Genomic DNA, 57671 nt, shown 5'->3' with positions numbered 1-57671 from the left:
CAACATTGAACCTAAACTTTTGAAATATACCATCGTAAACACCTATCCACATGATTTGAAAGCGTATACGCAGGGATTGGAGTTCAATAACGATGTTTTGATTGAAAGTACCGGAAACGGTGCCGGAAACGGAAGCGGCGTGCGCGGAAAATCATCTTTACGCAAAACCGACTACAAAACCGGAAAAGTAACAAAGATTGTAGAATTACCGGATACTGTTTTCGGAGAAGGCTGTACCGTTTTAAACAATAAAGTGTACCAGATCACTTGGCAAAACAACGAAGGATACGTGTACAATTTAGATACGTTTGAAAAAGAAAAAACCTTCAAATACTTCAAAAACATGGAAGGCTGGGGTTTAACTAACGACGGTAAAAACCTTTTGATGTCTGACGGTTCCGAAAAAATCTATTTTGTAAACCCTGCTGATTTCAAAGAAGTGGAATATATCAACGTTTATACAGCCGGATCCAAAATCAAGGCCGTAAACGAAATGGAATGGATTGACGGGAAAATTTATGCCAACATCTACCAAATGGATGCTATTGCGATCATCAATCCCAAAAACGGAGCTGTGGAAGCGGTTATCAATTTAACGGATTTAAAATCAAAAGTGAGCAAACATCCGGATTTAGACGTGTTAAACGGAATTGCTTACAACCCGAAAACCAAAACTATTTTCGTTACCGGTAAAAACTGGGACAAAATGTTTGAAATTAAGATTTCGGAGTAGTTATAAATTATGAGTTATAAGTTTTGAGTTATTCTTTTTGAAAAGAAGTTACAACATATCCGTTCCTGAACCTTGTCATGAAAACTGGCAAGCCATGACTCCTGTGGAAAAAGGAAGGTTTTGTACCTCTTGTCAAAAAAACGTAATCGATTTCACACTTGCTTCTGATACTGAAATCATTAAAGCATTAAAAACTGATAAACACCTTTGCGGCCGTTTTCAGAAAACACAGCTTGATCGTGATTTGTTTGAACGAAAAGAGAAAAGTTCCATCTGGATTGCAGCTTCCACAGCTGTTTTGAGTTTTTTGAGCATTGGAAATAACGTAGCTACTGCTCAGGAAAAACCGAAAACGGAACAGACTGACACTAAAGTTATTTCAAAAAAATTAGACCTTGAAAATGATAATCAGGAAAAAGAAATTTCAGGAATTATTAAAGATTCATCAGGAATTCCTTTACCCGGAATAAGTATTATTGTGAAAAATTCTTTTAAGGGAACGCAAACTGATTTTGATGGAAAATATAAAATTAATGCTAAAGAAGGAGATAATTTAGAGTTTTCGTTTATAGGGATGAAAACTCAATCCATTATAGTTGGTAAATCAAACAGCTATTGCTTAACTATGAATGAGGACGAAACTATTCATGTAACTGTTGGTATTGTTTTAACTTCATACAAGAAGCGAACCTTTTTCGGAAGAATGTTCCAAAAAATAGGAAACTGGTTCCGATAAAAAATAACGATTATGCCAATAGATTTAATTGCAAAAATTAAAACCCAACCCGAAACGATTTCGTTTGCTGAAGTAATCGAATACATTGACGCTAAATACAGTTTTACTCCCACCCGTTTCACAAACGGCAACCTGGTGAACGAAGCGAATCAGAACAACGGTTCCTGTAAAATATTTTATTTTGCAAGCACGCATTCGTTAACAATAGAGCAAACACTACAGCTATTTGGCGATTATTACAGAGTTGACGTTTTGGAAAACCCCGACGGAACCGATCATCAGAACATTCGCAACTTCATGGAATTTGGATGGCAGGGCGTGGTTTTCGATGGAAAAGCATTGCAGTAAATAAAAAATCGATCATAAAAAAACTCCTCAAAGTAATTTTTGAGGAGTTTTTTATTTTGAATATCTGAATCTTATTTCTTTTTCTTTGCACCACCTGCTGAGGCTGCAACATATTTTTTATCGGTAGCATTATAGGAATATTTCGTTTCGCTTTTTTTATCCTTTAAGATAAAGTCGCCGTTGGGTAATAAGGAAAACTCAAAGCCTTCGCGACGCATTTTTTCCTGGGTTTCAGAAGCGTTTTTTAATCGGTCCAAGAATACTTTCTCAACGATATGTGTAGTGGTTTGGGTGTTACCAATCATTTGGGTTTTGGTTGTTACATCCCATATTTCAGAAACAATTGCAGTAGCATCTTCTTTCTTTAAATCGGTTTTTACAGTCCCTTCTTCTTTCCAACTGATATAGAACAAATCCGTTCCCTGTGTTTTGAATTTAGTAACTTTAGCTTCCGAAACTTTACGCGATGCTTCGACAGGCTTTGAAAAAAGCTCTTCTTTTTTTCCTACATTGTCTACACTGGCAATCATTTTATTCCCTTTCAGTTCGACAGATACGTTTTCAGTTTTTGCGGAAGTACCGGCAACTGCTTTCCCTGTTCCTTTCTTTTTCTGACTGTATCCCGCCAACGTAATCATTGTAAGCGCAATTAATAAAATTGTTTTCTTCATAATTTTTTATAGGTTTCTTGGAATTGAAAAATACAAATAATTTTAATACTACAATCATGCCAAAATAATTTAGCAATGAATTTTCATAAAACTTAACAACTTCACACAAATTAGTATAATTAATTGCGAACCGTATTTTGTATATTTGGGAGTTAGCGTCAATTTCATCAAACAGTAAACTAAAAAACAATGGGATTTTATTGGTCAATGGGAATAAGTTTCAGCGACAAACAAATCGCTGAAAATTGCCAAGCAACTCTAAAAAAAATTAATCTATCAGATGGGAGGATTGTAAATCTCTATTCTAATATTTTATCACAAACCAACTTCGATACACAACCTGATTATGTCCTTGAAATATTTCCGGAAGAAATGGAAATCGATGGAAATAGACGAAATTTAGAATTCCCTTTTTTTGGTGAAATAAGAGACCAATTATTCCAATTTATTAAAGAACTAAAACTTGATTTTAAAATAGCTTTTTGTGAATGCGAGGGAGCGGATAGGGTAACTAATGAGAATATTATAAATTGGATAAACGAAGATGGTATTGGAGAAATTAGAAATAGAGAAGTAAATGATCTTGGTTTCGATCCAAGAAATTATATTCCAAAAAGATATTTTGACGGTTTAATTTTGTCAAATAATGAATATAAAAGATTAAAAAAACAACATATTGAATTCGAATATTTCAAAGATGGTTATGTTTGGTTGCCTATAAGAAACAGCCACTAACAGCTGTTTTATAAAATAGCTAGCGCCGGTTCATAATAGAACGAGTTGAAATCAATCAAACTTTTAGCTTTATTTGAAAAATCAGCAACAAAAATCCGCCACTTCATAAACCGACGGGACTTAAGAGTAAAAACCATTAAATCAAAACCCGCAATAAACCGAAATGACAGTGCTTTTCGAAATAGGACAAACTTTAGACAAAACCGGAAATCCATTACCGGGAACAGGTGTCACACTTGATAAAAATTCACCCACTGCAAAATTGCTGCTATCGCAACAAACTGTTATCATTTCCAACCCGATTACAAAAGAATATGGTGCGGAACTCAAAATAAAGAAGGACAACGGTGAAGTGGAAATCAAAGGGCTTGGCATCATTCCACCCGGTTGTCTCGGCCCGCCGGAACATATTCATCCGGGTTATAACGAAACTTTTACGGTTGTAGAAGGCTCGTTTGACTTTTTAATGAATAAGAAAACCATACGGGTAAGCGAAGGCGAAACTGTGATTGTTCCCAAAAGCACTTCGCACACTTTTAAACCTGCGGACAGTTCAAAAGTCTGTTCTTTTCTGGTTTCTTCCGATCCGCCGGGAAAATTGCAGGAAGTAATCCGAACCGTTTGGGCACTGGCGCACGAAGGGAAAACAGACCACAAAGGGCAACCCAATGAATTTTGGCAGGGAATCGCCATCGGTTATGAATTAAAGGACGATACTTTATTTGCATCTCCTCCTCCATTTATCCAGAAAATCATGTTCAAACTTTTTGGAAAAACCGCTCTAAAAAAAGGTTACAAGGGAATTAACGACGTTTATGTAACTGATGATTATTGGATAAAAAAAGTGAATCAGATTACAGTCAATTGATATAAAACAAAAAAACCGGGAACTTACATTCCCGGTTTTTCTTCATATAAACTCAAAAGCTTATTTCACTTCTTCGAAATCTACATCCTGAGTCTGGTCTCCGTTAGCATCATTTTGTGGTTGTGCCTCATGAGTCTGACCTTCTGCCTGAGCTTTGTATAATTCCTCAGAAGCATTTTTCCACGCTTCGTTGATTTTATCCAATGCCGGTTGAACTGTGTCTACATCTTTAGTTTCGTAGGCAGCTTTCAACTCGTCTAAAGCAGCTTGAATGTTTGATTTGTTTCCTTCTGATAATTTATCTCCGAACTCTGAAAGTTGTTTTTCCGTTTGGAAAATCATGCTGTCAGCCTCGTTTAATTTATCAACTTTCTCTTTAGCAGCTTTGTCCGCTTCAGCATTCAATTCTGCTTCTTTACGCATTCTTTCGATTTCTTCCTGAGTCAATCCTGAAGAAGCCTCGATACGGATATCGTGTGATTTACCGGTTCCTTTATCAACAGCCGTTACATGGATGATACCGTTCGCGTCGATGTCGAAAATAACTTCGATTTGAGGTACTCCTCTTGGCGCTGGCGGAATTCCGTCTAAGTGGAAACGACCGATTGTTTTGTTGTCGTTTGCCATTGGACGCTCACCTTGTAACACGTGGATTTCCACAGATGGCTGATTGTCTGCCGCTGTTGAGAATACTTGTGATTTTTTAGTTGGAATCGTTGTATTTGACTCGATTAATTTTGTCATTACGCTTCCCATAGTTTCAATACCTAAAGAAAGTGGTGTAACGTCTAATAATAATACGTCTTTTACATCTCCTGTCAAAACGCCACCTTGAATAGCAGCACCGATTGCCACAACTTCATCAGGATTTACTCCTTTTGATGGTTTTTTACCGAAGAATTTCTCTACTTGCTCCTGAATTACAGGGATACGTGTAGAACCTCCAACTAAGATAACCTCATCGATATCTGAAGTTGATAAACCTGCATCTTTCAACGCTTTAGCAACCGGATCCATAGAACGTTTTACCAAAGTGTCAGCCAATTGCTCGAATTTCGCACGAGTTAAAGTAACTACTAAGTGTTTCGGTCCTGAAGCCGTAGCGGTAACATATGGCAAGTTGATTTCTGTCTGTGCTGAAGATGACAACTCGATTTTTGCTTTTTCAGCAGCTTCTTTCAAACGTTGTAATGCCATTGGGTCTTTACGTAAATCTACACCTTCAGCAGCATTGAATTCGTTAGCCAACCAATCAATGATTACCTGGTCGAAATCGTCTCCACCTAAGTGCGTATCTCCGTTTGTTGATAATACTTCAAAAACTCCGTCTCCTAATTCTAAGATAGAGATATCGAAAGTACCACCACCTAAATCGTAAACCGCGATTTTATGATCGTGTCCTAATTTATCCAAACCGTACGCTAACGCAGCAGCAGTAGGTTCGTTGATGATTCTTCTAACTTTTAAACCTGCAATTTCACCAGCCTCTTTTGTAGCCTGACGTTGTGCATCGTTAAAATAGGCCGGAACAGTGATAACTGCTTCGGTAACTGTTGTTCCTAAATAATCTTCAGCAGTTTTCTTCATTTTCTGAAGTGTCATTGCTGATAATTCCTGCGGCGTGTAAAGTCTTCCGTCGATGTCAACACGTGGCGTGTCGTTGTCTCCTTTAACCACTTTATAAGCTACAGTTGATGCTTCTTTTGCGCTTTCGGTGTATTTGTTACCCATAAAACGTTTGATAGAAGCAATAGTCTTCGTAGGATTTGTCACCGCCTGACGTTTGGCAGGATCCCCTACTTTAATTTCTCCACCTTCCACAAATGCGATTACAGATGGTGTTGTTCTTTTTCCTTCGGCATTAGCAATTACAACCGGTTCTCCACCTTCCATTACGGATACACAAGAGTTGGTTGTTCCTAAGTCGATACCAATAATTTTACTCATAATATAAATCTCCTTTATTGTTCGTTTTGATTACTCCTCTACGAGTGAGCAGTGTTTTTGACACGCTTTCAGAAAAGACAAGTATTATGCCAAGGAGAAAAAAAATGAAAATTGTCAGATTTAATTAAAGTCACTTTTGAAAATACTGACAGGATGACATTTTTAAATTACTTTTTAATGTCATATTGGTACAAAACCGGCGCTTCAAACTTAGTACTGTCAAGCTGAAAGTTTTTATCGTAGGCCGACCAAGGTGAATTACCGAAGAAATAAAGTTTATCCTTACTAATCGTAGCCAGAGCGGGTTCGTTAAATTCCGGTCGATTATTGTCAATTACCCTAAACTCTGAAATACTATTTTGATTTCTTTTTAAATTATACTGTATGACACGCATCGGATTCACGCCGTTATGGATGGCAAAAAGTGAGTTCTCGTAAAAAACCAATCCGTCAATTCCTTTTGGTGTGGCATCGTCTGGAAAATTTAACCAATGTCTTTTTTCAGGATTTTTAACATCAATAACCAAAATTCCTTTTCGATAATCTGATATAAAAAGCTTTGAGTTGTTAAGATTTAATGTAATTCCCTGTAAATTAAAAGCTTCCTTTTTTAAATCCAACCAAACCGACATTACATCATTAGATATCCTATAAATGACCGCATCACCACTATCAGAAACATAAACATTCCCCTGATTATCTATTGTCAAATCACCAAAAATATGGTTACCTCCTATCGGAAAACGCTTCACTATTTTACGTGTTGTCAAATCAATCTTCAAAATCTCAGATTCTCCGGCCATTTCATTTGCAAAACCAATCATTTCTCTCATTGCGCCGGTAGCTATCCAAATAAAGTTTTCAGTGTTATCGATTTTCATTGCAAAAACAGAAAGATTACTATCTGTAAACCAATCCGAGCATTGCCCGGTTTTCATATCAAAAGAGACGATTTTCTTTTTTCGAATACTTGAAGCGAGCCAAACTTTTTGTTTTTCAAGATAAATAAGCCCCTCCGGATGTAAGTCCTTTTCGCTTAATGAAATAACTTTTTGAGAATTTAAAACCCTTAGGTTTAATTTATCTTTCAATTCTTCAATTTCTCGAAATTCAATGGTCTTATAAATATTCTGAAAATCCTCCTCATAAAGGATGTCTGACTTACTATCCATAAGTACAAATTTTTGCAAACAAGAAATCGCTTTTTCTTTTTCATTGTTTAGTGAATAACCGCGTACCAGATTATAAGTGAACGTTGGATGCAACGGAAAGAGACTGTCTAACTTCTGCGTAAGCTTTAAAAATTGCGGATAGTTTTTCGCTTTGTACGCTTCTGTGCTCTGATTATACAACTCGCGCTGTGATTGAGAGAAACCAACTGTTGAAAACGAAAGTACTGTCAGAACTGCTAAAAAAAGATTTTTCATGTTTTTTGATTGATATATCAAAAATACAGTTTTCAGTCAAATGAAGAAATCGCATTCTGAAAAATAAACTAAGGAATTGCAAACAAATTATTTAGTGTTGACCATTTTTTGGGTATTGGAAAAACTTTGACCTTTTAATTGCAGCAAATAAATACCTGAATTTAATTGTTCTCCGTCAAATGTGATCAAATGACTACCTGCCGCTAAGACATTTTCTGAGATATTTTTAACTACTCTTCCGTTCAAATCAAAAATCCTCAACGAAACTTTCTCAGATTCATTAAGAGTAAAAGAAACGGTGGCTGTGCCTGAAAATGGATTCGGATATACTTTTATAGTGTTGTTTACAAAACTATTTTCGTCAATACCAAGTGTTTCATCCCCATTATACCGTGCTAAAGCAAAATCAAATTCAAAGCCATTAGAACTAACTCCAGCCACTACAATTTTACCATCGTTTTGGATGGCCGCTGATTGACCGTAATCAAAAACACCTCCCATATCCGTAGTTACTTTTCCGCCGGAACCAAAGGTAGTATTCAAACTGCCATTGCTGTTGCAGCGTACTAAACCAAAATCAATGTTAGTATCAGAGCTAGAGGTGTCCCGAATTGATCCCACTGCGACAATTTTACCATTACTTTGAACGAAAACAGATTTATCAGAATAATCTGAAAACATAGGCGAATTAAAACTTATCAAACCGATATTTACTTTTCCACCAGAGCCAAAGGTCGCATCAAAACTGCCATTACTATTGTAGCGGACTAAAACAACATTTTCGGATGCATTTCCTTTCACTACAATTTTACCATCAATCTGGATAAAGACGGAATAGGCATGATCCATTTCACTTCCAAAATCCGTAACAACTTTTCCATCGGTGTCAAAAGTCGTATCCAGGCTACCATCACTATTGTAGCGTGCTAAAGCAAAATCATAGCCAAAGTTAAAGTCGGGCGCATGATAACCCGCTACTACATTTTTACCATCGCTTTGAATAGCTACTGATTCACCAGAAGTGTTAAAATAGTTGAAATTAGTAGTTACTTTTCCACCGGAGCCAAAGGTAGTATCCAAACTACCGTCGTTATTATAGCGTACTAATGCAAAATCGGTACCACTGTCACGTCTGCTATTCCCCGCGATTATAATTTTCCCATCGCTTTGAATGGCTACCGATTTACCGGCATCATCATAAATTCCAACGGATGTAGTTACTTTTCCACCGGAGCCAAAAGTAGTGTCCAAACTACCGTTGTTATTGTAGCGCCACAAAGCAAAATCACCATCGCTGTGTCCCGCCACTATAATTTTGCCATCATTTTGTATGGCCATTGATTGAGCAATATCTCTTCCACTTCCAAAACCGGTAATTACTTTTCCTCCGGAACCAAAGGTGGCATCCAGATTACCATTACTGTCGTAACGGGCTAAAACAATATCATTGTTAGATAAATTGTGATTGTCGGTAAAATCACTATATCCCGCCACTACAATTTTCCCATCGCTTTGTATGGCTATGGATTGAGCAAAATCATTAACACTTACCAGAAAAATAAAAGGGGTAATTACGATACCGTCGGTGTCGAAGGTAGTATCCAAATTGCCATTGCTATTGTAGCGCACTAATGCAAAATCAGGGCTATTATCAGTGTAGGCACTTCCCACTACGACCACTTTTCCATCATTCTGAACGACCACTGAATTACCATTACTACTAGAAGAAATTACTTTTCCATCGGAGCTAAAAGTGTTATCCAAACTTCCATTGCTATTGTAACGTGCTAAAGCAAGACCAATGCTTGTATATCCGGCTACCACTATTTTACCATCGTTTTGTAGCGCCACTGACTTACAGTCATCATCAGAATTACCAAAATCAGTGGTTACTATTCCATCGGAGGAAAAAGTAGTATCCAAACTACCATTGCTGTTATAGCGTACTAAAGCAAAATCATCGTGAGTATTATTAATAGCCGGATCATTGTCGCTCACTCCCGTTACTACAATTTTGCCATCGTTTTGAATCACTACTGAATGACCATAATCGTGATCACTTCCGATAGCCGTAATTACTTTTCCACCAGATCCAAAGCTAGCATCCAAACTGCCATCAGTGTTATAGCACACTAAAGCAAAATCATTGTTGTAGAAGCCAAATAAACCAACATATCTAGAGTATCCGGCTACTACAATTCTCCCATCATTCCGAATAGCTATGGATTGGCCAACATCATTATTATCTCCAATAGGTGTTTTTACTTTTCCGCCGGAGCCAAAGGTAGTATCTAAACTACCATTGCTGTTGTAGCGCACTAAAGCAAAATCATCATGAGTATTAGTAGTTGGGTCATCGTCGCTCACTCCCGCTACTAAAATTTTGCCATCGCTTTGAATGGCTACTGAATAACCAATATCATCACTATTTCCGAAATCTGTAGTTACTTTTCCGCCGATACCAAAGGTAGTATCCAAACTGCCATCGTTATTATAGCGCGCCATAGCAAAATCAGCATCATAAGAGCCATTGCTACTATATCCCGCCACCACAATTTTACCATCGCCTTGTATAGCTATTGATTGACCAACACTATAAGAACCAATGAAAGAAGTTGTTACTTTTCCATCAGAACCAAAGGTAGCATCCAAACTACCATTATTATTATAGCGCGCCAAAGCAAAATCATCAGTATGTAGTCTGTTTTCAGCAACTCCCACCACCACGATTTTTCCATCGCTTTGAACGGCTACTGATTGAGCAAAAGACCGAAAACGATTATAATAACTTTCAACATTCGTAATTACTTTCCCTCCGTTGCCAAAACCAATATCTAAAGAACCGGGCTGCTGCGCATCGGCAACACCGAATGAAAACAGCCCGACACCAATGGAAAGAAATCTTAGTAATTGCATTTTCATTTTTTCCAGTTCTAAAAATTTTTAACAACAGCTTCTATTATTCCGTTTTAAAGTTATTTCGCAAAAACCAATTTTTCAGTTTTGGAAAAACTTTCACCTTTTAGTTGCAGCAAATAAATACCTGAGTTTAATTGTTCTCCGTCAAATGTGAAGGAATGACTTCCTGCCGCTAAGAAATTTTCTGAGATGCTTTTAATTGATCTGCCGTTTAAATCAAAAATCTTTAGCGAAACTTTCTCAGATTCATTAAGAGAAAAAGAGACTGTGGCTGTGCCTGAAAATGGATTTGGATACACTTTTAATGTATTGTTTGCCAAAGCATTATCACCAACACCAAGCGTCACCGCATTATAGCGCGCTAGGGCAAAATCTGTAAAAGAACCGTCACTTACCAATCCTGCCACCACGACTTTACCATCGCTTTGTATAGCTACTGAATTGCCGTATTCTTCATACCCCCCGAATGATGTTGTTACTTTCCCTCCGGTACCAAAGGTAGTATCTAAACTACCGTCATTGTTGTAACAGGCAACTGCAAAATCATAGTTTAATCCGTTTCCACTTCTTCCTGCAACAATAATTCTGCCATCTTGATGGATGGCTACTGAACGGGCAACATCAGTATAAACTCCAATTTCGGTAATTACTTTTCCGTCGAAATCAAAGCTAGTATCTAAAGTACCGTCGGAGTTAAACCGTACTAAAGCAAAACCATCATTATAACCTCCCACAGACACAATTTTACCATCGTTTTGAATAGTCAATAGATTGCCTGCACCACTGTTATCAGGGCCCCCAAAGTCGCTAACAGTTGCAATGCCATCGGAGTCGAATGTAGTATCCAGGCTTCCATCACTGTTATACCGGGCTAAAGTAAAGTCTCCTCCTGAAACCAGAATTTTACCATCATTTTTTTGGATAACCATTGAGAATAAACCATATCCCGGTATATTAGTTGTTACTTCTCCATTCGATCCAAAAGTAGTATCCAAACTACCATCGCTGTTGTAACGAACTAAAGCGAAATCTATGTGAGATACATACGCACTATTTCCGGCAACCACTATTTTGCCGTCGCTTTGGATTGCCACTGAACGGCCATAGCAAGCTCCCGAACCACTAACCCTGGTTATTACTTTTCCATCGGTGCCGAAGGTACTGTCCAAACTCCCATCACTGTTGTAGCGGGACAAACCAAACTTATGCTGAACAGGAAAAGGAAATTCTGAATGTTCCACATCTCCTGCCACTACAATTTTACCATTGTTTTGAATGGCTACGGAATAGGCATAATCATTTAAACCAAAGTCTGTAGTTACTTTTCCATCATCATCAAAAGTAGTATCTAAACTTCCATCATTGTTATACCTCACTACGGCAAAATCATACATTGAGGTATTATGGGTATGTCCTGCCACCACAATTTTTCCGTCGTTTTGAATAGCTACAGACCAGGCGTGATCATTTCCAGTTCCACTTCCATTTACAATTCCAATATCAGTAATTACTTTTCCACCATTACCAAAGCTGGAATCTAAAGTGCCTGACTGTTGCGCATGTACGACTATGAATGAAAAGATTCCGATAATACAAGGGATTGTTCGTAGTAATTGTATTTTCATTTTCTTAAAGTTTTAAAATTTTTAATTACTGTTTCCATTTTCAGTTTTTAAAATTCTAGTACTTGCAAGAAAATCATCTGTAGAGGCAATGAATGCTATTCACACAAGTTCGAATTTGTTTGAAAGATCATAGTTTTTCATCTGCTGCCATATATTGTTTTGAACTTACAAAGTTAAATCTAAATATCTGATTATCAGAATTTTATTTATAATATAGCTTTTAAAAATCATTACATTAATTTAACAGGTGATTATAAGCTTGTTATAAAAAAAACAAAGGTTTATGAACTCTCAAATTATACAAGTATCTTTGTGTTAAACAAACCAAATCAAAACTTAACACTATGGAATGCATTTCCGTTTTTGATATGCTTAAAATCGGTGTCGGGCCTTCAAGTTCCCACACCCTTGGCCCATGGAGAGCAGCCGAACAGTTTCTTGCTGAAATCCGAGAGCGTAATCTTATTGACAATATCAATAGAATTAAAGTTGATCTTTACGGTTCCCTTTCACTGACAGGCCGCGGTCACGCTACAGATTTAGCGGTAATGCTGGGCTTAAGCGGTGCCGATCCCGAGTATATTCCGGTGGAAAGCATCGACGTGATCATTTCGGCTATCAACAACAAAAAGGAAATCTTCCTGGGCAATGAAATCATCATTTCTTTTAATCCGGAAACGGATATCGTTTTCAATAAAAACTTCCTTCCTTTCCATGCGAACGGATTGACGTTTACCATTTATACTGAAACTGAGGAATACAGCTCTACGTTCTACTCCATTGGCGGCGGATTCGTTGTTAAAGAAGATGCCAACCATTCCAAAGAAAACAACGAAATAAAATGCGCGTTTCCATTTCCGATAGACAAAGCCGAAGAATTGTTGGCCTTCTGTCAGAAAGAAAACAAGAAGATTTCCGAAATCGTTTACGAGAACGAAAAATCGATGCGTTCCGAAGAAGTGATCCATTCCGAATTATTACGTATTTGGGACACGATGCTGGAATGTATGTACATTGGCTGTCACACCGAAGGTACTTTACCGGGTGGTTTACACGTACGCCGTCGTGCTTATGACATGCACAAAAACCTGATTGGTGTTTTACCTTACGACAACCCACATTCCTGGTTGCAGATCATCCGTCAGACCGAAGTGAAATTCCGTCAGATTTTAAAATGGGTTAGCTGTTTCGCTTTGGCCGTTAACGAAGTAAATGCTTCTTTAGGCCGAGTGGTTACTGCTCCAACCAACGGAAGCGCCGGTGTAATCCCTGCTGTTTTAATGTACTATATGGTAATCGAAAACCACGAAGCCGATGAAAAACACATCAAACAATTTTTGATGGTGGCCGGAGAAGTTGGCAGTATTTTCAAAAAAGGAGCTACCATTTCGGCAGCTATGGGTGGATGTCAGGCCGAAATCGGAGTATCATCTGCAATGGCAGCAGCGGCATTATGTGAAGTAATGGGCGGAACTCCGGAACAGGTTTTAATGGCCGCAGAAATTGCCATGGAACACCATTTAGGATTGACTTGTGATCCGATTGGCGGATTGGTACAGATTCCATGTATCGAAAGAAATACAATGGGCGCCATCAAAGCCATCAACGCAGCGGAATTAGCATTGGAAACCGATCCTAAAAACGCAAAAGTACCTTTAGACAAAGTAGTAGACACGATGTGGCAAACTGCTAAAGACATGAACAACAAATACAAAGAAACTTCCGAAGGCGGACTGGCAATTGCCGTTAACTTAGCGGATTGTTAATTGCTTCATAAATAAAAAAAGGCTGTCGAAATCGACAGCCTTTTTTTATTTTAGAATTCAAATGATAATGAAGTGGTCACAAAGAAATTGTCTTTTGAGTAACCGGACTCCGTTTGAAAAACTTCGTCTTGGGCATGCAGCCAACGGGCTTCCGTTCTGAATTTCACTTTCGAATTCGGAACAAAATCAAGGTTTAATGAATTGCCAAGTGTTTTGAAACTTCCGTAGTCTGAAGAAATCATTACGTTTTCCTTATCCTGATAGTATTCGGCACGATATGCCAATTGCCATTTTTCAGCCAAAGAATATTGCGCTATTACAATCGGGCTGTACCAATTTGAATAATCTTCTCCGGAAATTCGTTTTTGTAAACCGTAATCGAAACCTAAAATGGTTCGCAATTTATCCGTCCACTGATAATCCCAATATAAATTACTGAAATATCGCGTTCGTAACAACTCGCCGATTGGTTCATCTCCAACAAACGTACTCCAGTTTAAAGTACTCTTTAAAGAAGATTTATACGTAATCTGTGTTCCGAACGCCGGCAAAGCTTTACGGTTTGGTTTGTTGATTCGCTGCCATCCGTTAGATAAAACCCCGGCAAAAAACCATTTTTCACTCGGTTTGTAATTCAAACGGACACCGGTTAAATAATATGGTGAGTTTTCAGCTAGAATCGAACGCGTCAAGGTAAGGTTGCTGGCAGAAGTTGCGGTTTCAAAACCAATATGTGAAGTAAAAATACCGGCATCAAGACTTAACTTCTGGCTTTTATCCAAATAAGCTCCCAAATAGGCCTCGTTAAGTAGTTTCACATCTTCATTAGTGTAATTATCCGATACATACGTTCCGGCATGCACCGCGATTTTGGCATAAAAATTCTCGTAAGAAACGGCCGCTCGCAATAAAGCCATATTTACGGCAAACTCGTTATGCCTTGAGTGATTGTAAAAAAAACTTTGTCTTGACGGGCTTTCCGGCTCATTGAAATCGTAAGTGTAGTAACTTTCTATGTAACCCGAAAAATCAATTTTAACTGTGGGTGAAACCGCTGTTGAATCAGCTGCTTTTTCCTGAGACCATGCACTGAATGATCCTAATAAAATAAGTAACGTTAATTTTTTCATGGCGCAAAACTAATTTGATTTTCGTTCTAAAGCAACATTTCCGACAGGATGATAAACCATTGGAACATTTTCAATAGCTACATCGCTCTTATCCAGACCAAAAGCTTTTTCATCGGAAATAGAAAGTCTTTTTAAGATAAAATACGATTTGAGCAGCCAATCATGTTTAATGGAAAACTCGTTTTCAACAGAAAGGAATTTCTCGATGATTACAAATTTGAAATCCGGGCTTGGATTGTATTTTGTAGACCCATCAGGACGAATATGAAGATTAAGTTCTTTTCTCTCAACCAGTTCCTGCACGATTTTCTTGAAATACAATTCCACTCTTGGCTGAATACGGAAACCGATATTAAGAATCAGCTTGATTACTTTATCATCTAAAATTTCGACTACTTCATAATTAAGCGTATAGGGTTCATTCGTTCTGTTGATGTGTAAAAACCAATACACATCAGCCCTTTTCGGTTTTTTGGCAAAAATAGATTTAATGATTTTTTCTTCTATTTCATAGGTTCTGTCTGCTTTTGACAGGTAAATCAAGTGTGTGGAATATTTCGGAATATTGTCGTCTTCGCTCAATTCATTCAGCATCGGGGTTTGCTCCACCAGATTGACAAATTTCAGGTATTTGTTGTTGAGTTTACGCGAATAATACCAAACATACATCACCATGAAAATGAACAATTCAAAAAACAGGAACATCCATCGTTCTTTGATTTTCACCACATTGGCCACAAAAAACGAAACCTCAATCACAGAGAAAACAAACAGCATCAGTGCTACCCAACCTATTTTTACTTTTCGGATGAAAATCAGATAATAAGCTAGTAAGAAGGTAGTCATCAGCATGGCAATGGTAATGGAAAAACCGTAAGCCGCTTCCATATGTGCCGAATTTTTGAAGTATAGGATCATCATGACACAACCAATCCACAATATCGTGTTGATGGACGGAATGTAAATCTGACCTTTCAGTTCTGTTGGGTTTTTCAAAGCTACTCTCGGCCAGAAATTCAATGAAATAGCCTCGTTAATTAAGGTATAAGAACCACTGATCAAAGCTTGTGATGCGATAATGGCAGCTGCCGTAGCGATGATAATCCCAAAAAGCAGAAACCATTCCGGCATGATGGCAAAAAACGGATTTCGGGTTCCCAACGATGGATTCCCCTGTGACATTAACCAAGCCGCCTGTCCTAAATAATTCACTAACAATGAGACTTTTACAAAACCCCAGGTGATGCGGATGTTTTTTCTACCACAGTGGCCTAAATCGGAGTATAACGCTTCAGCACCAGTCGTACATAAAAAGACCGCGCCCAACAACCAGAATCCATGCGGATATTCGACTAAAAGACGGTACGCATAAACCGGATTTAACGCTTTAAAAATTTCAGGATGGTGAATAATTTGTGAAACACCCAGCACGAAAAGCATGGAAAACCAGACAACCATTACTGGTCCGAACAAGCTTCCGACTTTCTGTGTTCCGAAGCGCTGAAAGAAAAACAAACCCGAAAGAATACCTATGACAATCGGAATCGTCGGAATGCCCGGAACAATCACATCCAATCCTTCCACGGCAGAGGCGACTGAAATCGGCGGAGTTATAATTCCATCCGCTAAAAGCGTTGTGGCTCCTAAAATTGTCGGTATCACCAGTTTTCCTTTACCAAATCGTTTTACTAAAGCGTAGAGTGAAAACACACCGCCTTCCCCATTGTTATCCGCAGAAAGCGTCAGGAAAATATACTTGAAAGTAGTTTGAAAAGTCAGCGTCCAGAAAACACAGGAAATTCCGCCGTAAACTAATAATTCAGATATTGGTCTGTCGCCGATTATCGACTTCATCACATATAAAGGGCTCGTCCCAATGTCACCATAAATGATACCGAGTGCGACAAGCAGTGAAGCGGCTGTAACTTTATTTACAGTTTGAGTGTTCATTTTGATTTAAATATTTGATTAGTAATTATTTATGTTGATTGTGTTCTGAAAAAACAAGGCAATAAAAAGGCTGACTATGAAGCAATTGTTCATAATCCTAAAGTGATTGATTGTAAAATTTAATTAGCTGATGTTAAAGCGATAACCGATTCCTGATTCCGTTAAAATGTGTTTCGGGCGGTTCGGATCTTTCTCAATTTTCTTTCTGAGTTGTGCAATGAAAACTCTTAAATACTGAGTTTGATCAATGTAGCTTGGCCCCCAAACCTCCTTTAAAATATGCTGATGCGTCAGTACTCTTCCTTCGTTTTTAATCAAAAGGGAAAGCAATGTATACTCCGTCGCTGTTAGTTTTAAAATTTCATCATCAACTTTCACAATTCTGGCTGCAAAATCAATTTGGATATTGTCTATGCTCACCAACGGTTCGTTTGAAGTTGCCGATAAGTTTCGTAATGCTGCCCTTATTCTTGCCAATAATTCCTGGGTTCGAAAAGGTTTGGTCAGATAATCGTTGGCTCCGTTATCCAGTGCTTTCACGATTTCCGTTTCGGCACTTTTAACCGATAAAATTATGATCGGGTTTTGAAACCATTCCCTTAGTTTAACCAATACGTTCTGCCCGTCATCATCAGGTAATCCCAAATCCAGAATCACAAGATCCGGCGGATGATTGGCCGCTAACATCAAACCTTCTTTCGCATTTGGAGCAAATACCGTTTTGTATCCGTTGGAATCAAGGGTGATTTCCAATAATTTACGGATTTGACTTTCGTCATCTATTACTAAAATGGTGGCACTATTCATGGCTGATCGAATTAGTTTGCATTACAACCGCAGGGAATGAAACGGTAAAAACAGCTCCGGTTCCTTCTTCTTTATTGGCTACGGAAACCATTCCTTTTTGAGCTTCGACAAAACCTTTTACAATCGAAAGCCCTAAACCGGTTCCTCCTGTTTTGGAATCTTTCAAACGATAGAATTTATCAAAAGCCTTATGGATTTCTTCTTCCGGAAAACCGTCCCCGTCATCGGTAATGGTAAGAACACAGGTCATTACTTTTTCATCATCGCCATCAATATTTACATCCGGATTGTACTCCACGCCTATCGTAATCAAAGCGCCTTGTGGTGTGTATTGTGAAGCATTAAATATCAGATTATAAATGATTTGCTCTGTCAGTCCATAATCCAGTTTGAACAATGGCAGATAATCCGGGGTTTGGACTTTTATTCTGTGGTGGGTTAATTCTTCTTTAAGATGATCCAGTACATTGTAAACCAACTCTTCTACATCGCACCAATCCATTTTCGGCTGGATATAGCCTGTTTCCAATCGCGACATATTAAGCAGGTTTTCCACTTGATGGTTCAATCGCAGGGAAGCTTTCTCCATCTCATTTAAAAGTTTCGCACTGTTTTCTTCAGAGATTTTCGGCTGTCCCTGAAGTGTTCCCACAGCTCCCATAATAGTTGAAATAGGCGTACGTAACTCATGTGATAATGAATCCAATAAGGTATTGTAAAGTTTCATGGTTTGCAGCTTGGCTTCTTTGGCATGGGCCAGTTGATTCGCTTTTCGGATTTTGAAGGTCAGCACCGCGTTTATTAGAGCAATGATAAAGAAAAGAAGCAGTAACAAACCGTCTTTGGCTGTTTCAACGTGTAAGGTGTAATAAGGTTTGATAAACAGAAAATCCATTATCAACGCACTTAAAACCGCTGCTAATAGTACTGCGTAGATATCCAGAAAAATAGCCAAAATTGAAACCAATACCAACAACAGATATCCAATTACAGTATAGTCCAGATACGCTCGGGTAAACAAGAATAATCCTGAAATCAGTAAAACCGAAAAAAAACTAAAAAAATACTGGTTTTTTGTCCGTGTATTTTCAATAAATGCTTTCACCTTTTCTTGAAGTTTAATTACAAGACAAAGTTAAGCCATAAGTTGTAAGTATTTTATAAGATGAAATACCGGAAGTATAAAGATTTTATAAAGATTTATTTAGCCGATTTCCTTCTGGTGTCAATCAAATGAATAATCTTCCAGACATCATTATCTTTATAAAAAGTAAAAGCATTTACACCGGAGTGGCTCAACTTCCCGTTTACATAAAACTCATAAGGCGTCCAGGCATGCGCCATTTTACCGTCGATCTGTACAGCATAACTCAGAATTTTTTCTTCGAAAGTCATATTTGCCGGAAAAGTCGCTATGGATTTATAAAATTCCGAAGCTTTTTCATCGACTAATTTGCTGCCCTTCTGTCCTTCCATAATCGATTGTAAAATCATCTTTTCATGACAAACCGATTTGATTTTCAAAGTGTCTTTAGCGTGAAATCCTTCAAAAAAAGTCTTCACCGTGTTCTCCACTTCCGCCTTTTGGGCTTGTGAACTGATTGCAAAACAAAGGGTTAAAAGTAAGATGAGCTTTTTCATAATATAGGGTTTATTCAATAAGTACTATTTATCGGAATATTGTTACGCTATTCTGGAAATTGTAGTAATTTTACGTTTTAAATAATACACATCATGTCTGTAGCTAAAAAAGATTACAAAAGAATTACCACAAGATCCTTAATTGAAATGAAAGCAAACGGAGAAAAAATCTCCATGCTGACGGCTTACGATTATACGATGGCCAAAATTGTTGACAGTGCCGGTGTGGATGTAATTCTGGTTGGTGATTCTGCCAGTAACGTAATGGCGGGACATGAAACTACTTTACCCATTACTTTAGATCAGATGATTTATCATGCTTCTTCAGTGGTTCGTGCTGCGGAAAGAGCGTTGGTTGTTGTTGATTTACCTTTTGGTTCTTATCAGTCCGATCCTCGTGAAGCCTTACGTTCTTCCATCCGAATAATGAAAGAAAGTGGCGGACATGCCGTAAAACTGGAAGGCGGTAAAGAAATTAAAGAAAGTATCAAGAAGATTTTACACGCCGGAATTCCGGTGATGGGACACTTGGGTTTAACGCCTCAGTCCATTTATAAATTCGGAACTTATACGGTTCGTGCCAAAGAAGAAGCCGAAGCTGAAAAACTGTTGGAAGACGCTAAAATGCTTGAAAAAGTTGGGTGTTTCGCTTTGGTTTTAGAAAAAATCCCTGCTTCGTTAGCGCAAAAAGTGGCGGAAAGCATTTCCATTCCGGTTATCGGGATTGGAGCCGGAAGCGGTGTTGACGGCCAGGTTCTGGTATTGCATGACATGATTGGTATGACACATGAATTCAGCCCGCGTTTCCTGCGTCGTTATATGAATCTTTACGAAGATATGTCTAAAGCCATCGGACAATATGTATCCGATGTAAAATCCGTGGATTTCCCTAATACCAATGAACAATATTAGAATCGACACTGACAGACTTTATTCAAAAGCGCTCGTACAGGATGATGCTGATTTTATATACAACCTCCTGAATACGGAAGGCTGGAAAAGATTTATTGGTGACCGGAGCATCCATTCCATTGAAGACGCTCATCTGTATATCGATAAAATTAATGCAGCCGAAAACATCGAATATTTTGTTATTGCTGAAAGCAATGCTAAAATGGGCCTTTTTACCATTATCAAACGGGATTTTTTAGATCATCCGGATATCGGTTTTGCCTTTCTCCCTGAATTTGAAGGAAAAGGTTACGCCTACGAAGCCGCAAAAGCTTTTATGGATATTTTGACTAAAAAGCATTCGAAATTATCCGCAATAACCAATTTGGACAACTACAGTTCGATTAAACTTCTTGAAAAACTTGGGTTCAAATTCAAAGAAGTAATTACCGAGAATGATGAAAATTTAAACCTTTTTGAAATTGAAATCGGAGCAAAATAAAATCGTTTCCACCAAAGATAATCTTCAGGTATTACACGAAGACAATCACATTATCATTGTCAACAAACGTGTTGGTGATATTGTGCAGGGTGATAAAACCGGTGATAAACCGCTGTCGGATGTGGTGAAAGAATACATCAAAGACAAATACAACAAACCGGGAGAAGTTTTTTTAGGCGTTGTACATCGGCTTGACCGTCCCACTACAGGAATTGTAGTATTTGCAAGAACTTCCAAAGCATTAACGCGTTTAAACGATTTGTTCAAAAACCGCGAAACCCAGAAAACCTATTGGGCTGTGGTTAAAAATCAGCCACCAAAAACGGAAGACAATCTGATTCATTTCTTAAAACGAAATCCAAAAAACAATACTTCAAAAGCTCATAATAAAGAAGTTCCGGAAAGTAAAAAAGCCAGTCTGGATTACAAAATCATCAAGAAACTGGACAATTATTATGCGCTGGAAATTCTCCTGCATACCGGAAGGCATCATCAGATCCGTTCGCAGTTATCAGCCATCGGATGTCCAATCAAAGGTGATTTGAAATATGGCTTCGACCGAAGTAATCAGGACGGAGGTATTCATCTGCACGCCAGAAAATTGGTTTTAACACATCCTGTTACCAAAGAAACCCTGGAAATTATCGCCCCGGTTCCTAACGATGTCATCTGGAAATCTGTGGATTAAACACAGACTATCTTATTTTTCATCGCATAAAGCACCAAACCGATTCTCGTTTTGATTTCAAGTTTCTGGAAAAGTGTTTCTCTGTATCCGTCGACTGTTTTAGGACTTAAACACATTTCGTCTGCGATTTCCTTATAGGTCTTTTCCGTGCAGGCCAGTTTGATGAATTCGACTTCACGTTCTTTCAGGCTTATTTTATTACTGTTGTTCTCCAGTTTATTGATTAGGCATTCGGAAACCATTTCGGTATAATAAAACCCTTTGCTGTATACCTCCAAAAGCGCTTCCCTGAAAATAGTGGGATGGGTGTCTTTCAGCAAATAGCCTTTCGCACCTTTGGTGATCATCTTCATGATCGTGTCTTCATCATCATTAACCGATAAGGCCAATACTTTCTGATTGGGATGATTTTCTTTAATCCATTTCATCGTTTCCATACCATCCATGACGGGCATGTTTACATCTAAAAGGATGATGTCCGGAAGAGTACTGATTTCCGACTGAGCACTCACGTATTCCTTACCATTAGAGAAATTCCCGACCACTTCAAATTCCTTGAAGCTTCCCAACAGATACGATAACGATTGGGAAAACAGCAAATGATCGTCTATTATGATAACTTTAATTTTTTCCATGTTTTGGTAATTAAGAGGCCGGTTTAATCGGGTAATCAATAATGAGTTTTGATCCTTTCCCTGGTTCAGATGAAATCGATAAAATTGCTCCTATTAATTCAGCTCTTTTTTTCATATTAATAATTCCGGAACCTGCCGAACAGGTAGTACAGTCGAATCCTTTACCTAAATCGATGATTTTAATCTCACAATTTGTTTGGTTAAAAAGGATTTCCATAAGTATGGACTCACTTTGCGAATGCTTCAGGATGTTCGAAATGGCTTCCTGCAAAATGCGGTAAATAATCGTTTCGTGTTCTTTGTCAATCTTTTGGACTTCTCCTTTTATATCAAGATTACAATGCATTTTTTTCAATTTTGAAATCCGGTTCAAATCTTCCGAAACCGATTCAATAAAATTGGAGCGGATGGTGATATCACCGTTGATCAGCTTGGTTAGTATCCTTATCTCGCTTAATGATTTGTTGATCAGTTCTTTAATATCTTTCAGACTTTCTTTTGAACAATCTTCCTCACTGGAAATCAAAATGTTCATTTGCATCAGGGCCACCGAAAGAATCTGTCCGATATTATCATGAAGGTCACGGCTAACATTGGTTAAGGTTTGCTCTTTAATTTCAACTTTGGATTTGGTAAGTTCCGACTGGAAGAGTAGCTCGGATTCAATTTTTTCAATCAAAAATTTAGATTTCTTTTTCTGAAAAAAAAAGAACAGGACAATAAGGGTCATCAGTAAAGTGAACAGCACTATACTTAATGATACGACTAATAATTGTATTTCCTCTCGCTCCATATAAATCCAATTACAAAACAACTATTCATCAGTAAATTTAAGAAAAATAATACAAAGTCGTAAATCGATGGGTTATAATCAATTAAAAACCAGTTTAATGATAACATAAACGGTAAAAAGGTAATGTAAAAAATAAGTATCCCGAGAACGAACCAGAAATAGAGTGTTTTATAGTAATTGAGTATTAAATCCGAACTGAAAATCTCTATCAGGTAAAAACAACTTAACAGGATAATAATGATATCACCTACAGCAAAACTGTTTGTAAAAATCTGTCCGAGTTCGTTTTGCCAGAAAATGCAGTTAAGCAGGTAAATAATAAGGAAAATGGCTAAAGAAATCATTGCGAAATTCCGATAGGATTTTTTCTTAAGCAATGCTCTCAGCAATAAGATATAAATCGGAAATATGACTAATATGTAAAAATTAAAAACATAATAATTCAATAAGCCTGTCCACTGTGTAAAATACTTCCCAACGATTTCCGTAATAACCGAAAACCAGATGGAAAACAACAATAGCTTTGCTTTGGTATCAGGCAATTTGCGCCAATAGAGTAAGCCACAAATACCTGACATCAAAGCTAAATAGACAATATAGAATCTTATGTTTTCCAACATTTCTTATCCTCCGTATTGCACTTTTGGCGGATTCCCCATTGACCCGAAATTAAGTGGTTCAATTTCTGTAATGTCACATGAACCCTCCTCCCTGTTTATCAATTGCAAATCCATCATATTAAGTTCGGCAGAAACGCCTGTCGGGGCTAAAAATATTGTAGTATGCCCAGCTTTGTTCCCTAAATCTGTTTCCGGATAAAGACCAAGATAAAAACGGATTCCGTCTACAACATATCCTTTGTTCAACCCTTCCGATTTAATATAGGCAATGTAATTTTCAAGTTCTTCCAAAGAATACCAAACAGCGTTAGCATCATCATTCCCCATAGCAGTCTTGAGCAGGCTTCCTTTTTGTACACAATAATTGCTGCTCAATTCAATCCCTCTTTCAACACTTATTAATTGTGTCGGTACAACCATTGATTTTTCTTCTGTTTTTTTCATGACTTTTTATCTAAATATTATCAACAAAGCTAAAAATTAAAAAAAATTCCTACAAGGGGAAAAACCCCCTTTTTTGTTAGTGAAAAATCCCTTTTGAAAATGCGGTAATCTCCTCTACCACAGAAATTTAAATCATATGAATTTTACATCGTTGAACTTTTATGATTTGCGCTTCAGTTTTTCATTACTTAAAAACAGCCGAAAATAGAAAGTAAAATCATACAAATAAGTAGTAACCAATAAAAAGTAAAGCTATGAACAATCGTATTTTTTTAAGAGTATTAATGGTGATCATCATGATTATCGGAGGCATCATGATTATTATCGGAAGAAAGCCTCATCCGGAACCAATCTGCATTGTTTGCGGTGATAATCTGCAAAGCATATTGGGAATTGTTGAAGTTGTATTAGGAGCAATCGCACTTAATCTTCAGAACAAACTATTCAAAGAGCAAAACATTAATCAGTAATCATTAAAAACTAAACAAAATGGCAAAAAAAGCAATTGTAGTGGGCATCAATGATTATGCTCCTATCGGACAGGGAGGCCCAGACTTAAACGGATGCATCAACGACGCACGTGATATGGCCAATACTTTGGTGTTGTGTGGTTTCAGCCCAATGGACATCAAGATTTTAACCAATCAGAATGCGACAAGAGCCAATATTCTAACCTATTTGGGAAAACTGGTTACCAATGCCAAAAGAGGAGATTCATTAGTATTCTACTATTCCGGCCATGGAACCAGAGTCGCAAATATCGGAACAGATCTTGAAATTGACGGCCTGGATGAAGCGATCTGTCCTCATGACTATGCCACTGCCGGTGTGATCCGTGATGACGATTTCAAAAAAATCCTCGACAAACTGGCAGAAGGTGTCAACCTGGAAGCAATTTTCGACTGCTGTCATTCAGGAACAGGCACCAGAAAACTGAACCTTGAAGGTTTTGACGGTGATTTTGCAAACGAAACCGCACGTTTCATTCCGCCGATGTTAGACGATGAATTCTACATCACACATGCGAATGAAATCCAGCCGAAAAAAAAGAAAAAAAGCAATACAGCTTCTTCAGACCCTATAACCAAAGCCTTAGTTCCGGTAGCCGGCATGAACCATACTTTATGGGCAGGCTGTAAAGACAATCAGGTTTCAATGGAAGGGAACATCAACGGTCAGACCCGCGGGTATTTCACCTATCATTTCTGTAAGGTATTAAGAGCTACCAATGGTAACGTAACTAGAAAAACGCTGGACAAACAGGTTGCCAATGCTTTATCAGCAATGGGTGCGGCTCAAATCAACCAAACCGAAAGCAGTACCACTGAGTTATCGCAGAAAATATTCGCATAACATCCTTTACAACCATTTAATCAAGTAACAATTTTAAAATCAATAACAATGTCTACTACAAAAATTGAAAAACCAATGACAATGGAAGAAGTTAAGCAACTTAAATCCATTAAAGCTACTACAGCAGAAAAATCGTTAGGAAACGAAAACGGATTCTCCAAAGGACCCGAAATGGAAATCATTGACGGTTACTCATTCCCGAAAGGAACAAAATCTGTTGGAATTAAACACGGGGAAAAAGTTACTAAAGACAAACATGCGGAAACCGATCATTTCTATCCTTCGCATTCCGATTTTGAGTACGAGCCGAAACCGGAGCCAAAAAAAGGCAGAAAACCAAAATTCATCGACCGTGACAGTTTCATGTCTAACGGAGGTTCAAGAACCATTTTCGGACCGGACCAAAGAACAGTTTACTATTCAACAGCTTATCCATGGCGTTGTGTAGGAAGAGTTGAAACTGCCTTAGGAAACGGTAGTGGTGTGATGGTAGGTCCAAGACACCTTCTTACCTGCGCGCATGTAATTGACTGGCAAGCCAACAACAATACCGGCTGGGTGAAATTCACACCAATGTATTACAATGGAGGAACACCACCTTACGGAAGTGCCTTCGGTATCAAAACCTACTACAAATACAAAGTATCCGGGCCAACTATCGACAGTACGGAAGGTCAATACGATTATGTGGTAGTGGTTTTAGACAAACCACTTGGTAACAGCACCGGATGGTTAGGTTCAAAAGCGTATACCGATTCATGGGACGGAAGTGCCGTTTGGACACATGCCGGTTATCCAGGAGATTTAACAGGCGGACAACGACCAACATATCAAAACGGGATTGCCTTGGATGGAAGCTTTTTCCAGAGTGATGCTCACGAAAGTATCGGCCATACGGCAGACATCTGGCCTGGTCAAAGTGGAGGCCCTTTCTGGGGTTATTGGGACGGACAACCGTATGTTGTAGCCACCCAAAGTTCACAGACAGCTACCGAAAATTATGCCAGCGGCGGTTCCGATTTGGTTGATTTGATCACCAGAGCCAGAACAGAATTTCCATAAGTAAACACAAACAATAAAAAGGGTGGATTCCGAAAAACCCTAAAAGAGTAGGAATTATTTAAAACTTATATATTATGCCAACACCGTTCACACCGATGCCTGATGAAAATGAGTTTATGAATGTCATTTTAGGCGACGTATTTAAAAAACTGACAAATGGAGGAGATCCAAAAATGCTGGGGCCAAACAATTTCATTGCATGGGAACCCGTAGCGTCAGTAATTGATCCAACTGCTTTCGATTATGCCTTTAAAGGTTTTACCGGAAATGCTCCTAAGATTGAAGGTATGTCTGATGAAGAATATACAGAACTTCGAAATGAGAAAAAGTATGCGGCGTATGCACATGCAGAAGAATTCGCAAGATTAGCAGATCAGATTCCAAGTAATATACCGGAAACAGATTCAAGCGGTTCAAGAAAATTCACGATTTTCAGTTCAAGCAATGATCATACAGCATCAAATGTTTACAGCGACATTATGGATTTCAGTGTAGTAAAAAATTCTAAAATAGATCCTAAAGTTGAAAAGAAACTGGATTCATTAAGAAAGCAACTTTTTGTCACGAAAAAACTGAAAAACCCTGATTTTGATGACTCTATGGTTGAGCATCCTGATGACAATCCAAAGTTCATCTTCAACACCTTCCCTTCTCCGAAATATGTAAAATATCTTGAATATGAAGCCTTGTTTTATGAAGCAGACGACAAACTTGCCGAATTAAAAAGAAGAGTGGATCAGCAGGATCCGGATGCTATGGCCGAAATGACCATTTCCGGTAAAAACTACATCAAAAAACGTGATGATGCTCAAAAGAGATGGGAAACCATGGGGTACAAAGGCGCAGTGGAAAAAATCATGAACTATGTTGATGAAATTGAAAGCAGCAATTTTATTACCGTTAAGAAAAGATACGAATCGGAGTTTTTAGCAGCGAAGCGTACAGGTTTAGGCGGAATGAATACTTATTACTATTCAGCTCCACTACCAGCTTCAATACTTAAAAACAAAGCCGACTGGACAAGATTTACTTTCAGCAAGTCCAACTACGAATCTTCTTTCAAAGACACCAAACACAGTTGGTCTGCTGCGGCATCTTACTTAGGCGTTTTCGGAGCTTCCGGAAGCGGAACACACCAAAGAGTGGATTCCACTTATAATTTCAATGATTTTGAAATGAGCTTCGACTTGACCAAATGTTATGTAACAAGACCTTGGTTAGGTACAACTTTCATTAAATCAAGATTTTGGAAATATTCCAAAACCGGAAATGATATTGTGAACAACCAAATGGTGAGTGATGGTAAAGGAAAAGGATTAATGCCTGCGGTTTCCACGGAATTTTATTTCATCACCAACTTAAAAATCGGATTCAAGCACGGATCAGATTCTTATAAAAAAGTTGAGGATCACGTAAAAGCCGGTGCCGGGGTACATTTCGGATTATTCTCTATTGGAGGTACGTATGGTTATGATAATACCAAAATCGATACGGCTGGAGAGAAAACCCACCAGGGAGTTGAATCCAAAGGAATATTACTTATCGGAAGAAAATGTAATATGATTGATTTGTCTCCTAACCCACTTCCTTCTATCAAAGCGGACGAATGGGTAGAAGTTAACTAATTAATCCCTTTAATCACTTTTAAAACCAAATACCAGCTTTTTGGTATTTGGTTTTTTAACTTAAAACATACAGCCATGAAATACTATACAGCTCTTTTTCAGAAAATTAAAGATTACTATAAATCCCAAAGTTCAAATCCAAACGAAGTGGCTTTAATCTGCCCGTCTTTAAGGGTTTATGAAAATTCCGAACTGAAATTACTGCTTCCGCAAATCCTGCTTGATGAAAGTGTCAAAGGGGAAGCCTTGCTGAAAAAACAGGATCTTTCCTTTCAGTTGAATTCGATTCCGTCTTCGGATAAATTCTGGGATATCAATCCTGCCAATACCCTTTTCAATGCTTACGACCAGATTATCAGCGTCGATCAAAAAGAGAGTATTTCTCTTGACACCATCGAAAATGAAGAAGCTAAAAAAGTACTGTTCGATGCAAAAGGGAAAGCTACGAAAGAGAAAAAAGCGTATGACAAATACCTGGGCTTGTTCGATACCTTACTTACGGAATGGGAAGAACACGTGGCCAAGTTTCCTGATTTACAAACGGAAGAAGAAAAAGAAGCCTGGAAAGAAAAACTAAACAATATACTGTTGCGAAAAGAAAAAATCGCAGTAGACCACAAACTTTTGGGCTATAAGAAACTGATCGAAAATGCAATGAAGAAAATCAATGAGAATGATGGTTTCGACATTTTCCTGGCCAACCTGAACAACTCCAGAAACATCATGGAAGTCTCCAAAAAAACAGGCATACAGTCTTTGGAGTCCTATTATGATATCAATTTTGTCCCTTATGATTTCATGTCCAATGACAGCGGCTGGATCAAACTATCCCTGACTAAAGCTGAATTGGACCAATTATATGAAACCGCTAAAAGCCAAAAACATGAATTCCCGGAAGAAATCCTTTCCATTGATTATGATGAAAAAAACATCATCGGTATTGAACTGGAATTCAACATAATTACCATGTTGCGCAATTGGTTCTCACTGTCTTCGATAACTTCGGAATATTTCAAATGGAACGAAGCCTCGCCTATTTCAGACGGGGAAACCATCAGCAATGATTTTCCGCTACCGGCTTTTACCAAAAAGTTTATTGTGCTGCGAAACCTGAAAATAAACATCGATCCAACTATTGAAGCCAATGCTGTGAACAATATCAACCAATTGATTCATTTTGGCCCGATCATCATGAAAAACCAATTGTTTGTAAATTCCAGCAACAACATCCGCTTCATTAAAGCCATCCGTGATAAAGAAACGCTTACTTCAAGTAATTTAAAATATTACAGCAGCAAAGTAAGCACCGAAACCCCGCCAATAAAACCGCCTGTTGCACAACCCGCCGAATCGGTTTCCCATACGACGGCACCAATTCGCCCAATGATACTGAGAAGAGGCGCCATCAGCACGATGAGGGAAGCAACCAGCGAACCTGTTAAACCTCCTGTAACACCTGTTAAACCTCCTGTAACGATGCACTTCAACCCGATACTGTTTCAGCCTGTGATTATCAATCCAAACCTGAATCTTTGTAAGACAGTATTTAATGTTTTGGATTCTGTTTCGAAACAGCCGGTTTACAAATCGGAGATTTCAATCATCGGCACCAATAATAACATTTTCAGGGAAATTGAATCCGATAAGGACGGCACTATCGAATTTCAGTTACCGATTGGAAATTATAAGGTGAAAATCAAAAAAGACGGTTATAAGATTTTTGAAGAAGAACTGAAAATAGAAAACAACATTCCGGTCGCGAAAAACTATTCCCTGGCTCCGGAATCTGTTACCTATGACAGCTTTTTCCTCATAGGGATGATTTGTGAAAAGCTTCCCGCAATCCCAAGAAAACAGTAAAATCCCAGCTGCATTTTTTTTAACTCATTAAAAACCAGACATCATGAAAACATTGAAATATAATGCAAAAGGCCCGGAAGTCATTGTCTTATGCGACATGCTTTCAAAAATCGGCTATTCGGTAAAAGTCACCGAATCCTTCACGGCTGAAGTTGATGCGGCCGTTAAAGATTTCCAGATGGAGAACAATCTGGTTATCGACGGAATCGTTGGTATCAAAACCTGGTCAAAACTGATCGAAAAAAGCAATTCCCTGACAGATCACAACGACAAACTGCTTTCTGAAAATGACTTGATAGAGTTTGCTTCCGTTTATGATGTGGAATTAGCCGCTGTAAAAGCCGTAAACGAAGTGGAAAGCAGCGGAAAAGGTTTTTTAATCGACGGACGCCCAAGGATTTTGTTCGAAGGTCATGTTTTCTGGCGGGAACTGGAAAAAAGAAACATCGATCCTAATCAGTATTTAAACCCTGGAACTCAGGATATTTTGTATCCGTCATGGACAAAAAAATACTATTTGGGCGGCAGCAGCGAATACGGCAGGCTTCAAAAAGCGATTGGTCTTAAAGCGGATAAAAATGTTCAGGATGCAGCAAATGCTTCGGCTTCATGGGGCGCTTTTCAGATAATGGGATTCAACGCTTTGGCATTGGGTTACAGCAACATCGATGAGTTTGTAACTAAAATGCAGCGTAACGAACGGGAACATTTAATGGCTTTCGGTCTTTTTCTGAAAAAAAACGATATTCTCAAATTTTTAAAAAACAAAAATTGGGCGGAATTTGCGCTTCGTTACAACGGAAAAGGGTATAAAGCCAACAAATATGATGTAAAACTAGAAAAAGCCTATCAGAAATATTCCTGAAAGAAGTAAATACTGTATCGAAAAATATTACAAACTAATCTTATTAAAAATTCATACTTTTTATCTATATTTATCATTCTAACTATGATAAATACCCTATGAAGAATAGCTTAGTTGTTTGTTTTTCGTTATTCACACTTGGCGGATTTGCCCAGGAACACTTTTCAGGAATCAATATTTCAAAACGCGGAGGCCTGCTAAACGCATCGATAAACCCTGCGGAATTGGCCAACATGGAACAAATGTTCGACGTAAATGTTTTCAACATGAGCATGAACTTATCCAACAATAAAGTGGGTTTTAGCGAATTAGTAAAAGGTACGGATCTTGAAGAGAAAATCTTTAGCGGCTCTGAACCAACTTCTGCCCGGCTTGATGCTCTGATTCAGGGACCGGGAGTGGCCATGAAATATAAAAAATGGGTATTTGCATTATCTTCTGCAGGAAATATCAAGGCCAATGCTATCGACGTTGACGTGAATTTCGGCAATGCGGTAACAAATTCGTTTTTAGGGACCGCCCAAATCAATTCCGGTTACAACCAAAGAATGAATGCTGCGTCGTGGGGCGAAATCAACCTTTCTGCGGCAAGGGACATTATACAAATCGGTGATCATAAATTAAGTGCCGGGGGAACTTTTAAATTGCTTTTCCCCGGTTCTTATATGAATATGGGGGTTGACAAACTGCAAGGGCAAGTATATTATGACCCAATAAATCAAGATGTGTATCTTTCTGAAGCAACTGCTAATGCAAATTTTTCCTATTCCGGTTCATTGGCGAACAGTTTTGAGGACAGTTCCAACTACACTAAATTTTTTGCAGGTGGCTTAAACGGTTATGGTGTTGACATCGGCTTTAACTATCAATGGAAAGACAAAATCCAGGAATCTACAGACGGCGGAGACAGAACCATTGACGATTATAAACTGAATGCCGGTTTATCTTTCCGAAACATAGGCAGTATGACATTTAAAGATGATAATAACAATTCATCCAATTACAGTCTTAATATTCCAGTAGGAAATCCATTAAACCTAACCGATTTTGAAGATATGGATAATATCGTTGAGATTGAGCAATATCTGATTGGTGAAGGTTACCTAACCAAAACTTCTTCCAACGGTGATTTTAAAGTGAAATTACCAGCCGTTATCAATGCCTATATTGACTATAAAGTATACAACAAATGGTCGGTTTCGGCTTATATGCAACAAAAAATTTCGGATGACTCCAAAAACGATTTCACAACCATTCAGAACGTATTTACCTTAACACCGCGCTTTGGCGGAAAAAATTATGAAGTATACCTGCCATTGTCCAGCAATGAGGTTTCCGGGTTTACAACGGGCTTCGGTTTTCGTTTAGGCGGGTTTTTCTTAGGCTCAGGATCCATTATAACAGCTGCTTTGAGTGATTCCAAACAGGCAGATATTTACACCGGGTTCCGTTTCGGGATCTAATATTATCTCTAATTTTAAACTAAATATTTATATGTCAGACTTTAAACAAAGAATCGAAAATTTAAAAAAGAACGGTTATCCACTGGATTTTGGTGATGTTTTTTCACAAAGTATAGAAAACTATAAAAAAATTGCAGTGACAGCAGGACTTGCCATGATACTGCTTACCATTGTTTTCATGGTTGTCGGATTAGGGTCACTTGGTGTTTTTGTAGGCTTTACTGATTTCGCTTCCAAAATGGCTGATTTCCAAATTTCAAATTTTTCTTCTACTACGCTAGTGTTTTACATTTTGGGAACGGCTTTGTTTTCGGCACTTACCTATCCTTTCACCGCCGGGTTGATAAAAATGGCACATGAAGCGGAACTGAACAGGGAAATAAACTTTTCCATGGTTTTTGATCATTATAAATCTGATAGTTTTAAGGATTTGTTTTTTGCAGCACTGCTTATTTCCCTAACTACGACCACCATTGCTACGTTATGTGAATATACCGGCTTCAAATTCATTGGTTTTATCGTTACATACGGCATTGCACTTTTTGCGGTATTCACTATTCCTCTGATCATTTTTGGGAAGTTAAACTATATGGATGCCATTAAAAGCAGTTTTGCATTGGTAATGAGACAGCCTTTTGTAATTTTAGGCTCCTTAATTGTTTCCGCAATTATAGCAATGGTAGGGCTTATTGGGCTTTGTATTGGTATTTTCTTTACACTCCCATTTGTGTACTCTACATTCTATATTTTATACAAAAACGCTGTAGGGGTTGAAGTTAAGCATGAAATTGACGAAATAGGAAATTCATCGGATATCTAGCAATTAAAAATAAATAATATGAAATGGCAAGGACGACGTAAAAGTGATAATGTTGAAGACCGAAGAGGTATTTCAGGAGGTCAAATCGCAGTTGGTGGCGGTGTTATTGGTATAATTGTTTTACTGCTTAATCTTTTTGGCGGAGAAAACGCAAAAATGCTTACACCGGTTTTGGAACAGATGCAGCAAAACCAGCAACCGGCTCAGACAGAACAGGCAGAACTCACACCGGAACAAAAAGAACTGGGTGATTTTGCCTCGACAGTTTTTGCTGATACGGAAGATATCTGGCATAAAATATTTGAAGAAAACGGCATGACCTACGAAGAACCTAAGATGGTACTGTTCACCGGTCAGGTTCAGACGGCTTGTGGTGGAGCAACTTCTGCATCAGGTCCTTTCTATTGTCCGGGAGACAAAAAGGTATACATGGATTTAGATTTCTTCGAAGAATTACGAACCCGTTTTGGAGCCAAAGGTGGTGATTTTGCCATTGCTTATGTAATTGCACACGAAGTTGGCCATCATGTCCAGACGCTTTTGGGAACTTCCGGAAAAGTTCGTCAGCTACAGGCCGGGAAAAGTGAAGCCGAAGCCAATAAGCTTTCCGTTTGCCTGGAATTACAGGCTGATTTTTACGCAGGGCTTTGGGCACATTACAATCAGAAATATATCGAAGCCGGCGATATCGACGAAGCTTTGAGTGCTGCCAATGCCGTTGGAGACGACGCCATTCAAAGTAAAATGCAGGGACATGTCGTACCGGAATCCTTTACCCACGGAACCTCCGAGCAACGTATCAAATGGTTTACCAAAGGATTTAAATCCGGTGATATAAAACTGGGCGACACTTTCGCCGAAGAACTTGATTAAAGAAATTTTACTAATAAGAAAATCGGGACTATCCCGATTTTTTTTATTGTAAACTGAGACTGAAAACTAACCAAGCCATCCTTCCCTATCCAGGCTCCTGTATTGAATCGCTTCCGAAATATGATTTGAATTGACAGTATCACTTGCTTCCAAATCTGCAATGGTCCTGGAGACTTTCAAAATTCTGTCGTATGCTCTTGCGGATAAATTCAGTCGTTCCATGGCGGTTTTCAGCAATTGCAACGAGGTTTCATCTAATTTACAATGTTCGCGGATGTGTTTCGTCGACATTTGTGCGTTGTAATGGATACTGTCCAGTTGCTCAAAACGTTTTGATTGTATTTCCCGTGCATTTATAACTCGCTTGCGGATTTCCACACTGCTTTCTCCGTTTTTTACTTCTGATAGTTTTTCAAAAGGTACCGGTGTCACTTCAATATGGATATCAATCCTGTCCAAAAGCGGCCCTGAAATTCTGTTCAGATACCGTTGCATTTCGGCAGAAGATGTACTAACGGGAGCATCTGGATCATTAAAATAACCGCCGGGACTTGGATTCATACTGGCTACCAGCATAAACGAAGACGGATAAGTAATCGTAAATCTTGAGCGGGAAATCGTCACTTCCCTATCCTCCAAAGGTTGCCGCATTACTTCAAGGACATCTCTTCTAAACTCAGGCAATTCGTCTAAAAACAAAACTCCGTTATGAGCCAGCGATATTTCACCCGGCTGCGGATACGAACCTCCTCCTGCAATTGCAGAACACGAAGTATTATGATGCGGACTTCGGAACGGTCGTTGGTTCATCAGGCCGATATCTTTTATCTTTCCGGCTACGCTGTGAATTTTTGTAGTTTCCAGAGCTTCCTTTAAGGTCATTGGCGGTAAAATACTGGGCAAACGCTTGGCTAACATTGTTTTACCTGCACCGGGTGGTCCGATAAGAATTATGTTGTGGCCTCCGGCTGCAGCGATTTCCATACAACGTTTTATGGACTCCTGCCCCCGCACTTCAGCAAAATCAAATTCGGGAAAATCGAGGGTTTTATAGAACTCTTCACGGGTGTTGACTATTGTGGGTTCTAGCGATTGTTTTCCGTTAAAAAAATTGATTACTTCCAGCACATTTTCAACACCGTAAACATCTAATCCGGAAACAATTGCAGCTTCTTTTACGTTTTGTTTCGGCAGAAAAAAGCCTTTAAAACCTTCCTCTTTAGCCTTAATCGCAATGGACAAAGCTCCTTTTATGGGCTGTAAACTTCCGTCTAGAGAAAGCTCTCCCATAATCACATATTTATCCGTTTCCTCCGATTTTATCTGACCGGACGAAACCAAAATACCGATGGCAAGGGTTAAATCGTAGGCAGAACCTTCCTTACGCAGATCGGCAGGCGCCATATTGATGGTGATTTTTTTCCCGGGCAGTTCGTACCCGTTGTTTTTCAGAGCGGCAGCAATCCGGTAACTGCTCTCTTTAATGGCATTATCCGGTAATCCTACCAAATGATAGCCAATTCCTTTATCAATATTGACTTCTACGATAATAGTTGTGGCGTCTACTCCGAAAACGGCGCTTCCAAATACTTTTGTTAACATGGCGTATAAATTTTCAGTAAAAGTAGTTTTTTTCTTATAAAAAACAAAACCTATAACATGAATGTTATAGGCTTGCTGAAAAATGCATTAAAACCACTTGTTTTATTCTTTTATTACCTTTTTGGTATATACTCCATAATCAGATTTTATTTTCAGAAAATAAATTCCTGACGATAAATTACTTATATCCATAGTATCAATTCCTTCATTCTTTTCAATGAGTTTTACGCCATTTATCGAAAACAGTTCAATTTTTTCAATTGCAATATTCTGAGAATAAGCGATATTAATTATTCCATTGGTTGGATTCGGGTAAATCTTAATATCATTCTCAAATAACTCATCAATTCCCAATGCAATCGCGTTGTTTAAATAATCCGGTAAATTTGGATGTGTTGGATCCGAAAAATCATCTAATGGATTGTGATTGTTATTATGATCTTCATTAATGGTTAAAACTCCGTCGTTATCATCGTCATTATCTAAATAATTTGGAATACCATCATTATCCGTATCATCATTTTCAATAAAACCATTACCATTAACATCTTCATCAAAATCCTGAATGCTATCGCCATCACTGTCAATAAAACACAAATATTTTTTATAATAATTTGACGATAATTGGAAATTTGTTTTAACAAAGGTTCTGGATGTTTTAGTTGTGGAATACTGCAGGTTTCCTAAAAACACTACATAGCTGTCAAAAACAAAAGCGTTATTCCCATAACTTAATGTATTTATTGTAGAAGGATTATTAGTAATTGTTAAGTCATTAATTTTAACTCCTGTAGCACCATTGATTTTCATAATTCCCCAAGCACCCGGCGAATAATTTGCAGATCCGTAATACCCTGTTGCAAAAACATCGCCATTGCAATCAACATCGAACGAGAAAACACCTTCGTTAGTCCCGGTTACTCCTCCTGGGATTGGAGCACCTGTAAAAGTCATATGCTGTGAGTTACTGGTCCATGCGACTGATGCATTTCCTAAATTAATTTTTACAATTTCGAAAGAAGTATATGTTGATCCTACATACATATGTAAGAAGCTCAGGAATAAAGAATTATGCTTGAACTTATAATCCGAAATATATCTTTCATATGCAATATTATTGATACTCCAAAGCTCATTCCCTGTTGACGAATCAATTTTAAACATATCAATAGTATTTCCTCCACTTAAAGCATAAATATTATCAAGGTCGTCTAAAAACAATTTATTTACATTAGGCAAGGTTGCACCGGTAACCGTATTATTGTATTTTTTTTGCCATAAGGTATTTTTCATGTTAAAACCATTCACCTTGGTAATCATTAAGTCTGTATTTGTGTTATACAAATTATTGGTTGCATAGATAATGTTACCTTTCGAATCTTTGGCAATTTTCAAAGAACTGCAATATCTGTCTGATGTCGAATTCAGCTGACTAAATCCATTTGATTTTTGAATTATAAATGTCTTAAACCCAGCTGCGGTTCCGCCATTGTTATCTTTTATCCCCGTACAGAAAAATATTCTGTTGCTATCGTATTCTAAAAAATCCGGCGCTATATCATCATCCGAACCGATAATCGTAGATCTCCATGCGACCTGACCGTTTGCCGGATTGATTTTTACAAGTTTTGTATTGTTCCCTGTAGACTGCGATGAGGCAAGCTGCATTAAAATATACACATATCCATCCGAAAACAATTTAATCCCGTTAGCATAAAAATGTGTTCCGCCCTCGTTAATTCTCCACAATTCATTTCCCTGTGTATCTATTTTTGTTACGATAGAAGCACCTGATGATGTTCTCCCAGTAATTATTATACCATCATTCACTTTTAATGAAGTAACCATTACATCGCAACTATTCTGCGAAAATCCTTCATTACCGATAAGTATGAAAAAAAATGCTAAAACTATTTGTATACTTTTCATTTAGTTGATTGTTACGGTTTTTGTTAGTTGACATCCTTGAGAATCAGTAATTCTAGCCCAATATTGACCCGGAGCAGTAACATTAATTGTGTTTGTAGTTTCGTTTGTTGACCATAAAACCGTAGTTCCCTGAATCATTGGGACTGACAGTTTTTTAAAATTGGAACAAGTTGAGTTTTCCACATTAATTACAAAATCCCCTAATTGAAAAACATTTAAAATTGTTGCAACATTATTGCCGTAATTATTATCGGGTTGGTTATTGGGTTTAGAAACATAAAAATCAAATCTGTCATAAAAAGTGTTTTTATTTATCATACAATTATTTAACGAGACCTGAATTGTCTGATTCGGTAAAATAGTAACGTTGTATGGTGTTACATTTCCTCTGAATTTATTAACCGAACACTCTATTTCAAAGCTATTAACCGTTAAAACGGAATTGTTTTTGATTGATAAAACCACTCCCGAATCCTGGCAGGGAATATTTGTTGGTGAAGCAATAGAAACGATTTCCAAATCCAGGTATGTATTCACATCCATATTAAACTCATCTGCACCAATATCAGGGGTTACCGTATTTCTTGCCTGATTGTCAATATCAGAAGCTACAGCTGCTAAAACCATTCCGGTTCCATCTAACATAAAAGCATTTGGAGTATGGAAATCTGTATTGGACACATAAACATCTCCAACAACTTTACTGTTTAAATCTTTGTTTGAAAAAGCCTTCCATTGCTGCACGTCATAGTAAAAATCTTCACCGGTATATTGTGTAAAATATTGAATTGCTTTAGATTCTTTGCTAAAGGCATTATTATCACATCTGAACTTGTTAAAATCTATACCGCTGTAAACCCTCATATTCGGATAAAACTCAGTGGAATTAAATACATTGTTATACACATTTAAAGATTCAGTATAGGCGGTAGTTACCAAACCTAAACCATAACTGTCATTACTTGAAAATGAGTTATTATATACATTGATATTTTTAAAATTACTGGTAATTGCCGTACTTGTTTTTGTCGAAACAAAATTATTTTTAAAAGTCAAATTGGCTACCTCGGCAGCTGTTCCCCACATATATATAGAGAAAGAAGTTCCTATACTCTGACTGGTTGTAAAAATTTTATTATTCGAAATAACATTGTTTCCTGCCAAAGAACCTGCTTCTAATGCTCTGTAAACATCTTGTGATGTGTAAATATTATTGTCAACCAATAAATTTCTCACCCGTGAAACATAGATAGGAGTGATTGAAGTGAATCTGAAAGTATTACCGGTAATACTCAAATCATTGGTATAAGCATAGATGGAGTTATTCGATTTAAAAACAGCTGTCCCGTATCCATAAAAAGTATTGTTGGCAATGTTTATCTGATCACCGTTTACAACTATATAGGAACTTGAAATCCTATTAGATTCATTCCAATTATAATAATCTAACGAAGGTGTAGAACCTCCGGAAAAAACACAATTTGAAACCGTGATATGATGTACCCCATTTGCCATCACAATCCCTTTAGTATACATGTTTAAGTTATTGATTATAATGTTATTAGCATTACTACCAATCGAAAAACTTCCACCGGGGTTACTCTGTACAGTCGGGTTTTCAGACTGAAAGGTTATGGTATTAGTAAGTGACGTCCCGGTTATATTGGGAATACTATATGTCGAAGGAAAGGCAGATGAAAAATCTTTAATATTAAATACTACCGGACCTGAAATTCCATTAGCGACTAAATCTTGTATCGCACTTGTAACCGTTGGGTAATTTGAATTTGTAGGGCCAATTGTATAAGTTCCGTTAAGCTGTGCATTAGCATGACTTAGAAGAAAAAAAAATGCAATCAGGAAAAGTTTTTTCATCATTTTTTAATAAAGAGAATAATGGCGCAAAAGTAATTTTTTTATTTGTTAAATACTATTCACAAAACATTCATTTATATAGATTTTTCTTACTACGGTTATTTGTGAATTTAAAGGCAAAAAAAATCGTAATCCTTTCTGATCCTTATTTAATTCTCATTTGACGGATTAAACCATAACACAAGTCGAAAAAAAGGTGATTCTGCGTTATATTTTATGAAATCTCACTAAATTTATATAGTTATTTAACTAACACTCAATGTGTTATGAGCCTTATACTTAGCATCGACGAAAGAGCAAGGCTGGAAATTTTAAGAAGTTATGAAATATTGGATTCTGAACCGGAAATAGAATATGATGATATTACTTTTTTAGCTTCAAAAATTTGCAATGCGCCTATCTCATCAATTACCCTGGTTGATGAAGAAAGGGTTTGGGTTAAATCCAAAGTAGGCTTTGACGATTATGTGGATGCTCGGGAGACTTCATTCTGTTCTCTGGCCATCACAAAACCCAGTGAAGTTGTTGTGGTACCAAACATCAAAAATAATCCGGAATTTAATGAAATGGGACTTGTCAATGGATTTGAAGACGGTGGTTTTTATGCGAGTGTGGCACTGAAAGATCCGTCCGGCTATACATTGGGCGTCTTATGCGTAGCGGGCCACGAGCCAAAAGAAATGTCCGAAGACCAAATTAAAGGACTGAAAATACTCGGAGGAAAAGTCTGCAAGCTGCTTGAAATGCGCAAACATAATCAGGCACTTGATCAAAATAATCAACTTCTTACCCTTAAATACAATGAATTGGAGCAATTTGCCAATGTAGTTTCTCATGATATTAAGTCTCCGCTTAACAACATCATTTCCTTAATTATGCTCTTACGGGAAAAAGACCAGGATCGTTTTAATGGTGAAGAAAAAATATATCTGGACTATTTAACAAAATCCTCCTATCAGCTTAAGGATTATGTGGATGCACTACTGCTTTACTATAAAAGTGGCGAATTTCATCCGAAAAACGACAAAATAGTTCTGTCCGAATTGCTGGAAAAAATAATTACCCTTGTCGATCCTAACCATGACCATGTTTTTGAAATTCCGGATCAATCCTTTGTAATTACCACAAACGCTGTTGCCCTGGAACAAATACTCATAAACCTTATCAGCAACGGGATAAAATACAACAAACAAAGTTTCGCTAAAATAACGGTAACCTGTAAAGAAACCGATAATCAGGTCATTATTTCCGTAAAGGATAACGGAACCGGCATTGAAGCTGAAAACCTCGATAAAATTTTCAACATCTTTTCCACCTTAAAGAAAAAGGACCGTTTCGGAAACTACGGTACCGGAATTGGTTTGGCCACTGTTAAAAAAATAACCGAAAGCCTCAACGGAAAAATTCAGGTTCACTCTGTTATAAACGAAGGAAGCGAGTTTACACTATCTTTTGATAAATAAACCCGCTTCATAATTTTTTATAAACTGAAGATTATTTGTGGAATTCAGCAATTCCGCTTTCCAGCCATGCTTTGTATTCCTGGATTTCCGGAGTATAACCAACCGGTTTCACTAGATTGTTTTCATTAAAATCCATCAAAACATAATACGGCTGGACGTTGGCTTTGTATTTAGTAATTGCCAAATCACTCCATTTCTTACCATAAGTGGTAATTTCTTTACCGTTTTTGTTGGTGTATTTTTCATTTTCCGGTAGCGGTTCCTGACTGTCTACATATAAAGAAATTAAAACCACTTTATCTTTAAGGATCGGTAAAATTTCCGGTTTAGCCCAAACCAGTTCTTCCATTCTTCTGCAGTTTGCACAAGTATTTCCTGTGAAATCCAGCAATATTGGTTTGTTTACCGATTTTGCATATTCCATTCCCTTTTTATAATCCTTAAAGGCAACAATATCGTGTGGACCAAAATGAGCTCCATCCGGTAAATTGGAATGATTTTCAGAAGTTCCTCCTCCTTTTGAATTTCCAACACCGTATGGACTTTCACTATACGTCATTGGTGGGGGGAATCCGGAAATCAGATTTAAAGGCGCTCCCCATAAACCGGGAATCAGATAAACCGTAAACGATAACGATACAAGTCCTATCAACAACCTCCCCACTGATATATTAGTCATTGGGCTGTCATGCGGCAATGAAATCTTTCCGAACATATAAAGCGACAATCCTGTAAAAACTGCAATCATTATCGCTATAAACACTTCTCGTTCCAACAAGTGCCACTGCATTACCAAATCTGCCATTGACAGGAATTTGAACGCTAATGCCAACTCTATAAAACCAAATACAACTTTCACCGTATTAAGCCATCCGCCTGATTTTGGTAAATTCCCCATTAAACTCGGAAACAAGGCAAATAACATAAAAGGCAATGCCAATCCTACACCGAAACCTAACATAGCAATAGTAAGCAATGTAGCACCTCCGTCCGTAGATAAAACACTACCGATAACCAATCCTAAAGCCGGTCCTGTACAAGAGAAAGAAACAATGATAAGCGTTAATGCCATAAAGAAAACCCCAACTATTCCTCCTAAATTGGAGGCGCTGTCTGCTTTGTTGGCCAAACTTGAAGGCATTGTAATTTCAAATGCACCCAAAAACGAAATGGCGAAAATCACAAAAACCGCAAAAAAGAACAGGTTCAGGTAAACATTTGTAGAGATTTCATAAAAAATATCAGGGCTTAAACCTTCAATCAAATGGAAAGGAACCGAAATCAGAACATAAATCGCTATAATGAACAACCCGTAAAACAAAGCATTCAGTTTTCCTTTGGTTGCATTTCCTTTGGCACTTTGCTTAATGAAGAAACTAACCGTCATCGGTATCATCGGGAACACACAAGGTGTAAATGTCACCAAAATACCCGCCAGCAACGTCATAAAAAACAAACTAAGCCCGTCTTTCTTTTCTTCTTTTTTGTCTTCTGTCTTATTATCTGATGACGCTACTGTTTCTTTAACTTCCGAAGATGATGTTGAATCTGTAGCAACAGCTGTTTGTGTAGCAGCTGTATCAACTGATGTCGCCGTTACAGCCACATCCGAAGCTTTAACAGCCATTGGCGGTAATTTGAACTCGAAGGTTTTGTCCTGCTGGATGCACGATTCTTTACAAACCTGGTATTCAACATACACTGAAATCGATTTCAGGTTCGGATTGGTAATTTTTACGGTTTGTCTGAATTGCGCTTTGCCTTCAAACATATATTCGTCTACCTCGAAAACATCACTGTAGACTTTTTTGTATGGGCTTTCTTTTGTTTTTCCGACTAATTCGTAGTTTCCTTTGGTATTTTTATACTCAAAAACAGATGGAGACGAACCGCCTTCCGGAGTAAACTGCGAAAACATATGCCATTCATGCTCAATAGAGGCATTGAACACCAAAACCACTTCATTGTCAGACTTTTTTTCTACTGAAGTTTTCCAGGAAACCGGATCAAGTATTTGTGCCTGAGCACTTATGAAAGTAAAAAATAAGAGTAATAGGGCGTAAAATCGTTTCATTACTTTAATTCAAATTTTATAATAGTTTGTGTTGTTTCTGTTACTGAAAATCGTCTGTCCGCACGGCTTCCGACTATCCAGACAATTTCTTCCCCGGAACATAAAAGCCAGGTATTTTCTTTTTCGATCAGTGAGAATTTTTCATCTTTGAAATACTTACTGACCTTCTTTTTACCTGTCATTCCGAAGGGGTAAAAATAATCACCTTCCTGCCATTTACGAAATACCAGCGGAAACTTTAACGAATCTTTATCAACAAAGATACTCCCTGAACTTCCTGAAACTGTAACATTTGTTACATACGAAATTTCCATAGCCTTTGGATGTTGGATTTCCGTTACATTTTCGTCAAGGAAAAAAGGCATGGAATCTTCAGGTGATTTCGCCTCTAAAATAAGGACTTCCCTGTCTTTCAAAAGCCGGTGTGTTTCGGAAAAAACCTGTTTTCCGGATTGTGCTTCGGTCAAATCGTAAATGTCTTTCCAGGCTGTGAATCCGAAAGGTTTTAACCATTGGTACAAATAAGCCTGATAATTAGGTAAAACTCTTAATTCAGACAAATTAATTCTCTTCTGAAAATTACTGTCTTCCACTACTTTCCGATACACGATTTCAGAAGCATCATCCACCATGGAATTCGACTGTTGCAGATTTTCCAGGGTTTGCTGAAAGGAATGTAATAAATTCGGATTCAATTCTTTTAAAACCGGAACCACATCATGCCGCAGCTTATTTCTCAGGTATTTATCTGATGCATTGCTCGAATCTTCCCGCCATTTTACAGCATTTTCTTTAGCATAACTTTCGATTTCCTCCCGTGAAAAAATCAATAAAGGACGGACGATCTTTTCATTTTGCTGCGGAATTCCGGTCAATCCTTCCAATCCTGTTCCTCTGGTCAGATTAATCAAAAACGTTTCAAGCGAATCATCCAAATGATGGGCTGTCAACAGATAATCAAAGCCTTCATTTTCCATAAGTTCGCCAAACCATTCGTATCGAAGCTGACGAGCCGCTAGCTGAATGGACAGTTTATGTGAATCGGCATATGTTTTTGTATCAGAATGTTTTACAAAAAAAATTATACCTGAATTTCTACAAATCGTTTTTACAAAATTTTCATCACCATCACTTTCTTCACCTCTCAAATTAAAATTGCAGTGCGCCACAGCAATATCGAAACCGGACTGCTTAAAAAGAGACAACAAAACCATACTGTCAATCCCGCCACTAACTGCAAGCAGCAACTTTTTCCCTTTAAGAAAAGGAAGGTTTGTATTGATATGATCTTGAAGTTTTTGAAACATTTTTATCAGAGATAAGTCAAAAGGGAAAAGGGATAAGTTTTAAATAGCTCATTCCAATCTTTTGATTAACGAATTTAGCATTTTTTCAATTTATAAAATGTCTTTTTCTTGTATCATGCATCTTGTCTCTTGCATCTTGTTTCTCTTCTAACTCAAAACCTCCCGCATCGCTTTCGCCTTCAACAAACATTCTTCGTATTCATTTTCCGGTTTCGATTCGGCAGTAATAGCACTTCCTACGGAAAAAGAAACGTATTGCTCTTTCGAATTATACAAAATACTGCGAATCACCACATTAAAATCGAAATCGTTGTTTGGCGTGAAATAACCAATAGCGCCACTGTATAGACCACGTTTGGTAACTTCCAAATCTTCAATAATTTGCATGGCGGAAATTTTTGGCGCCCCGGTCATACTTCCCATCGGGAAAGTCGTTTTGATGATTTCGATGGGCGAAGTCGATTCGTCAACAGTGGAAACCACGGTAGAAATCATTTGATGCACTTGCTTGAACGTATAAATACCACAAAGTTCCTCAACTTCCACAGAGCCTTTTGTAGCGGTATGGGACAAATCGTTTCGGACTAAATCCACGATCATGATGTTTTCGGAACGTTCTTTTGGGTTTTCGGACAAGTCGCTTTTCGATTGATTGTCCAACTGCTCGTCGAACAAACGCTTGGCGGTGCCTTTTATCGGCTGTGAGATTATCTTCGTTCCTTCTTTTCGCAGGTACCGTTCCGGAGAAGACGACAACAGGAAATGGGTATTGTTTTTAAAGAAAGTCGCAAATGGCGGTTCTGAAATAGCATTCAGTTTTTGATAGATTTCAAACGGATTGATTTCCGTACGTTCCGCAAAAAACTCCATGCAGAAATTCGCCTCATAAATATCCCCACGATGAATGTGAGCAAGCATCTCGTTCACCTTTTCAAGATATTTTTCTTTTGAAATTCGCTGCTGAATCTGAACTTCTGTAATCTGCAATCTGCGTTCTGCAATCTTATTTTCAATCTCATTGAAATCCTCCTCCAACTCGTCATCACACATGTTCAGGTAACAGATTTCCAATGCATTGCCCTTTAACAGAAACAGTTTTTTAGGCTGAAAAAAGAACAAATCGGGAAAGTCTAATCCGTCTAAATTATTGGAACTGAGTTTCTCTGTATCGTTTTTTAAATCGTAGGACAAATAACCGAACAGCCAGTCTTTGGTTTCCTGCTGGTATTGTTTTAAATCCTCGAAAGCGTTGTGATAATCTGTTTTTATGGAGGTAAAAGCATCACAGGCCAAAACACAGTCGTAACTTCCGTACTGCTGCGGATAGTTGTTGCTGTCCAGGAAAACTATTTCCCGGTATTGCTGTGCCCAATCCAACAAATTGTTTTTGAATTGATCAGGAGCTGCAATTGGTTTTAAAACAGAGGTTCGCAAGGCTTTTATTTTGATAGTAAAATTACGGTTTACCGATAACCTGACAAAGAAAATAAAGAAAGTTCCCAAAAATGCCATGACTTTCCCGTCAGCCCCGGTTGGAGCGATCTCGTTTTAATAACGAGATAAAGCGGAAAACGGGATAATGGATTACTGATAAAACACTGCCCATCCGCTCCAAAAAACACTTACAAAAACAAAAGTAACTCATTGATTTTAAGTAACTTTATATAGCTTTTCACATTTAAAAAATGCTGCTATGAAAAACACAATTGCCTTCGTAATGTTTGCATTTGCCCTATTGCTTTCCTGCAAAAAAGAAGCGCCGGAACCTAAAGAAGCGCCGAAAGCTGCTGCCAACAGTATGAGTTGTGCGCCGCCGGTGGTTGATGCAAAATGGTACGAATCGGATAATACTGCACCCATCTTCAAAGGAATGGATGTGATTGATTATAAGATTACTACCAAAAAACCGGAAGCTCAAAAATACTTCAATCAAGGTCTTGCATTAGCATATGGTTTTAATCATGCGGAAGCGGCTCGTTCCTTTTATTATGCCACAAAACTAGATCCGGAATGTGCCATGTGTTTTTGGGGTTATGCCTATGTATTAGGACCGAATTACAATGCTGGTATGGAACCAGACAATTACGAACGGGCATACAAAGCAGTACAAACGGCTTTAAAAGTCAGCGAAAAAGCTTCAGAAAGCGAAAAAGCACTGATACAGGCGCTTTCCAAACGTTATGTTGCAAAACCGGTGGAGGACCGAAAAAACCTCGACATTGCTTATTCCAACGCAATGAAAGAAGTCAATGCAAAATTTCCTGATGACATCAATATCAATGCTTTATATGCCGAATCGGTGATGGATTTACATCCGTGGGATTTGTATGAGAAAAACGGAAAACCAAAAGCCTGGACGCCTGAAATTGTAAGTCTATTTGAAAAAATACTCAAAAAAGAGCCAAAACATATTGGTGCCAACCATTTCTATATACACGCTGTGGAAGCTTCCAATACACCGCAAAGAGGATATGCATCGGCCAAATTTTTTGATGATGGGAATGCAAAGGCGTTTGGTCATTTGGTGCACATGCCTTCACACATTTACATCCGTACCGGTGATTATCACAAGGGAACCATGGCGAACATCAATGCCTGCAAAGTGGACAGTGCTTACGTTACCATGTGTCATGCGCAAGGTGCTTACCCTCTGGCCTACTACCCTCATAACTATCATTTTATGGCAGGAACGGCAGCCTTGGAAGGCAATTCGAAATGGGCCATGCTGGGCGCGAATGAAACCTCTAACCTGGTGCATCCTCAAAACATGATTCTTCCGGGACTGGAAACCTTACAGCATTATTATGTAATTCCTTATTTCGTAGCCGTGAAATTCGGGAAATGGGACGATATTCTGAAAATGAAATTAGTGTCCGACACTTTGAAATATCCCAAAGCCATCTCGCATTATGCCAAAGGAATGGCCTATTTAGGAAAACACGATCTAAAAAAAGCCAAAACAGAATTAATGCGTCTTGAAGTTATGGCCAACGATAGAGATTTGGAAAAAATGACCATCTGGCAAATCAATTCGATGAGTTCGATTGTGAATATTGCAGCTAAAGTCCTGAAAGCCGAAATTTTAGCCTCAGAGAAAAATTATACGCAAAGCATCCATTTATTACAAAAAGCCACTGTTATTGAAGACGCACTGAACTACAACGAACCGCCGGATTGGTTTTTCTCGGTACGGCATCATTTGGGAGCGGTTTTAATCGAAGCCGGTCTGTACAACGAAGCCATCAAAGTTTACAATGAAGATTTAAAACAATTTCCTAAAAACGGCTGGGCGCAACACGGTTTGAAACTGGCCTATGAAAAACTCAACAATAAAGCAAAAGCAGCTGAAATGGAGCAGCTTATTAAAAAAAGCTGGGCAACAGCCGATGTAAAAATTGTGACCTCCAGAATCAAGTAAAAACTCCAAAACAAATATTTTATTGTGTAACCATTTTTTTGAAATTATGGCACGCTTTTTAGTAGGAATACTTATGTAAAAACTACTAAAACCAATTCGTATTGACTGAAAATTACTATTTCAATTTCGTACTTAACATTAACCTTTAAAATAGTAATTTTTATGAAAACCATTCCTCGAATTGGGTTGGCGATCCTGTTGTTGGGTCTTGCCTATTCCTGTAAAGAAGCAAGTGAATCAAAAGCTGAAGAAGTTGCCACAACGGAAAGTCTCTCGGAAATGAGTGACAGTACTGCAGCGGTAATGTCGTCATCCGCAGCCGTTGAAAAGAAAAACAGTGACCGTAAGTTTGTCCGAACAGCCGATTTGCAGTTCAAAGTAAAAAACGTTGCCAAATCAACCTATAAAATTGAAGACGTAACCAACAGAATGGGTGGATTTGTTACATATACAAATTTACAAAGCCAAATCAATGACAAAGAAGAAACCCGGGTGAGCCAGGACAGCATATTGGAAACTGTTCGATATACTGTTGAAAATGAAATAACCATTCGTGTACCGAACACCAAATTGGATACTTTATTAAAATCCATTGCTTCCGAAGTGGATTTCCTGGATTCGAGAGTCATTAAAGCCGATGATGTTACTTTACAGCTCCTGGCAAACAAAATGGCGCAAAAAAGAAGCTCATCCACAGAAAACCGTATCGAAAAAGCAATTAATGAAAAAGGCAAAAAACTAAACAATGTAATCGATGCCGAGGAAAACCTGGCAGCTAAGAAAGAGCAAAATGATACAGCAAAATTGAACAATCTTTCCTTAAACGATCAGATTAATTTCAGTACAGTTTCCATCAAATTATATGAGCGTGAAGCTATTAAACATGAATTGTATGCCAGTGAGAAAAGCATCAATAAATACAGACCGCATTTAGGCTTACAGATTTGGGAAAGTATGAAAACCGGTTGGTACATGCTTGAATCTGTCATTGCCTTTGTTGTGCAGCTTTGGGCTTTGATTTTAATTGCTGTTTTAGGTTACATCGGATACAAAAAGTTAACAAAAAAGAGGGATAAATAGTTTAATTATTTTCTTACATTTGGTTTGCTTAACCATTTAAAACCATGTAATTATGAAAATTGCAGCTCTTATTGTAAGAATTCTGATTGGTGCCCTGTTATTGTTTGGCTCTATCGTCTATTTCTTAAAATTGTTTCCAGAACCTGTTTTGACCGGAAATCTTAAAACTTTTAATGAAGGATTAGCAGCCTCTGGTTATTTAATGAACTTAGTAAAATCAGTTGAATTGCTTTGCGGATTGGCTTTTGTAAGCGGTTTTTTTGTACGATTGGCCAATTTGGCTTTATTACCGATATCTGTAAATATTATATTGGTTCATCTATGCTTAGATCCAGCCAATATTGGTGCCGGAGCCTTTTTGTTTCTGGGAAATATCTTTTTAATTTACAGGCACTGGGACAGTTATAAAGGAATTTTGAAACCCTAATACTATTTATTTCACGCAGATAAAGCGGATTTAGCAAATTAGAAAAACTATAAACATAAAGAGGCTGCAAAAAATGCAGCCTCTTTTTTCTATATTCTATTATCTTATTAAACGTGTAATGCTCTATTATCTGTAGCGGCTAATGCAGCTTCTTTAATAGCTTCCGCGAACGTTGGGTGTGCATGAGACATTCTTGAAATATCTTCAGCCGAAGCTCTAAATTCCATAGCTGTTACTGCTTCTGCAATTAAATCCGCAGCTCTTGCACCGATAATGTGAATTCCTAAAACTTCGTCTGTTTTAGTATCAGCTAAAATTTTCACGAAACCATCGTTATCTGCACTTGCACGAGCACGTCCTAAAGCTTTGAATGGGAAACTTCCCGCTTTGTATGCCACACCGGCTTCTTTTAATTGCTCTTCAGTTTTACCAACTGCGGCTACTTCAGGCCAAGTATAAACCACACCAGGGATTAAGTTATAATCGATGTGAGGTTTTTGTCCTGCTAAATATTCGGCAACCATTACTCCTTCTTCTTCCGCTTTGTGGGCTAACATAGCACCACGAACAACATCACCGATTGCATAAATATTAGAAGCGGATGTCTGTAAATGATCGTTTACTTCAACTTGTCCTCTTTCAGTGATTTTTACTCCAGCTTTATCTGCGTTCAAACCGTCTGTATAAGGACGACGACCTACAGATACTAAAGCGTAATCTCCTTCTAAAGTAATTACTTCACCTTTTGCATTTTCTGCCTTCACCACTACACCTTCACCAGCTCTGTCAACTGCCTGAACTTTGTGAGACGTGTAGAATTTCATTCCCTGTTTCTTAAGTACTTTAGTTAATTCTTTTGATAAACCACCGTCCATACCCGGGATGATTCTATCCATGAATTCCACTACGGAAACCTGAGCTCCCAAACGTAAATATACTTGTCCAAGCTCTAAACCGATAACACCACCACCAATGATTACAAGGTGTTTAGGAACTTCTTTCAGTTTTAAAGCCTCTGTAGAAGTAATGATTCTTTCTTTATCAATTTTGATAAAAGGCAACGAAGATGGTTTTGAACCTGTTGCAATGATTGTATTTTTAGCTTCCAGTTTCTCTACGGAACCATCTGCTTTTGTTACATTGATTGTAGTTGCGTTTTCGAAAGATCCAACGCCTTCAAAAACTGTGATGTTATTTTTATCCATCAAATACTTAACACCTCCTGAAGTCTGATCTACCACAGCCTGTTTGCGGGCAATCATTTTTTCAAGATTAACTTTCACATCTCCGGAAACTTCAATTCCGTGGTCTGCAAAGTGTTGTAATTCTTCGTAATGGTGAGAAGATGCCAATAAAGCTTTAGACGGAATACAGCCAACGTTAAGACATGTACCTCCAAGTGTAGCATATTTTTCAATGATGGCCGTTTTCATCCCTAATTGTGCGCAACGGATTGCCGCTACATAACCACCAGGTCCTGAACCAATAACAACTACGTCAAATGAACTCATAGTATTTATTTTATGTTGTGTTTTTAAAAATTTCGTCGCACAAAATTAAGGATTTTTGTTTACACAGAATGCGTTTATTTACAAAATAAAGCCTTAGTTTTTTAAATACTGAATTTCAAATGAACATAAAAAAAGGCCTAAAATTAGGCCTTTCATTTTTTTTCAGATCAATTAGATCGAATCATTACAAGTATAAACCTGAGGACATGCAATATATTGCATACAGTAATAAGGTCCTGTTACTGCACCACTGCATGAACATCCGCAAAGGGATAAATCCGGATTCCCTTTTCCTGATCCGTTGATTGCTTTAAGGTTTTCTGTTGATAACACTTCCGCTCCCGCGATGTTTAAAAGTCTTGATTTCATAATAATAAAGTATTAATTGATTAATAAATTAAGCGTTTTGCTGTGCACAAGGATCTATAAAACAAGGCGAGCAGTATTTAGGAAGCGGTTTTCCACAAATACAGTGGCACTCTCCGTGATTAGGAGCACCTCCGTTAATTGATTTCTGATTGTCTTTTGTCAATACTTCCGCTCCGGGAATGTTTAAAAGTCTTGATTTCATAATAACTTGTTTTTTTGATTAATAAAACGCTAAAGTAATCCTTTATTTACAAATTAAAAACAAAATCCAACAAAATTGTAATCTTTTACATATGAAAAGCTGTAGTGCTTTTTACTTCACTAATCATAAAAGTACTGTGCGTACTTCCAATATGCTCTAAGGTAGTGAGTTTGGTTACCATGAACTCACGGTATTCTTCCATGTCCTTTAAACAGATTTTCAGAATATAGTCATAATCACCGCTTACGTGAAAGCATTCCAATACCTCATTCAGCTTTACAACTTCCTTTTCGAACTGATTGATAAACTCGATTTTATGCTGTGTCAGCTTTATATGGCAGAAAACCACAAAACCTTTATCGATTTTATTTCGATCCACCAAGGCTACATAATTTGAGATTACACCTTCCTTTTCCAGTTTTTTAATTCGCTCATAAACAGCGGTAACCGATAAATTCAACTTCAGGGAAAGCTCTTTAGTGGTCTGCTTACTGTCTGTTTGTAAGAGTTTTAGCAGTTTCTTATCAATAGCATCAAAATTCATAATCGAAAAAAATTTGGTTAATGCATCAAATTTAATACTTTAAAAGAAATTACAACTATTATTATTAATTTTATTAGAATAAAAAACTAATTATATGGCAATATATTGATATAATTTCTAAAATACCTTTACTTTGATTTTGATATGACTACAACAAACAACCTACTAAACAAAATTGAAATGGAAAAATTCAACCCGGCAGACAAAATTCAGGACTTACAATACTTTGGAGAATTTGGAGGTGTAAACCCTTCGATTTCTGACAGTTCTACGTATACATTCCTTTCCGCTAAAACCATGTTCGATACTTTCGAAGGTAATGCTGAAGGCTGTTATCTGTATTCCCGTCACTCTTCTCCAAGTAATCTATACCTTGACAAAGCTTTGGCTGCCATGGAAGGAACTGAAAGCGCTAATGTTGCCGCTTCAGGTATGGGGGCCATCACACCTACTTTATTACAGTTATGCGGAAATGGCGACCACGTGGTTTCCAGCCGTACTATTTATGGTGGAACTTACGCTTTCCTTAAGAATTTCGTTCCAAGAATGGGAATCAAAACAACTTTCGTAGACATCACCAAACTTGATGTTGTGGAAGCTGCCATTACCCCAAACACAAAAGTAATCTATTGCGAAACCGTTAGTAATCCTTTATTGGAAGTAGCAGATATTGCCTCGCTTGCCAAAATCGCGAAAAAACATAATGTAAAATTAGTGGTGGACAATACCTTTTCACCTTTATCGGTAGCGCCTGCAAAATTAGGTGCCGATATTGTAATCCACAGTTTAACAAAATACATCAACGGAAGCAGTGATACGGTTGGTGGTGTGGTTTGCGCTTCTCAGGATTTCATCAACAGCCTGAAAAATGTAAACGACGGAGCCAGCATGTTATTAGGACCAACTATGGATAGTTTGCGTTCTGCTTCAGTTATGAAAAATTTACGTACCTTACATATCCGCATGAAACAACACAGCCACAATGCACAATATCTGGCTGAGAAATTTGAAGCAGACGGCATCAAAACGGTTTATCCGGGATTAAAATCACACCCAAGTCATGAGATCTACAAAACAATGATCAATCCGGAATACGGATTTGGCGGAATGATGACTATCGATGTTGGATCACTTGATAAAGCCAATGCTTTAATGGAATTGATGCAGGACAGAAATTTAGGGTATTTAGCAGTGAGTTTAGGATTTTACAAGACTTTATTCAGTGCGCCGGGAACTTCAACTTCTTCTGAAATTCCACTGGACGAACAAAAAGAAATGGGCCTTACCGACGGATTGATCCGTTTTTCCATCGGTTTGGATAACGATATTGAGAGAACCTATGCAATGATGAAAAATTGTATGCAGGAACTTTCGATTTTAAATTAAGTTTTTTAGTTTTTTAGTTAGTAATCCGCCTCTGAGTACTCATTGGCGGATTTCTTTTTGTAACAAAATAGAATAATTTGTAACTAATTGATGTATCAATCATTTTTTTAAGAACTAAAACAGTTCAAACAAGTCAACATTGTATAAATTAGCGCTTTAAAATTATCACTTAATGAAAAAGTTTACTTTATGCTTTCTTCTTGCAGGTTCGGCGGCTTTGGCGCAGCAGAACTTTACCATAGAGGAAACAGTAATGGGCGGAAGAAAATACGCTCCAACCAATCAAACAGCCCAGAAATGGCGTAAAAATTCAAAATCGATTACGTATTTAAGCTCCGATTTTTCATCATTATTGGAGAAAAGTGCTGCAAGCGCATGGAAAGAAACAACGCTGGCCACTAAAGCTGAATTTGAAAAAGCATTAAAAGCAAAAATTTCTAACGACGAATTTACGGTACGCATGTTTCCTTTTGACATCCAATGGAAAACTGCCAACACCTTTGAAACGGAAGTAGCCGGAAAAAACAACAATTATAAAGTAACTTACGATGTGGTTACCAAGCAAATCACAAACACAATTGCTTATTCCAACGAGGGTGCTCAGGCAAAATTTGCTTCCAACGGAAATGTGGCGTGGTTAAAAGACAACAACATCAGAATTACCGCTAACGGAACTGTAACTGAAGTAACCAACGATCAGAACCCCGCAATCGTAAACGGTTCGGATTATGTGCACCGTCAGGAATTCGGAATCGACCGCGGAATGTGGTGGAACGAAGCCGGAACCCAATTGGCATACTACCGTAAAGATGAATCGATGGTAGGCAACTACCCTCTTACGAACTGGAATGATCGTGAAGCAGCCAATAAAGATATCAAATATCCGATGGCCGGAATGACCAGTGAAAATGTGACTTTGGTAATTTACGATGTAAAAACCGGAAACAAAGTTACCATTCAAACCGGTGAGCCTAAAGAACAATATTTAACGATGGTTTCCTGGGAGCCAACCGGAAAACATATCTATATCGGTTTATTGAACCGTGAACAGAATCACCTGAAATTCAACAAATACAATGCTGCAACAGGAGCTTTTGTAAAAACGTTGTTTGAAGAGAAAGCAACTACTTGGGTAGAACCACAACATGCTTTAACGTTTGTGCCGAACAACCCGAACCAATTTATTTACCAAACTGATTTCTACGGATTCAACCAAATGTATCTGTACAACACCGATGGAAAACTATTGAAAAACCTTGGTTATAAAGATATTGTTGTAAAAGAACTTTTAGGTTTTGACACCAAAGCAACAAAAATCAACTACATGGGAACTGCCAATAACGGTTTAGACAAACAGTTATACCAGGTTGATCTTAAATCCGGGAAAACGGTTCAGTTGACTACTACTTCCGGTATGCACTCAGCTATGGTTTCTTCAGATGACAGCATGATTTTGGACCAGTACAGCAATGTGACTACGCCAAACGAAATTTCGGTTATCGATATAAAATCCAAAAAAGCCACGAATTTAATTAAAGCTGAGAATCCATACACCGGTAAAATCAACATGCCGAAAATGGAATTGGTAACCATTACTTCCGCAGACGGAAAAACACCTTTAAACGGAAGAATTATCTATCCAGGTAATTTTGATGCTACTAAAAAATATCCGGTAATGCTTTATGTTTACGGAGGATCGCACGCGCAATTGGTGAACAACCGCTGGATGGGCGGCGGTGGCTACTTCGATTATTACATGGCACAACAGGGTTATGTGGTTTTCACCCTGGACAACAGAGGAAGTGATTCCCGCGGAAAAAAATTCTGTGATGTAACCCACCGTCAGTTAGGTGTTAACGAAATGGCCGATCAGATGAAAGGAATTGAGTTCCTGAAAGCAAAATCGTTTGTTGATGCTGATAAAATTGGTGTTTTCGGATGGAGTTTTGGAGGCTTCATGACTACCTCATTAATGACCAATCATTCCGATGTGTTTAAAGTTGGTGTTGCCGGCGGACCGGTTATCGACTGGAAATATTACGAAATCATGTACGGGGAGCGTTATATGGATATGCCTCAGGAAAACCCTGAAGGGTATGCAAAAGCTTCCTTATTGGACAAAGTAAAAGACTTAAAAGGCCGTTTGTTGATCATCCACGGAGCTCAGGATCCGGTTGTGGTACAACAACACAGTATGAATTTCATCGAAGCGTCCATCAAAGCCGGAAAACAGGTGGATTATTTCCTATATCCTAACCACGAACACAATGTGGGTGGTAAAGACAGAATCCACATGTACGCAAAAATCGCTGATTATTTCAACGTACACCTTAAAAAATAGGTTTCATACTTTATACCTGTTTCACCAAAAAATCCGTTGTCAAAAGCAACGGATTTTTTATTTTATTATGTCCAATTTAACATTCAAATCTATGTTAAAGTACAACCAATACTTTACTATTTATCTGAACTTTGTAACAGCAATTGTTTAATCTAATAAATAAGTCATTATGGAAACACAGATTATTGAATTGGAAAAAAAATATTGGCAGGGAATGGTAAACCACAATTATGAAACGGTAAAAAACCTCACTCATTTTCCCTGTATTGTAGCCGGTAAAAATGGCGTACAGAGTATCGATGAAGCCACTTTTAAAAAAATGTTTGATTCAAGTGCTCAAACAGCATTAAAAGTAGGGAAGTTTACGGGAGTAGAAACGCAGGAAATCAATAAAAACATTGCCGTCATTGCCTATCATGTAGAAGTGGAAACGGGCGGCAAAAAACAAAACTGCGCCTGTAGCTCTACCTGGGTCAAAGAAAACAATAAATGGAGTTGTTCACTCCATACTGAAACAGAGTTATTGAACTAAACAAAAATCCCGATTTACATCGGGATTTTCTATTTAATCTTCTAAAGTCGGTTCTATTTTATTGAACTTGAGTTTACTGTTGTTAAAACCATAACAGAAATAGAATACTAATCCTATTACCAACCAAACCCCGAACCATTTCCAGTTGGAAACTGCCATTCCGGTTAACAGGTAACAACAGGAAATCAATCCTAAAAGCGGGATTAGGGAAAGGTTTTTCATAAACGCAATACCAGCCATCACAATACATAAAATGAAAAATACTACCATCGAGATGTTCGTTGCGAATTTATCTCCTGAGAAATCAAATGTATCAGCGAAGAACGTAGGGAATAAATAATTCACCAACAATCCTGAAACCAGTACCAAAACAGGGAAAATGAACTTCGAGTTGATATAAGGAATTCTGAATTTACCATTGGTTTTACGTTCTGCCAATTCCGCTTCGCTTTGTGGAGACAGCATCAATACGCCGCCACAAACCAATACGAAGGCAAACAAAGTCCCGATGCTGGTAAAGTCTAATACGAAGTTCTCATCTGTGAAGAAAATTGGCAAACCTACCACACAACCCGTAACTATTGTAGCAAACCCCGGTGTTTTATGTTTTGGATGAATTTCAGAAAATTTCTTAGGCATTAAACCGTCACGGCTCATGGTCATCCAGATACGCGGTTGTCCCATCTGGAATACCAACATTACACTGGTCATGGCCACTACTGCTGCAATCGATACAATAAACAACATCCATCTCACGCCTTTTAGAGCGAAAATTTCAGCTAACGGATCACTTACCCCTAATAAATTATAGGAAACCATTCCAGTCAGCACCAAAGCTAAAATAATATATACTACCGTACAGATAACCAACGAATAAATCATTCCTTTCGGTAAATCACGTTGCGGATTTTTAGACTCTTCGGCTAAAGTGGAAACCGCGTCGAAACCGATATAAGCGAAGAAAACCGCTGAAACCCCGGCCATTACACCTCCGAAACCATTTGGCATAAACGGTGTCCAGTTGTCAATATCCACATAAAAAGCACCAACGATAATAACCAAAACGATAATTATCAATTTGATTAAAACCATTACATTACTGACGTTTTTCGATTCTTTTGTACCCTTATAAACCAAATAGGTGATTAATAAATTAATAACTACCGCCGGCATATCAAAAATCACTTTCAGATTACCGATCATTGGAGCGTTCTGCCAGGCAGTAAACCCTTCTCCTACTTTGTTTTCAAGGAAAGCCGAATGCGCCGACTGATAATTTATTGTTAACCATTCCGGTAAATAAATATTAAAACTTTCCAATAAATTCGTAAAATAACCGCTCCAAGAAAAAGCAATATAAATGTTACCGATGGAATACTCCATGATCAACGCCCAACCGATAATCCAGGCAAACATTTCCCCGAAAGAAACATAGGCATAAGTATAAGCACTTCCTGAAACCGGTACGCGTGAAGCGAATTCAGCATAACACATGGCAGTAAAACCACAGGCAATGGCACAGATCACATACAATAAAATTACACCGGGACCTCCTGAAAAGCAAGCATTCCCAATAGCGGAAAACGTTCCTCCCCCAATAATGGCAGCGATTCCGAAAAAGGTTAAATCGCGAACGGTAAGTACTTTATGCAATCCGGTGGAGTGATCACCATCTCCTCCTTGTTTTAATATGGTTGTAGTAGATTTTCTTCTGAATAATTCCTTAAAAGACATAAATAGTTTCCCCTTGGTTTGGTTTGTTAATTTTAGGAAAACAAATATATGAAACCCATTGAATTAATGCCTATAACGGA

General features: G+C 37.9%; 49 protein-coding genes (1 of these 49 only partly in view). 25 read left to right on the top strand and 24 right to left on the bottom strand.

Features of this window, described 5'->3' with window-relative positions; genetic code table 11:
• The 3 genes in view from ACWPKD_RS01915 to ACWPKD_RS01905 are tightly spaced (at most 37 nt apart) and all read left to right on the top strand, a layout consistent with a single transcriptional unit that may run on beyond the window.
• Window positions 1-733: the 3' portion of a glutaminyl-peptide cyclotransferase gene (locus ACWPKD_RS01915; RefSeq protein ID WP_455410988.1), read on the top strand. It extends 344 nt beyond the left edge of the window; 733 of the gene's 1077 nt are visible here — the last part of the coding sequence; its start codon lies off the left edge, out of view; it ends in the stop codon at window positions 731-733.
• A 37-nt stretch (window positions 734-770) separates the two neighbouring features.
• A complete protein-coding gene (locus ACWPKD_RS01910; RefSeq protein ID WP_455410987.1) occupies window positions 771-1469 on the top strand; it encodes a carboxypeptidase-like regulatory domain-containing protein in 699 nt (232 codons plus the stop codon).
• A 12-nt stretch (window positions 1470-1481) separates the two neighbouring features.
• Window positions 1482-1817 (top strand): HopJ type III effector protein, encoded by a 336-nt coding sequence (locus tag ACWPKD_RS01905; RefSeq protein ID WP_455410986.1) that lies wholly within the window; start codon window positions 1482-1484, stop codon window positions 1815-1817.
• A 71-nt stretch (window positions 1818-1888) separates the two neighbouring features.
• Here ACWPKD_RS01905 and ACWPKD_RS01900 read toward each other — a convergent pair whose 3' ends face one another.
• Window positions 1889-2488 carry a hypothetical protein gene (locus ACWPKD_RS01900; protein WP_455410985.1) on the bottom strand — a complete coding sequence of 200 codons (600 nt, stop codon included), beginning with the start codon at window positions 2486-2488 and terminating at the stop codon, window positions 1889-1891.
• Between the two features lie 189 nt (window positions 2489-2677).
• Between ACWPKD_RS01900 and ACWPKD_RS01895 the strand changes: the two genes are divergently transcribed.
• Both ACWPKD_RS01895 and ACWPKD_RS01890 read left to right on the top strand, forming a co-directional pair.
• Window positions 2678-3223, top strand: a complete 546-nt coding sequence (locus ACWPKD_RS01895; RefSeq protein ID WP_455410984.1) for a hypothetical protein — start codon at window positions 2678-2680, stop codon at window positions 3221-3223.
• Window positions 3224-3386: 163 nt separating this feature from the next.
• Window positions 3387-4091, top strand: coding sequence for a cupin domain-containing protein (locus ACWPKD_RS01890; RefSeq protein ID WP_455410983.1), 705 nt, complete (start codon window positions 3387-3389; stop codon window positions 4089-4091).
• A gap of 60 nt (window positions 4092-4151) precedes the next feature.
• Here the strand turns inward: ACWPKD_RS01890 and dnaK are convergent, their stop codons facing one another.
• The 4 genes from dnaK to ACWPKD_RS01870 form a co-directional block, all read right to left on the bottom strand.
• Window positions 4152-6038, bottom strand: coding sequence for a molecular chaperone DnaK (dnaK, locus tag ACWPKD_RS01885; RefSeq protein WP_455410982.1), 1887 nt, complete (start codon window positions 6036-6038; stop codon window positions 4152-4154).
• 167 nt (window positions 6039-6205) lie between these two features.
• The gene (locus ACWPKD_RS01880) at window positions 6206-7465 is read right to left on the bottom strand and encodes a hypothetical protein (RefSeq protein WP_455410981.1); all 1260 of its coding nucleotides are present in this window, start codon (window positions 7463-7465) and stop codon (window positions 6206-6208) included.
• Between the two features lie 87 nt (window positions 7466-7552).
• On the bottom strand, window positions 7553-10381 hold the full coding sequence (locus tag ACWPKD_RS01875; RefSeq protein ID WP_455410980.1) for a T9SS type A sorting domain-containing protein: 2829 nt from the start codon (window positions 10379-10381) through the stop codon (window positions 7553-7555).
• 59 nt (window positions 10382-10440) lie between these two features.
• Entirely contained in the window at window positions 10441-12009 is a 1569-nt protein-coding gene (locus ACWPKD_RS01870) for a T9SS type A sorting domain-containing protein (RefSeq protein WP_455410979.1), read from the bottom strand.
• Between the two features lie 344 nt (window positions 12010-12353).
• Here ACWPKD_RS01870 and ACWPKD_RS01865 point away from each other — a divergent pair, with 344 nt between their 5' ends.
• Window positions 12354-13775, top strand: coding sequence for an L-serine ammonia-lyase (locus tag ACWPKD_RS01865; protein WP_455410978.1), 1422 nt, complete (start codon window positions 12354-12356; stop codon window positions 13773-13775).
• A 50-nt stretch (window positions 13776-13825) separates the two neighbouring features.
• Here ACWPKD_RS01865 and ACWPKD_RS01860 read toward each other — a convergent pair whose 3' ends face one another.
• The 5 genes from ACWPKD_RS01860 to ACWPKD_RS01840 all read right to left on the bottom strand — a co-directional run bounded on the left by ACWPKD_RS01860 (window position 13826) and on the right by ACWPKD_RS01840 (window position 19303).
• Window positions 13826-14905 (bottom strand): porin, encoded by a 1080-nt coding sequence (locus ACWPKD_RS01860; protein ID WP_455410977.1) that lies wholly within the window; start codon window positions 14903-14905, stop codon window positions 13826-13828.
• Between the two features lie 9 nt (window positions 14906-14914).
• A complete protein-coding gene (locus ACWPKD_RS01855) occupies window positions 14915-16855 on the bottom strand; it encodes a KUP/HAK/KT family potassium transporter (RefSeq protein ID WP_455410976.1) in 1941 nt (646 codons plus the stop codon).
• 123 nt (window positions 16856-16978) lie between these two features.
• On the bottom strand, window positions 16979-17662 hold the full coding sequence (locus ACWPKD_RS01850) for a response regulator (RefSeq protein ID WP_455410975.1): 684 nt from the start codon (window positions 17660-17662) through the stop codon (window positions 16979-16981).
• Window positions 17655-18767 carry a sensor histidine kinase gene (locus ACWPKD_RS01845; RefSeq protein WP_455410974.1) on the bottom strand — a complete coding sequence of 371 codons (1113 nt, stop codon included), beginning with the start codon at window positions 18765-18767 and terminating at the stop codon, window positions 17655-17657. Before ACWPKD_RS01845 ends, ACWPKD_RS01850 begins: the two co-directional genes overlap by 8 nt.
• Before the next feature lie 95 nt (window positions 18768-18862).
• The gene (locus ACWPKD_RS01840) at window positions 18863-19303 is read right to left on the bottom strand and encodes a nuclear transport factor 2 family protein (protein WP_455410973.1); all 441 of its coding nucleotides are present in this window, start codon (window positions 19301-19303) and stop codon (window positions 18863-18865) included.
• A gap of 93 nt (window positions 19304-19396) precedes the next feature.
• On the opposite strand from ACWPKD_RS01840, the gene panB reads away from it, so the two are divergent.
• From panB to ACWPKD_RS01825, 3 genes are read left to right on the top strand one after another with little or no spacing between them, the layout of a single operon-like run.
• On the top strand, window positions 19397-20215 hold the full coding sequence (gene panB, locus ACWPKD_RS01835) for a 3-methyl-2-oxobutanoate hydroxymethyltransferase (RefSeq protein ID WP_455410972.1): 819 nt from the start codon (window positions 19397-19399) through the stop codon (window positions 20213-20215).
• Entirely contained in the window at window positions 20202-20696 is a 495-nt protein-coding gene (locus ACWPKD_RS01830; RefSeq protein WP_455410971.1) for a GNAT family N-acetyltransferase, read from the top strand. The genes panB and ACWPKD_RS01830 overlap by 14 nt, the downstream gene beginning before the upstream one ends.
• The gene (locus ACWPKD_RS01825; RefSeq protein WP_455410970.1) at window positions 20671-21384 is read left to right on the top strand and encodes an RluA family pseudouridine synthase; all 714 of its coding nucleotides are present in this window, start codon (window positions 20671-20673) and stop codon (window positions 21382-21384) included. Before ACWPKD_RS01830 ends, ACWPKD_RS01825 begins: the two co-directional genes overlap by 26 nt.
• Here ACWPKD_RS01825 and ACWPKD_RS01820 read toward each other — a convergent pair.
• The 3 genes from ACWPKD_RS01820 to ACWPKD_RS01810 all read right to left on the bottom strand — a co-directional run bounded on the left by ACWPKD_RS01820 (window position 21381) and on the right by ACWPKD_RS01810 (window position 23876).
• Window positions 21381-22019 (bottom strand): response regulator, encoded by a 639-nt coding sequence (locus tag ACWPKD_RS01820; RefSeq protein WP_455410969.1) that lies wholly within the window; start codon window positions 22017-22019, stop codon window positions 21381-21383. The genes ACWPKD_RS01825 and ACWPKD_RS01820 overlap by 4 nt on opposite strands.
• Window positions 22020-22029: 10 nt before the next feature.
• Window positions 22030-22698: a sensor histidine kinase gene (locus ACWPKD_RS01815; protein ID WP_455410968.1), complete on the bottom strand. Its 669-nt coding sequence runs from the start codon at window positions 22696-22698 to the stop codon at window positions 22030-22032.
• Between the two features lie 737 nt (window positions 22699-23435).
• Window positions 23436-23876 (bottom strand): hypothetical protein, encoded by a 441-nt coding sequence (locus ACWPKD_RS01810; RefSeq protein ID WP_455410967.1) that lies wholly within the window; start codon window positions 23874-23876, stop codon window positions 23436-23438.
• Window positions 23877-24130: 254 nt separating this feature from the next.
• Between ACWPKD_RS01810 and ACWPKD_RS01805 the strand changes: the two genes are divergently transcribed.
• The 9 genes from ACWPKD_RS01805 (at window position 24131) to ypfJ (ending at window position 33797) form a co-directional block, all read left to right on the top strand.
• Complete coding sequence (locus tag ACWPKD_RS01805) at window positions 24131-24346, top strand: hypothetical protein (protein ID WP_455410966.1); 216 nt, start codon at window positions 24131-24133, stop codon at window positions 24344-24346.
• Window positions 24347-24365: 19 nt separating this feature from the next.
• Window positions 24366-25229, top strand: a complete 864-nt coding sequence (locus ACWPKD_RS01800) for a caspase family protein (RefSeq protein ID WP_455410965.1) — start codon at window positions 24366-24368, stop codon at window positions 25227-25229.
• 48 nt (window positions 25230-25277) lie between these two features.
• Window positions 25278-26291: a trypsin-like serine peptidase gene (locus ACWPKD_RS01795; RefSeq protein ID WP_455410964.1), complete on the top strand. Its 1014-nt coding sequence runs from the start codon at window positions 25278-25280 to the stop codon at window positions 26289-26291.
• Between the two features lie 74 nt (window positions 26292-26365).
• Window positions 26366-27916, top strand: coding sequence for a hypothetical protein (locus ACWPKD_RS01790; protein ID WP_455410963.1), 1551 nt, complete (start codon window positions 26366-26368; stop codon window positions 27914-27916).
• 75 nt (window positions 27917-27991) lie between these two features.
• Complete coding sequence (locus tag ACWPKD_RS01785) at window positions 27992-29776, top strand: carboxypeptidase-like regulatory domain-containing protein (protein ID WP_455410962.1); 1785 nt, start codon at window positions 27992-27994, stop codon at window positions 29774-29776.
• Between the two features lie 43 nt (window positions 29777-29819).
• Complete coding sequence (locus ACWPKD_RS01780) at window positions 29820-30641, top strand: N-acetylmuramidase domain-containing protein (protein ID WP_455410961.1); 822 nt, start codon at window positions 29820-29822, stop codon at window positions 30639-30641.
• 98 nt (window positions 30642-30739) lie between these two features.
• Window positions 30740-32104 carry a DUF5723 family protein gene (locus tag ACWPKD_RS01775; RefSeq protein WP_455410960.1) on the top strand — a complete coding sequence of 455 codons (1365 nt, stop codon included), beginning with the start codon at window positions 30740-30742 and terminating at the stop codon, window positions 32102-32104.
• 31 nt (window positions 32105-32135) lie between these two features.
• Window positions 32136-32924 carry a hypothetical protein gene (locus tag ACWPKD_RS01770; RefSeq protein ID WP_455410959.1) on the top strand — a complete coding sequence of 263 codons (789 nt, stop codon included), beginning with the start codon at window positions 32136-32138 and terminating at the stop codon, window positions 32922-32924.
• 18 nt (window positions 32925-32942) lie between these two features.
• The gene (ypfJ, locus tag ACWPKD_RS01765) at window positions 32943-33797 is read left to right on the top strand and encodes a KPN_02809 family neutral zinc metallopeptidase (protein WP_455410958.1); all 855 of its coding nucleotides are present in this window, start codon (window positions 32943-32945) and stop codon (window positions 33795-33797) included.
• Between the two features lie 66 nt (window positions 33798-33863).
• On the opposite strand, the gene ACWPKD_RS01760 is transcribed toward ypfJ, so the two are convergent.
• From ACWPKD_RS01760 to ACWPKD_RS01750, 3 genes are all read right to left on the bottom strand, one after another.
• The gene (locus tag ACWPKD_RS01760; RefSeq protein WP_455410957.1) at window positions 33864-35399 is read right to left on the bottom strand and encodes a YifB family Mg chelatase-like AAA ATPase; all 1536 of its coding nucleotides are present in this window, start codon (window positions 35397-35399) and stop codon (window positions 33864-33866) included.
• 102 nt (window positions 35400-35501) lie between these two features.
• A complete protein-coding gene (locus ACWPKD_RS01755; RefSeq protein ID WP_455410956.1) occupies window positions 35502-37328 on the bottom strand; it encodes a T9SS type A sorting domain-containing protein in 1827 nt (608 codons plus the stop codon).
• On the bottom strand, window positions 37329-39206 hold the full coding sequence (locus ACWPKD_RS01750; protein WP_455410955.1) for a right-handed parallel beta-helix repeat-containing protein: 1878 nt from the start codon (window positions 39204-39206) through the stop codon (window positions 37329-37331). It abuts the gene before it with no gap.
• Between the two features lie 263 nt (window positions 39207-39469).
• Here ACWPKD_RS01750 and ACWPKD_RS01745 point away from each other — a divergent pair, with 263 nt between their 5' ends.
• Window positions 39470-40666 (top strand): GAF domain-containing sensor histidine kinase, encoded by a 1197-nt coding sequence (locus ACWPKD_RS01745; RefSeq protein ID WP_455410954.1) that lies wholly within the window; start codon window positions 39470-39472, stop codon window positions 40664-40666.
• Window positions 40667-40697: 31 nt separating this feature from the next.
• On the opposite strand, the gene ACWPKD_RS01740 is transcribed toward ACWPKD_RS01745, so the two are convergent.
• The 3 genes from ACWPKD_RS01740 to ACWPKD_RS01730 form a co-directional block, all read right to left on the bottom strand.
• Window positions 40698-42740 (bottom strand): cytochrome c biogenesis protein CcdA, encoded by a 2043-nt coding sequence (locus tag ACWPKD_RS01740; protein WP_455410953.1) that lies wholly within the window; start codon window positions 42738-42740, stop codon window positions 40698-40700.
• The gene (tilS, locus tag ACWPKD_RS01735; protein WP_455410952.1) at window positions 42740-44047 is read right to left on the bottom strand and encodes a tRNA lysidine(34) synthetase TilS; all 1308 of its coding nucleotides are present in this window, start codon (window positions 44045-44047) and stop codon (window positions 42740-42742) included. The genes ACWPKD_RS01740 and tilS overlap by 1 nt, the downstream gene beginning before the upstream one ends.
• Before the next feature lie 147 nt (window positions 44048-44194).
• The gene (locus ACWPKD_RS01730) at window positions 44195-45481 is read right to left on the bottom strand and encodes an anthranilate synthase component I family protein (RefSeq protein WP_455411398.1); all 1287 of its coding nucleotides are present in this window, start codon (window positions 45479-45481) and stop codon (window positions 44195-44197) included.
• Window positions 45482-45740: 259 nt separating this feature from the next.
• Between ACWPKD_RS01730 and ACWPKD_RS01725 the strand changes: the two genes are divergently transcribed.
• The 3 genes from ACWPKD_RS01725 to ACWPKD_RS01715 all read left to right on the top strand — a co-directional run bounded on the left by ACWPKD_RS01725 (window position 45741) and on the right by ACWPKD_RS01715 (window position 48972).
• The gene (locus tag ACWPKD_RS01725; RefSeq protein ID WP_455410951.1) at window positions 45741-47465 is read left to right on the top strand and encodes a tetratricopeptide repeat protein; all 1725 of its coding nucleotides are present in this window, start codon (window positions 45741-45743) and stop codon (window positions 47463-47465) included.
• A 162-nt stretch (window positions 47466-47627) separates the two neighbouring features.
• Window positions 47628-48545, top strand: coding sequence for a DUF4349 domain-containing protein (locus tag ACWPKD_RS01720; RefSeq protein WP_455410950.1), 918 nt, complete (start codon window positions 47628-47630; stop codon window positions 48543-48545).
• Between the two features lie 52 nt (window positions 48546-48597).
• Window positions 48598-48972: a DoxX family protein gene (locus ACWPKD_RS01715; protein ID WP_455410949.1), complete on the top strand. Its 375-nt coding sequence runs from the start codon at window positions 48598-48600 to the stop codon at window positions 48970-48972.
• Between the two features lie 107 nt (window positions 48973-49079).
• Here ACWPKD_RS01715 and lpdA read toward each other — a convergent pair whose 3' ends face one another.
• The 4 genes from lpdA to ACWPKD_RS01695 form a co-directional block, all read right to left on the bottom strand.
• Window positions 49080-50483, bottom strand: coding sequence for a dihydrolipoyl dehydrogenase (lpdA, locus tag ACWPKD_RS01710; protein ID WP_455410948.1), 1404 nt, complete (start codon window positions 50481-50483; stop codon window positions 49080-49082).
• A 171-nt stretch (window positions 50484-50654) separates the two neighbouring features.
• Window positions 50655-50852, bottom strand: coding sequence for a hypothetical protein (locus ACWPKD_RS01705; RefSeq protein WP_455410947.1), 198 nt, complete (start codon window positions 50850-50852; stop codon window positions 50655-50657).
• Window positions 50853-50880: 28 nt separating this feature from the next.
• Complete coding sequence (locus ACWPKD_RS01700) at window positions 50881-51054, bottom strand: hypothetical protein (RefSeq protein ID WP_455410946.1); 174 nt, start codon at window positions 51052-51054, stop codon at window positions 50881-50883.
• Between the two features lie 85 nt (window positions 51055-51139).
• Window positions 51140-51598 (bottom strand): Lrp/AsnC family transcriptional regulator, encoded by a 459-nt coding sequence (locus ACWPKD_RS01695; protein ID WP_455410945.1) that lies wholly within the window; start codon window positions 51596-51598, stop codon window positions 51140-51142.
• Window positions 51599-51778: 180 nt separating this feature from the next.
• Here ACWPKD_RS01695 and ACWPKD_RS01690 point away from each other — a divergent pair, with 180 nt between their 5' ends.
• The 3 genes from ACWPKD_RS01690 (at window position 51779) to ACWPKD_RS01680 (ending at window position 55857) form a co-directional block, all read left to right on the top strand.
• Window positions 51779-52984, top strand: coding sequence for an aminotransferase class I/II-fold pyridoxal phosphate-dependent enzyme (locus tag ACWPKD_RS01690; protein WP_455410944.1), 1206 nt, complete (start codon window positions 51779-51781; stop codon window positions 52982-52984).
• Between the two features lie 172 nt (window positions 52985-53156).
• Window positions 53157-55325 (top strand): DPP IV N-terminal domain-containing protein, encoded by a 2169-nt coding sequence (locus ACWPKD_RS01685; RefSeq protein ID WP_455410943.1) that lies wholly within the window; start codon window positions 53157-53159, stop codon window positions 55323-55325.
• A 169-nt stretch (window positions 55326-55494) separates the two neighbouring features.
• Window positions 55495-55857 (top strand): nuclear transport factor 2 family protein, encoded by a 363-nt coding sequence (locus tag ACWPKD_RS01680; RefSeq protein ID WP_455410942.1) that lies wholly within the window; start codon window positions 55495-55497, stop codon window positions 55855-55857.
• Between the two features lie 33 nt (window positions 55858-55890).
• On the opposite strand, the gene ACWPKD_RS01675 is transcribed toward ACWPKD_RS01680, so the two are convergent.
• Complete coding sequence (locus tag ACWPKD_RS01675; protein ID WP_455410941.1) at window positions 55891-57591, bottom strand: amino acid permease; 1701 nt, start codon at window positions 57589-57591, stop codon at window positions 55891-55893.
• Between the last annotated feature and the right edge of the window lie 80 nt (window positions 57592-57671).

Source organism: Flavobacterium pedocola (genome assembly GCF_053764385.1).
This window is presented reverse-complemented; position numbering and strand designations above follow the sequence as displayed.

Bases quoted from the DNA above. Each gene is read 5' to 3' on its own strand.
- ACWPKD_RS01905 (WP_455410986.1), top strand. From the start codon at position 1,482: ATGCCAATAGATTTAATTGCAAAAATTAAAACCCAACCCGAAACGATT.
- ACWPKD_RS01900 (WP_455410985.1), bottom strand. From the start codon at position 2,488: ATGAAGAAAACAATTTTATTAATTGCGCTTACAATGATTACGTTGGCG.
- ACWPKD_RS01895 (WP_455410984.1), top strand. From the start codon at position 2,678: ATGGGATTTTATTGGTCAATGGGAATAAGTTTCAGCGACAAACAAATC.
- ACWPKD_RS01890 (WP_455410983.1), top strand. From the start codon at position 3,387: ATGACAGTGCTTTTCGAAATAGGACAAACTTTAGACAAAACCGGAAAT.
- dnaK (WP_455410982.1), bottom strand. From the start codon at position 6,038: ATGAGTAAAATTATTGGTATCGACTTAGGAACAACCAACTCTTGTGTA.
- ACWPKD_RS01880 (WP_455410981.1), bottom strand. From the start codon at position 7,465: ATGAAAAATCTTTTTTTAGCAGTTCTGACAGTACTTTCGTTTTCAACA.
- ACWPKD_RS01875 (WP_455410980.1), bottom strand. From the start codon at position 10,381: ATGCAATTACTAAGATTTCTTTCCATTGGTGTCGGGCTGTTTTCATTC.
- ACWPKD_RS01870 (WP_455410979.1), bottom strand. From the start codon at position 12,009: ATGAAAATACAATTACTACGAACAATCCCTTGTATTATCGGAATCTTT.
- ACWPKD_RS01865 (WP_455410978.1), top strand. From the start codon at position 12,354: ATGGAATGCATTTCCGTTTTTGATATGCTTAAAATCGGTGTCGGGCCT.
- ACWPKD_RS01860 (WP_455410977.1), bottom strand. From the start codon at position 14,905: ATGAAAAAATTAACGTTACTTATTTTATTAGGATCATTCAGTGCATGG.
- ACWPKD_RS01855 (WP_455410976.1), bottom strand. From the start codon at position 16,855: ATGAACACTCAAACTGTAAATAAAGTTACAGCCGCTTCACTGCTTGTC.
- ACWPKD_RS01850 (WP_455410975.1), bottom strand. From the start codon at position 17,662: ATGAATAGTGCCACCATTTTAGTAATAGATGACGAAAGTCAAATCCGT.
- ACWPKD_RS01840 (WP_455410973.1), bottom strand. From the start codon at position 19,303: ATGAAAAAGCTCATCTTACTTTTAACCCTTTGTTTTGCAATCAGTTCA.
- panB (WP_455410972.1), top strand. From the start codon at position 19,397: ATGTCTGTAGCTAAAAAAGATTACAAAAGAATTACCACAAGATCCTTA.
- ACWPKD_RS01830 (WP_455410971.1), top strand. From the start codon at position 20,202: ATGAACAATATTAGAATCGACACTGACAGACTTTATTCAAAAGCGCTC.
- ACWPKD_RS01820 (WP_455410969.1), bottom strand. From the start codon at position 22,019: ATGGAAAAAATTAAAGTTATCATAATAGACGATCATTTGCTGTTTTCC.
- ACWPKD_RS01810 (WP_455410967.1), bottom strand. From the start codon at position 23,876: ATGAAAAAAACAGAAGAAAAATCAATGGTTGTACCGACACAATTAATA.
- ACWPKD_RS01805 (WP_455410966.1), top strand. From the start codon at position 24,131: ATGAACAATCGTATTTTTTTAAGAGTATTAATGGTGATCATCATGATT.
- ACWPKD_RS01800 (WP_455410965.1), top strand. From the start codon at position 24,366: ATGGCAAAAAAAGCAATTGTAGTGGGCATCAATGATTATGCTCCTATC.
- ACWPKD_RS01795 (WP_455410964.1), top strand. From the start codon at position 25,278: ATGTCTACTACAAAAATTGAAAAACCAATGACAATGGAAGAAGTTAAG.
- ACWPKD_RS01790 (WP_455410963.1), top strand. From the start codon at position 26,366: ATGCCAACACCGTTCACACCGATGCCTGATGAAAATGAGTTTATGAAT.
- ACWPKD_RS01785 (WP_455410962.1), top strand. From the start codon at position 27,992: ATGAAATACTATACAGCTCTTTTTCAGAAAATTAAAGATTACTATAAA.
- ACWPKD_RS01780 (WP_455410961.1), top strand. From the start codon at position 29,820: ATGAAAACATTGAAATATAATGCAAAAGGCCCGGAAGTCATTGTCTTA.
- ACWPKD_RS01775 (WP_455410960.1), top strand. From the start codon at position 30,740: ATGAAGAATAGCTTAGTTGTTTGTTTTTCGTTATTCACACTTGGCGGA.
- ACWPKD_RS01770 (WP_455410959.1), top strand. From the start codon at position 32,136: ATGTCAGACTTTAAACAAAGAATCGAAAATTTAAAAAAGAACGGTTAT.
- ypfJ (WP_455410958.1), top strand. From the start codon at position 32,943: ATGAAATGGCAAGGACGACGTAAAAGTGATAATGTTGAAGACCGAAGA.
- ACWPKD_RS01760 (WP_455410957.1), bottom strand. From the start codon at position 35,399: ATGTTAACAAAAGTATTTGGAAGCGCCGTTTTCGGAGTAGACGCCACA.
- ACWPKD_RS01755 (WP_455410956.1), bottom strand. From the start codon at position 37,328: ATGAAAAGTATACAAATAGTTTTAGCATTTTTTTTCATACTTATCGGT.
- ACWPKD_RS01750 (WP_455410955.1), bottom strand. From the start codon at position 39,206: ATGATGAAAAAACTTTTCCTGATTGCATTTTTTTTTCTTCTAAGTCAT.
- ACWPKD_RS01745 (WP_455410954.1), top strand. From the start codon at position 39,470: ATGAGCCTTATACTTAGCATCGACGAAAGAGCAAGGCTGGAAATTTTA.
- ACWPKD_RS01740 (WP_455410953.1), bottom strand. From the start codon at position 42,740: ATGAAACGATTTTACGCCCTATTACTCTTATTTTTTACTTTCATAAGT.
- tilS (WP_455410952.1), bottom strand. From the start codon at position 44,047: ATGTTTCAAAAACTTCAAGATCATATCAATACAAACCTTCCTTTTCTT.
- ACWPKD_RS01725 (WP_455410951.1), top strand. From the start codon at position 45,741: ATGAAAAACACAATTGCCTTCGTAATGTTTGCATTTGCCCTATTGCTT.
- ACWPKD_RS01720 (WP_455410950.1), top strand. From the start codon at position 47,628: ATGAAAACCATTCCTCGAATTGGGTTGGCGATCCTGTTGTTGGGTCTT.
- ACWPKD_RS01715 (WP_455410949.1), top strand. From the start codon at position 48,598: ATGAAAATTGCAGCTCTTATTGTAAGAATTCTGATTGGTGCCCTGTTA.
- lpdA (WP_455410948.1), bottom strand. From the start codon at position 50,483: ATGAGTTCATTTGACGTAGTTGTTATTGGTTCAGGACCTGGTGGTTAT.
- ACWPKD_RS01705 (WP_455410947.1), bottom strand. From the start codon at position 50,852: ATGAAATCAAGACTTTTAAACATCGCGGGAGCGGAAGTGTTATCAACA.
- ACWPKD_RS01700 (WP_455410946.1), bottom strand. From the start codon at position 51,054: ATGAAATCAAGACTTTTAAACATTCCCGGAGCGGAAGTATTGACAAAA.
- ACWPKD_RS01695 (WP_455410945.1), bottom strand. From the start codon at position 51,598: ATGAATTTTGATGCTATTGATAAGAAACTGCTAAAACTCTTACAAACA.
- ACWPKD_RS01690 (WP_455410944.1), top strand. From the start codon at position 51,779: ATGGAAAAATTCAACCCGGCAGACAAAATTCAGGACTTACAATACTTT.
- ACWPKD_RS01685 (WP_455410943.1), top strand. From the start codon at position 53,157: ATGAAAAAGTTTACTTTATGCTTTCTTCTTGCAGGTTCGGCGGCTTTG.
- ACWPKD_RS01680 (WP_455410942.1), top strand. From the start codon at position 55,495: ATGGAAACACAGATTATTGAATTGGAAAAAAAATATTGGCAGGGAATG.
- ACWPKD_RS01675 (WP_455410941.1), bottom strand. From the start codon at position 57,591: ATGTCTTTTAAGGAATTATTCAGAAGAAAATCTACTACAACCATATTA.